Source organism: Ktedonospora formicarum (genome assembly GCF_016587355.1).
Classification (GTDB): Bacteria; Chloroflexota; Ktedonobacteria; order Ktedonobacterales; family Ktedonobacteraceae; genus Ktedonobacter; species Ktedonobacter formicarum.
Genome location: NZ_BNJF01000001.1, coordinates 2527349 through 2585019, shown reverse-complemented (window position 1 = coordinate 2585019; position 57671 = coordinate 2527349). Strand labels below are relative to the sequence as shown.

At 50.4% G+C, this 57671-nt stretch carries 47 protein-coding genes and 1 tRNA gene (2 of these 48 running past the window's edge); 32 read left to right on the top strand and 16 right to left on the bottom strand.

What is annotated here, in order from left to right:
* Nucleotides 1-938 carry the 5' portion of a MutS-related protein gene (locus K3T82_RS11130; RefSeq protein ID WP_220193536.1) on the bottom strand. The gene continues 946 nt to the left of window position 1, outside the view, so the window shows 938 of its 1884 coding nt (coding positions 1-938); its start codon is at nucleotides 936-938; the stop codon falls past the left edge of the window.
* A gap of 238 nt (nucleotides 939-1176) precedes the next feature.
* Here K3T82_RS11130 and K3T82_RS11125 point away from each other — a divergent pair, with 238 nt between their 5' ends.
* The 6 genes from K3T82_RS11125 (at nucleotide 1177) to K3T82_RS11110 (ending at nucleotide 4740) form a co-directional block, all read left to right on the top strand.
* Nucleotides 1177-1470, top strand: a complete 294-nt coding sequence (locus K3T82_RS11125; protein WP_220193535.1) for a hypothetical protein — start codon at nucleotides 1177-1179, stop codon at nucleotides 1468-1470.
* Nucleotides 1471-2423: 953 nt separating this feature from the next.
* Nucleotides 2424-2594, top strand: a complete 171-nt coding sequence (locus tag K3T82_RS47630; protein ID WP_236031106.1) for a hypothetical protein — start codon at nucleotides 2424-2426, stop codon at nucleotides 2592-2594.
* Nucleotides 2595-2794: 200 nt separating this feature from the next.
* The gene (locus tag K3T82_RS47625) at nucleotides 2795-3295 is read left to right on the top strand and encodes a hypothetical protein (protein ID WP_236031104.1); all 501 of its coding nucleotides are present in this window, start codon (nucleotides 2795-2797) and stop codon (nucleotides 3293-3295) included.
* A gap of 21 nt (nucleotides 3296-3316) precedes the next feature.
* The gene (locus K3T82_RS47620) at nucleotides 3317-3460 is read left to right on the top strand and encodes a hypothetical protein (RefSeq protein WP_236031102.1); all 144 of its coding nucleotides are present in this window, start codon (nucleotides 3317-3319) and stop codon (nucleotides 3458-3460) included.
* Between the two features lie 149 nt (nucleotides 3461-3609).
* The gene (locus K3T82_RS11115; protein ID WP_220193534.1) at nucleotides 3610-4380 is read left to right on the top strand and encodes a histidine kinase; all 771 of its coding nucleotides are present in this window, start codon (nucleotides 3610-3612) and stop codon (nucleotides 4378-4380) included.
* A 138-nt stretch (nucleotides 4381-4518) separates the two neighbouring features.
* Entirely contained in the window at nucleotides 4519-4740 is a 222-nt protein-coding gene (locus tag K3T82_RS11110; protein WP_236031100.1) for a tyrosine-type recombinase/integrase, read from the top strand.
* Nucleotides 4741-4837: 97 nt separating this feature from the next.
* On the opposite strand, the gene K3T82_RS11105 is transcribed toward K3T82_RS11110, so the two are convergent.
* Nucleotides 4838-4910 (bottom strand) — tRNA-Phe (locus K3T82_RS11105).
* Nucleotides 4911-5425: 515 nt separating this feature from the next.
* On the opposite strand from K3T82_RS11105, the gene K3T82_RS11100 reads away from it, so the two are divergent.
* Nucleotides 5426-7087 carry a ribonuclease J gene (locus K3T82_RS11100; protein ID WP_220193533.1) on the top strand — a complete coding sequence of 554 codons (1662 nt, stop codon included), beginning with the start codon at nucleotides 5426-5428 and terminating at the stop codon, nucleotides 7085-7087.
* 71 nt (nucleotides 7088-7158) lie between these two features.
* Here K3T82_RS11100 and galE read toward each other — a convergent pair whose 3' ends face one another.
* Entirely contained in the window at nucleotides 7159-8136 is a 978-nt protein-coding gene (galE, locus tag K3T82_RS11095; RefSeq protein WP_220193532.1) for a UDP-glucose 4-epimerase GalE, read from the bottom strand.
* Between the two features lie 286 nt (nucleotides 8137-8422).
* Between galE and K3T82_RS11090 the strand changes: the two genes are divergently transcribed.
* Together K3T82_RS11090 and K3T82_RS11085 are read left to right on the top strand one after the other, a co-directional pair.
* Nucleotides 8423-9919, top strand: a complete 1497-nt coding sequence (locus tag K3T82_RS11090; protein WP_220193531.1) for a WD40 repeat domain-containing protein — start codon at nucleotides 8423-8425, stop codon at nucleotides 9917-9919.
* A 131-nt stretch (nucleotides 9920-10050) separates the two neighbouring features.
* Entirely contained in the window at nucleotides 10051-13194 is a 3144-nt protein-coding gene (locus K3T82_RS11085; RefSeq protein WP_220193530.1) for an FtsK/SpoIIIE family DNA translocase, read from the top strand.
* Nucleotides 13195-13207: 13 nt separating this feature from the next.
* Here K3T82_RS11085 and trmD read toward each other — a convergent pair whose 3' ends face one another.
* Nucleotides 13208-13954, bottom strand: a complete 747-nt coding sequence (gene trmD / locus K3T82_RS11080; RefSeq protein WP_220193529.1) for a tRNA (guanosine(37)-N1)-methyltransferase TrmD — start codon at nucleotides 13952-13954, stop codon at nucleotides 13208-13210.
* Between the two features lie 393 nt (nucleotides 13955-14347).
* Here trmD and K3T82_RS11075 point away from each other — a divergent pair, with 393 nt between their 5' ends.
* The 6 genes from K3T82_RS11075 to K3T82_RS11050 all read left to right on the top strand — a co-directional run bounded on the left by K3T82_RS11075 (nucleotide 14348) and on the right by K3T82_RS11050 (nucleotide 19777).
* Nucleotides 14348-15985 carry a sensor histidine kinase gene (locus tag K3T82_RS11075; RefSeq protein WP_220193528.1) on the top strand — a complete coding sequence of 546 codons (1638 nt, stop codon included), beginning with the start codon at nucleotides 14348-14350 and terminating at the stop codon, nucleotides 15983-15985.
* On the top strand, nucleotides 15985-16707 hold the full coding sequence (locus K3T82_RS11070; protein ID WP_220193527.1) for a response regulator transcription factor: 723 nt from the start codon (nucleotides 15985-15987) through the stop codon (nucleotides 16705-16707). Before K3T82_RS11075 ends, K3T82_RS11070 begins: the two co-directional genes overlap by 1 nt.
* A gap of 178 nt (nucleotides 16708-16885) precedes the next feature.
* Nucleotides 16886-17872, top strand: a complete 987-nt coding sequence (locus tag K3T82_RS11065) for a uroporphyrinogen decarboxylase family protein (protein WP_220193526.1) — start codon at nucleotides 16886-16888, stop codon at nucleotides 17870-17872.
* Between the two features lie 414 nt (nucleotides 17873-18286).
* Nucleotides 18287-18790, top strand: a complete 504-nt coding sequence (locus K3T82_RS11060) for an NUDIX hydrolase (RefSeq protein ID WP_220193525.1) — start codon at nucleotides 18287-18289, stop codon at nucleotides 18788-18790.
* Nucleotides 18791-18795: 5 nt separating this feature from the next.
* Nucleotides 18796-19134, top strand: coding sequence for a hypothetical protein (locus K3T82_RS11055; protein WP_220193524.1), 339 nt, complete (start codon nucleotides 18796-18798; stop codon nucleotides 19132-19134).
* On the top strand, nucleotides 19124-19777 hold the full coding sequence (locus tag K3T82_RS11050; protein ID WP_220193523.1) for an MEDS domain-containing protein: 654 nt from the start codon (nucleotides 19124-19126) through the stop codon (nucleotides 19775-19777). The genes K3T82_RS11055 and K3T82_RS11050 overlap by 11 nt, the downstream gene beginning before the upstream one ends.
* A gap of 79 nt (nucleotides 19778-19856) precedes the next feature.
* On the opposite strand, the gene K3T82_RS11045 is transcribed toward K3T82_RS11050, so the two are convergent.
* The 8 genes from K3T82_RS11045 to K3T82_RS11010 all read right to left on the bottom strand — a co-directional run bounded on the left by K3T82_RS11045 (nucleotide 19857) and on the right by K3T82_RS11010 (nucleotide 29986).
* On the bottom strand, nucleotides 19857-20822 hold the full coding sequence (locus K3T82_RS11045) for an AIM24 family protein (protein ID WP_220193522.1): 966 nt from the start codon (nucleotides 20820-20822) through the stop codon (nucleotides 19857-19859).
* A 208-nt stretch (nucleotides 20823-21030) separates the two neighbouring features.
* Nucleotides 21031-21414 carry a hypothetical protein gene (locus K3T82_RS11040; protein WP_220193521.1) on the bottom strand — a complete coding sequence of 128 codons (384 nt, stop codon included), beginning with the start codon at nucleotides 21412-21414 and terminating at the stop codon, nucleotides 21031-21033.
* An 83-nt stretch (nucleotides 21415-21497) separates the two neighbouring features.
* Nucleotides 21498-22835, bottom strand: coding sequence for a bifunctional phosphopantothenoylcysteine decarboxylase/phosphopantothenate--cysteine ligase CoaBC (gene coaBC, locus K3T82_RS11035; protein ID WP_220193520.1), 1338 nt, complete (start codon nucleotides 22833-22835; stop codon nucleotides 21498-21500).
* A 354-nt stretch (nucleotides 22836-23189) separates the two neighbouring features.
* The gene (locus tag K3T82_RS11030) at nucleotides 23190-26222 is read right to left on the bottom strand and encodes an FHA domain-containing protein (protein ID WP_220193519.1); all 3033 of its coding nucleotides are present in this window, start codon (nucleotides 26220-26222) and stop codon (nucleotides 23190-23192) included.
* A 396-nt stretch (nucleotides 26223-26618) separates the two neighbouring features.
* On the bottom strand, nucleotides 26619-27941 hold the full coding sequence (locus tag K3T82_RS11025) for a DUF4097 family beta strand repeat-containing protein (protein WP_220193518.1): 1323 nt from the start codon (nucleotides 27939-27941) through the stop codon (nucleotides 26619-26621).
* A gap of 388 nt (nucleotides 27942-28329) precedes the next feature.
* Nucleotides 28330-28611 carry a tyrosine-type recombinase/integrase gene (locus K3T82_RS11020; protein WP_420799261.1) on the bottom strand — a complete coding sequence of 94 codons (282 nt, stop codon included), beginning with the start codon at nucleotides 28609-28611 and terminating at the stop codon, nucleotides 28330-28332.
* A 67-nt stretch (nucleotides 28612-28678) separates the two neighbouring features.
* The gene (locus K3T82_RS11015) at nucleotides 28679-29119 is read right to left on the bottom strand and encodes a hypothetical protein (RefSeq protein ID WP_220193516.1); all 441 of its coding nucleotides are present in this window, start codon (nucleotides 29117-29119) and stop codon (nucleotides 28679-28681) included.
* Nucleotides 29120-29836: 717 nt separating this feature from the next.
* Nucleotides 29837-29986, bottom strand: coding sequence for a hypothetical protein (locus K3T82_RS11010; protein ID WP_236031098.1), 150 nt, complete (start codon nucleotides 29984-29986; stop codon nucleotides 29837-29839).
* A gap of 176 nt (nucleotides 29987-30162) precedes the next feature.
* Here K3T82_RS11010 and K3T82_RS11005 point away from each other — a divergent pair, with 176 nt between their 5' ends.
* From K3T82_RS11005 to K3T82_RS10970, 8 genes are all read left to right on the top strand, one after another.
* The gene (locus tag K3T82_RS11005; protein WP_220193515.1) at nucleotides 30163-30603 is read left to right on the top strand and encodes a hypothetical protein; all 441 of its coding nucleotides are present in this window, start codon (nucleotides 30163-30165) and stop codon (nucleotides 30601-30603) included.
* Between the two features lie 125 nt (nucleotides 30604-30728).
* Complete coding sequence (locus K3T82_RS11000) at nucleotides 30729-31679, top strand: MBL fold metallo-hydrolase (protein WP_220193514.1); 951 nt, start codon at nucleotides 30729-30731, stop codon at nucleotides 31677-31679.
* Between the two features lie 12 nt (nucleotides 31680-31691).
* Nucleotides 31692-32441 (top strand): site-2 protease family protein, encoded by a 750-nt coding sequence (locus K3T82_RS10995; protein WP_220193513.1) that lies wholly within the window; start codon nucleotides 31692-31694, stop codon nucleotides 32439-32441.
* A 115-nt stretch (nucleotides 32442-32556) separates the two neighbouring features.
* Nucleotides 32557-33084 (top strand): HDOD domain-containing protein, encoded by a 528-nt coding sequence (locus K3T82_RS10990; protein WP_220193512.1) that lies wholly within the window; start codon nucleotides 32557-32559, stop codon nucleotides 33082-33084.
* 4 nt (nucleotides 33085-33088) lie between these two features.
* Nucleotides 33089-33943, top strand: a complete 855-nt coding sequence (locus K3T82_RS10985; RefSeq protein WP_220193511.1) for a segregation and condensation protein A — start codon at nucleotides 33089-33091, stop codon at nucleotides 33941-33943.
* A gap of 278 nt (nucleotides 33944-34221) precedes the next feature.
* Nucleotides 34222-34788 carry a nucleotide exchange factor GrpE gene (locus K3T82_RS10980; protein ID WP_220193510.1) on the top strand — a complete coding sequence of 189 codons (567 nt, stop codon included), beginning with the start codon at nucleotides 34222-34224 and terminating at the stop codon, nucleotides 34786-34788.
* A 120-nt stretch (nucleotides 34789-34908) separates the two neighbouring features.
* On the top strand, nucleotides 34909-35952 hold the full coding sequence (locus K3T82_RS10975; RefSeq protein ID WP_220193509.1) for a DnaJ C-terminal domain-containing protein: 1044 nt from the start codon (nucleotides 34909-34911) through the stop codon (nucleotides 35950-35952).
* 24 nt (nucleotides 35953-35976) lie between these two features.
* A complete protein-coding gene (locus K3T82_RS10970; protein WP_220193508.1) occupies nucleotides 35977-36402 on the top strand; it encodes a MerR family transcriptional regulator in 426 nt (141 codons plus the stop codon).
* 117 nt (nucleotides 36403-36519) lie between these two features.
* On the opposite strand, the gene K3T82_RS10965 is transcribed toward K3T82_RS10970, so the two are convergent.
* The 4 genes from K3T82_RS10965 to K3T82_RS10950 all read right to left on the bottom strand — a co-directional run bounded on the left by K3T82_RS10965 (nucleotide 36520) and on the right by K3T82_RS10950 (nucleotide 43027).
* Entirely contained in the window at nucleotides 36520-38541 is a 2022-nt protein-coding gene (locus K3T82_RS10965; protein ID WP_220193507.1) for a glycoside hydrolase family 3 N-terminal domain-containing protein, read from the bottom strand.
* A 72-nt stretch (nucleotides 38542-38613) separates the two neighbouring features.
* Entirely contained in the window at nucleotides 38614-40737 is a 2124-nt protein-coding gene (locus K3T82_RS10960) for an alcohol dehydrogenase catalytic domain-containing protein (protein WP_220193506.1), read from the bottom strand.
* Nucleotides 40738-40927: 190 nt separating this feature from the next.
* The gene (locus K3T82_RS10955; RefSeq protein ID WP_220193505.1) at nucleotides 40928-42163 is read right to left on the bottom strand and encodes a sensor histidine kinase; all 1236 of its coding nucleotides are present in this window, start codon (nucleotides 42161-42163) and stop codon (nucleotides 40928-40930) included.
* 111 nt (nucleotides 42164-42274) lie between these two features.
* Nucleotides 42275-43027, bottom strand: a complete 753-nt coding sequence (locus K3T82_RS10950; protein ID WP_220193504.1) for a response regulator transcription factor — start codon at nucleotides 43025-43027, stop codon at nucleotides 42275-42277.
* Nucleotides 43028-43429: 402 nt separating this feature from the next.
* Between K3T82_RS10950 and K3T82_RS10945 the strand changes: the two genes are divergently transcribed.
* The 9 genes from K3T82_RS10945 to fusA form a co-directional block, all read left to right on the top strand.
* Complete coding sequence (locus K3T82_RS10945; RefSeq protein WP_220193503.1) at nucleotides 43430-43867, top strand: RrF2 family transcriptional regulator; 438 nt, start codon at nucleotides 43430-43432, stop codon at nucleotides 43865-43867.
* A 107-nt stretch (nucleotides 43868-43974) separates the two neighbouring features.
* A complete protein-coding gene (locus K3T82_RS10940; protein WP_220193502.1) occupies nucleotides 43975-44391 on the top strand; it encodes a response regulator transcription factor in 417 nt (138 codons plus the stop codon).
* Nucleotides 44392-44409: 18 nt separating this feature from the next.
* Complete coding sequence (gene cysK, locus K3T82_RS10935) at nucleotides 44410-45363, top strand: cysteine synthase A (protein ID WP_220193501.1); 954 nt, start codon at nucleotides 44410-44412, stop codon at nucleotides 45361-45363.
* 241 nt (nucleotides 45364-45604) lie between these two features.
* The gene (locus K3T82_RS10930; RefSeq protein WP_220193500.1) at nucleotides 45605-46435 is read left to right on the top strand and encodes a hypothetical protein; all 831 of its coding nucleotides are present in this window, start codon (nucleotides 45605-45607) and stop codon (nucleotides 46433-46435) included.
* 854 nt (nucleotides 46436-47289) lie between these two features.
* On the top strand, nucleotides 47290-50781 hold the full coding sequence (gene rpoB / locus K3T82_RS10925; protein WP_220193499.1) for a DNA-directed RNA polymerase subunit beta: 3492 nt from the start codon (nucleotides 47290-47292) through the stop codon (nucleotides 50779-50781).
* 87 nt (nucleotides 50782-50868) lie between these two features.
* Nucleotides 50869-55224: a DNA-directed RNA polymerase subunit beta' gene (gene rpoC / locus K3T82_RS10920; protein WP_220193498.1), complete on the top strand. Its 4356-nt coding sequence runs from the start codon at nucleotides 50869-50871 to the stop codon at nucleotides 55222-55224.
* A gap of 172 nt (nucleotides 55225-55396) precedes the next feature.
* A complete protein-coding gene (gene rpsL / locus K3T82_RS10915) occupies nucleotides 55397-55846 on the top strand; it encodes a 30S ribosomal protein S12 (protein ID WP_007908613.1) in 450 nt (149 codons plus the stop codon).
* A gap of 574 nt (nucleotides 55847-56420) precedes the next feature.
* Entirely contained in the window at nucleotides 56421-56891 is a 471-nt protein-coding gene (gene rpsG / locus K3T82_RS10910; RefSeq protein ID WP_220193497.1) for a 30S ribosomal protein S7, read from the top strand.
* 11 nt (nucleotides 56892-56902) lie between these two features.
* Nucleotides 56903-57671, top strand: partial view of an elongation factor G gene (gene fusA, locus K3T82_RS10905; protein ID WP_220193496.1) — the 5' end (the start) only. 1307 nt of this gene lie beyond the right edge of the window; 769 of the gene's 2076 nt are visible here — the first part of the coding sequence; the start codon lies at nucleotides 56903-56905; the stop codon falls past the right edge of the window.

Here is a 57671-nt window from a genome sequence, read left to right as displayed (position 1 = left end):
TTGTGCTCTTTTGAGACCGTAAAGGGCTGGCAGAGTTGCTGAAGCTGAGAGCCTTCGCGATATGAGTATCGCTCCAGGAAGCCAAAAATATCACCTAACTGCTCGAAGCTCTGCCTGATAAAAACTGCGTCCTCAAAGAGTGTCAGACGGTCGCGTAAGGTGAAGAGCGACCACGACAGGCTGACAAGAGCTGAGAGGATGGGGGCGATGACTGGAAGCATGCCAAACACATAAAGGAGAAGTGTTATCAGGAGTATAGATGTCAGGACACAAGGAACTATCATTTTGTATCGTGCTGGCAGGGGAATTTCATCCTGGGCCAGCCAGAGGAGCAATTTCCGAGCGTCGAAAAGTTCCTGCATATAGCGCGTGGTATAAAGTGAGTGAAAGGCGAGTTTATTCCTGAAGCTGGTCTGTGGAATGAGCTCCTTAACCAGTGTCTGTCGTTGCTGAATGGTCTTCAAGTCGGGCTCGCGATTCAAGAGCCATTTGCGTAGATGTAACGTCCCCTCATGGGAGCAGGCTGTATTGAGCAAATGGTGGAGCGAATATTCGCCAGAGATATCCAGATCATTCTCAAAAGGGTGATCTGACTGATCTCTCTGTGGTGGAACGGGCGGAATATGCTCCCAGTCCAGGGTCGCACGTGCGACTTGTGTTTCATAGAACTGGAGCAGATGGCGATATTTAAGGACGCTATCGCTAAATGCGACTTGCTTCCGGCGACAATAGATAAAGTAAATGATAGCAGCCAGAATGCAGAGTACGCCTAAAGGGCGAAAAATCAATAATCCCCCAACACTTATAGAGAAACCCAACAACAAGGTGACAACCTGCTGGTTGGCATAATACCTCATGCGTTCATCGCGCCTTGCGGCGCGAGACTCAAGGCGTTCGATCTGTCTCTTCAGTGTGGCGAGGCGTTCCGTTTTGGTCATATTCACAATATGTCCTTGCTCAAGAAATAATAATTGGAGGATGTGAAGAAAATAAGCCAGAGACAATCCAGGCTCTCGTTAAGCATAGCATATCGAAATGCATTGCGCCCAAACACATAATGATAAGGAGGTCGGTTATGTGGCCTCACAGCTTCCTTGAAGAGGATGTTGAACCGTAGCTATAAAGGGTAGGTCCTGACTCAGGTCATTCCCATTTCAAGGAGTCGCGAAGAGGGCGATGGGATGGCCAATGATTGAAGTTCCATTAGATCATCGCATACACCAGTCACTACTAGAAGATGGCGACGTGTTCGGCCTGGGTGGATGGCGCATCACTGGCAAGTTACCAGCCCAAATCTTGCCCGTGTTTCGGGAAACGATGCGCCTAGTGACTCCCTTCCTGGGTCGTGAAGGCGTCAAGCGGGTGCATGTGTGGGGAGTGTGCTACAGAAGCTGTAAGCAAAGAGTAAGACGAAAGAAGAATGCAGAAATAAAATGGTATCAGACCAGCTCTTATACATGCACGCTGTAAGGGCTGGCCTGATACCAGAACGCAAAAGCTACATCCGCCGGCGTATAGCAATGAAAGTCAAGACAGCACTGAGAATAACCACGATAAACACGGCAAGAGCAGCGATTAACATCACAGGCGTTATAGACATAATAGGCCTTCCTCTCTCGAAGTACAGACTAGACTCATTATATCTCAATATATCGGCCCTGTAGCGCTAATTATTGTGGCTTAGAAACAAAGGGCATGAAGTAAGTGGGGCCGTGCTCTTATGAACGATGTGTTATTCGTTTGGTATGAGTTTATCAGGTTCACTTGCATAAAGCGTCGTGTGACCACAATTCATACAGGTAAGCGCTTGAGTATCAGATATGTTATCACTTTGATTGAAAATTGAAACAGAACGTTTGGGTTGCTTAAGCCAGAGAGCGCTGGAGCCGCTCATATGTATGAAAACTGAAACCCAAACACGTTCTCCCCCACATTCAGGGCATCGTGTGATCCTTGATTGTTGCATCGTAAGCTCCTCGGTTATCATTCTCTGTAATAAAACGGATCAGGCACAGAGGAGATCAAATAAAAGCACAAGCAGCTATCCTGTTTTGCTTTTGGAAAAGGATGGAAACATGTTCATGAGTTGGATCAAAGCAATCGGCTTTCTTGTCGTGTTCCTTGCCCTTCTTACTCCTGGTTTCTGGTTATTGTTCCAATGGTGAGGAACTTGGGGCGCGGTCTAGTAACATGCGCCCTTTTTTGTGCCCTGTTGTAGTTACACGTAAGGAGAGATATCCACTTGGATGAAGAACTAACTGCGGCATTCGCCAAAATGCTGCAAGCAGATGGATAGCCAGGGGTGCTGGTCTCAAATCGCCCCTGGCGCGAACTCCCAGCGGATGCCATCTCCCACCTAGTCGACGCACAAACGCCAATTTATGTGCGACATGGTCAGTTGGAGCGCATTCAATGAAAGGAGGATGCTACTCCTTTCGGTGACGGTCAAAGGCCTCATGCACGCTCCACCACCAGATGCGATGGTCAAGGATATTCTGACCCTGGGAAACTGGCCGTTTCCTCTACTCGATAGCATCATTGAATTTCCTGTGATCCGTCCAAATGGGACACTCATTACGACCCCCTGGCTATGACGAACAGGCCAGGCTCTACTACGCGCCGATTCCGTCACTGAACCTGCCTGCTGTTCCTGAGCATCCCACCGACGACGATTGATAACATCAAAGCGCGGCTCCAGTCGGCAAGCCTGGACTCAGCCCTGATCTCGCACACGGTCAAGGAACGCATTCTGGGAGAGAGCCGTAACGGTGTCTATGCCCAGTGCGCGACCTGGATGGCGACGGGAAACAATATTCAGCTCGGCGGCGACCTTCCCCGCCGCTGCTATTGGATACGCATGGATGCCAGAACTGCCAAGCCCTGGACGCGCGGCGGCTTCAAACACGACTTAGAGACGTGGATACCTGCCCATCGTGGTGAGATCATCGCTGTTCTGCTGACCCTGGTTCGTGCCTGGTATGATGCTGCAAAACCGTCTCTCAGCGAACCTATCAAAATGGGCAGCTTCCAAGCATGGGTCAATACGATTGGCGGCATTCTCGAACGCGGGTTTCCAGAAAGTTTCTTAGCCAATGCACAGGCATTGCAGGAGCAAGACGAAGACGCGCTTCAATGGTCGGCATTCCTCCACGCCTGGCACGCCCATTATCACCAGGATCATATCCTGGCATCTGTCCTTGCCAAAGACATGAAAGCCGGTTCTCTTGTTGAGGGGGGAAAGAGTACCCTGGCAGGGCTCTATAATGCCTTACCAGATGACCTGGCAGACATCTAGAAAGGTGACTTTCGGCGGCGATTGGGCAAGGTTCTTTCCTATCAGGTCGGCACTCAGTTTGATGACGGCGGTCTGCATCTGGTCAAAGGGGAGCCAGATACCAGAAGCGGCGCGGTGTACTGGTCTGTCGTCTTCCCAGAGCCTGAGGCTGTAAAAAGCGTATAGTTGCGTTAGTGGGATGGAAAAGGAAAACTAGCTGATAGCAACGAGAGAGAAGGGCTTTGCCAATACAACGTTTCCAACTCGTGTCATAGTATAGGCAAGAGGGGGTTTGGCAAAAGTGAAAAAGCGTGGGGAGAGAAAGGAAAACAAACATGGCAACAAACGAAAGTGATCAGGTCAAGCGCATTAGAACAGCTACTCTCAATAGAGAGGCTACGATCAATTATGCGCTGCTCAAACTGATCCATCATGAATTCGGCAATGGGTTAGCTGTGCTTTCCGGATATCGATACCGGTTACAGCACGCGATCTCAGAGCAGAAGCAAGAGGCTTCATCCCCAGCACGAGATGTACGGCAAGATCGAGATGAGCGCTGGTTAGGCTATTTGCAGACGATGCAAGATCGAGAAATGCGCATGAAAAATCTTCTGTTTGAACTGCGTGATGTTGCCCCCGATGCAAGAAATGAGCTACTCTGTAAACACTTCATCCGAACCGATCTCGTGGTCTTACTTGGACTGGTCATCCAGCAACGCATTTCACTCTGTCCCGATTATATCGTGCAAGTGAACACGCCTGCTCAACCCCTTTTTGTTATGTGCGATCCTTTCTGGCTGCAGGTGCTTTTGGAACATTTCTTCCTTAATTATATAGTGGCAGGACATATTGATATTGTGCCTGCCGAGATCCAGCTTGAGCCCATAGGTCGGGAAGCGAAAGTAACGCTTCGCCTCAGAAGTGATCTGCTGGGGCTCACCTCTAGAAGAGATGAAGTGTTTGAAGCAGAGATGCGGGACTTTGAACAAGGTGACTTGGAATCTTGTCATGTACTGTGTAATGAGATTTTGCACGAGCATAGGGGACGGATCTGGAGTGAGCAAGAAGGGAGTATTTCTCTTGCTTTGCCACTAGCAGAAGAGTGAGAAAATATGTTGTAAATCCCAACATTCGGCGAGCCCTTGCACGTGTGTAAAGAGAATCATAAGGCATGCGCTACCGCGCCTGTAGGGCTCAAGTGGCAAGATATTGATTTCAGTCGCGGCGTTCTTAGGATTAGCCGCTTGAAAAAGCCGCTAGAAAAGGTCGGCCTTCCGAATATACGTTTCCATGATCTACGCCATAGCACAGCGACGTTGCAACTCTCTAAGGGGGTTCATCCTAAGATTGTGCAGGAGATTCTTGGGCATAGTGAAATTGGAATGACACTGAACACCTATTCACACATACTTCCAACTATGCAGAAAGAGGCAATGGAGAAATTGGACGACCTCTTCGACCGCTAAAAGCGGTTTTGATGTCATTGTGCTTTTAAGGTCAAGAAAAAGCCAGTCTAAGCAGGCTTTACAAGCTTGTTTAGACTGGCTTTTCTTATACCGAAGGTGCCAAGGGCCGGAATCGAACCGGCGACACCAGCATTTTCAGTGCTGTGCTCTACCGACTGAGCTACCTTGGCGTAGGTCATACTATAGCAGGTCTCCCCCGAATCGTCAAGCCCTTTTGCGACTTCTTTTCCAGGCTTCTCAAAAGTTACCTCTGCATAAGAATCTTCACGCTACTGCCGCCGCGAGGAGAGAAAATTTGGCTTGGCAATGAAAGATTTTCCGCTTCGAATTTGTTCTATTTAGTGGTGAAAGATAACGCCTGTGCCGATAATGACTATTATAGCGATTTCCTATATGTTCTTGGAAGATGGTAAGGGGGCTTGAGGCATCGCGATAAGGACCTTTGCCCTGTGTTTTAAGAAGTTATACCAGGCATGGGAAAAAGCTTTCATTCCTTTGTCAGGCGGTGGGCTAGTAAGCACTCTGGCTTGTATTTTTATGTTTGCTATGTTACACTGTCAAATGGCATATTATAGCTTATTTTGGCTTTACCTCCTGCGGGAGAATGCAGGAGTGAAGATACATAAATTGAATAAACGTTTGTTAAAACGTGATATATAGAGTATATCAGGAGGTCCTTTATACATTGACAAAGGGTAAAATTCGTATTGTACCCCTGGGTGGCTTAGGTGAAGTTGGAAAAAACATGATGGTCGTTGAGTACAATGACGACATCTTGATTGTGGATGTGGGCGTGATGTTCCCCGATGACGAAATGTTTGGTGTGGATCTGGTTATCCCTGATGCGAGCTATCTTGCTGATAAGAAGCATCGTATACGTGGAATATTGATAACCCATGGTCACGAAGATCATGTTGGTGGTCTCCCCTACATCTTGCCTATGCTCAATTTTCCTCCCCTCTTTGCAACACGCCTGACTCAGGGGCTGATACAGGTCAAACTCAAAGAGCATCGTATGCTCGATAAAGTTGCTATTAATGTTATCTCACCTGAAGTTTCACTACAATTAGGTGAATGTGGTGTCGAGTTCTTCCGTGTCAATCATAGTATTCCTGACGCAGTTGGTATTGTGATTCGCACGCCACTTGGCACCGTTGTCCATACTGGTGACTACAAGTTCGATTACACACCTATCGATGGTAAACCCGCCGATTTGGGGACGCTAGGACGTCTAGGCAATGAAGGCGTGTTGCTTATGTTAGGTGATAGCACTCGCGTTGAGTCTCCGGGTTATACACCTTCAGAGCGTGTTATTAATGATTCGCTCGATAAGATCTTTGCGAATGCACCGGGGCGCGTTATTGTGGCTACCTTTGCTTCGCTGATCTCACGTGTACAGCAGGTGGTTGATACAGCGGAGCGTTACGAGCGCTTTGTGGCTCTGACAGGCCGAAGCATGATTAACAATGTGCAGATGGCAATCGAGCTTGGTTATCTACGGGTGCCAAAGGGGATGCTTATCCGGGCTGAAGATATCAATAAGTTCAATCCTGAACAGATTGTGGTTATCTGCACCGGTAGCCAGGGGGAGCCAACCTCAGCTTTGACACGCATCGCTAACCAGGATCATCGCTTGATTCGCATTCAGGAGGGAGATACAGTTATCCTCTCTGCTACTCCTGTGCCGGGCAACGAGAAGATGGTACATCGCACCATTAATAACCTGTTTAAACAGGGGGCGGATGTGCTCTATCAGGGGCTCTCGAATGTGCATGTCTCCGGTCACGCTGCACAGGAAGAACTGAAGCTCATGCTGAGTCTGGTGCGACCGAAGTTCTTTATGCCAATTCATGGTGAGTATCGACAGTTGATCTTACATGCTAAGCTGGCATATTCGCTTGGTATCGCCGAGGAGAATATCGTAGTCGCGGAAGATGGCGATGTGATTGAGGTCTCACCAGAACGTATTGATCTGGTTGACCATGTCACTTCAGGCAATGTCTATGTAGATGGCTTGAGTGTTGGCGATGTGGGTCAGATTGTCCTCCGTGATCGCAAAGTACTTTCACAGGATGGCATCTTGATGGCTGTGCTCACGGTCGATAAAGAGACTGGTGCACCCATTGCTGGACCCGATATCGTGACACGCGGCTTTGTCTATATGCGTGATGCTGAGGAATTGCTCGCGAACGCCCGCGAACGTGTCGTGGCATCGTTGAGTAACCTGAATGGACATAGCTCTGACTGGTCCTTTGTGAAGGATAAGATCAAAAGTACGCTGAGTGAGTATCTCTATGAGAAGACTCGCCGCCGTCCGATGATTCTGCCGGTCGTCATGGAAGTTTAGGAAACAAAAGAAACGGTACGGGGGTTGCCATTAGCAGCCCCCGTACCGTTTCTTTTGTTTCCTATATGTCGTTAGCTTGTATATCCCTGGGGGTGCGTCTGCATCCAGTTCCAGGCGTCAGCGATCATTGTACTTAGCTCGGGCTTCTGTGGTTGCCAGCCCAGTTCTCGCTGGACCTTCTCGCTAGAGGCCACAAGTACTGGCGGATCACCCACGCGTCGCTCGCTTTCGATAGCTTTAATCGGTTTACCTGTGACGCGGCGTGCTGTTTCAATAACCTCGCGTACGGAGAAACCTTTGCCGTTGCCCAGGTTATAGATTGTATGCCTGCCTGCTTGTGCGTGCTCGAAGGCTATTGTATGTGCGCGTGCCAGGTCTTCGACATGAATGTAATCTCGAATGGCCGTTCCATCAGGAGTGGCATAATCTGTGCCGTAGATCTGGACGGATTCGCGCTTGCCCGCTGCTGCCTGCAATACTAGAGGAATCAGATGGGTTTCGGGATTGTGTAGCTCACCAATGTCGCCGCTAGCCCCCGCGACGTTGAAGTAGCGCAGGCTTACTGCTGCCAGTCCATGGGCCTCTGCCTCAAAGCCAAGCATTTGATCGACTGCCAATTTTGAGCCGCCGTATGGATTGGTTGGGCGTGTAGGAGATGTTTCGAGAATTGGTATCCCTTCAGGAGCACCGTAGACTGCCGCTGTTGATGAGAAGACTAACCTCTTAACCCCATTCTCACGCATGGCATCGAGCAGGTTGAGTGTCCCCACGACGTTGTTGCGGTAGTAGCGTTCTGGCTGAGTGACGGATTCACCAACCAGCGAAAGTGCCGCGAAGTGCAGCACGCCTGTATAGCCCTCGCTGAGAACCTCTTTGAGCCTTTGAGGATCTAACAAGTCTGACTCTACTATGCGTACCTGCGATTGTACGGCTTGATGATGGCCCTTAGTAAAATTATCCATCACGGTTACTTCATGTCCAGCCTCGACAAGTTGCTTGGTCATGACGCTCCCGATGTATCCAGCTCCACCAGTCACTAGAAGTTTCATTGACGACCTCCATAGTATGTATCATTCTATGTGACATCATACAACGATTTCACTGCAGTAGGAGAGCAGACTCGTGTTTAGGATCATTGCAGTTTTGACAAATTGTCCTCTTGCTAATGAGTGTCAGCCTTGAGACAGAATCGTTTGTATAGTGAGGTAGAGTAAGCTATCTGATAAGCGTTTCATGACTGTACTTCTGTCGCTTGTATAACTATGCAGTCTATCATATAGTAGTAATTGCCAATGTCGTACGCGTAGTTTCGAGTGAGCGAAGAACGGAAAAGGCATGACGCCATTGAATAATCATTCAGATCCGCCCGATAATGAGGAGCTGGAGCTGGAAATAGTTGACCTTGATGATGTTGAACATGAAGTGGAGAAGCCTTCGCGTACCCCATCCAGGTCGTATAAGATGCGGAATAAACCAAGCAAGAAGTTAGATGATGCTACTCTGTTGGAATGGGCGTCATTCTGGCCTAAGCAGAAGGTTCGCATGCCCATTGTTGTGATGATCTTTCTGTTGGGTTTGCTCACCCTGACCTTGATGAGTGGTGGTTGGGCCGGGTTGGTTGGCCTCCTCTCTCTCCCTTCAAGTCCTTCTTCAGTCAGTGCAATAACGACGAGTTCCTGCATTGGTGCTGCTGAACTCTCCCCCAATCAAAAGATCATCGCAGTGATGGAACGTGAATATTGCAATTTCGCTGTGTTCTCGCGCGCCAATAACAAAATAGAGGGCGCGAATATAAGGCTCTTTGATGCGCATTCACAGAAACCATTGGCTCAAATCTCGCTAGCCCAGGCTATCCTTGAAAAGGCAAGCAAGTTAAGCCTGACTGCTCAGGAAGTGCGTGATGGTATCTCATATCTAGGTCTTAGCTGGTCGCCTGATGGCAAAAAGCTAATCTGCGCTTTCTATATTATGCGATCTAGCTCATCGCCTACTGCTCAGCGAGGCGCGATCGCCTCTCAAATGCTGGCTGGATTGGTTGAAGTGAGTTTTCCCTTACATCTTACAGTCTCACTTGTGCCCGGAAACAATGTGCAAAGCACGCGCTTTTTTTACCTGTCTCAGGTTTGGGATGAGCCGCAGGGGAAACTGGTTCCGCAAGATGCGCGTATGTGGGATGCTAGCGCGAAAGCTGGTCTGCAATGGGATTCTAATGGGCACCTGGTGACACGCATTAGCCAGAGCACTCAGGATCTGACCGTTGGGTCGCCGCATAACGGGGAGGGCTTTACGTTCTGGCAGCCCGGTAGTATGCATGTGGTGAGTAGCGGGACCGTTAAGGCAAGGAGAGAGTACATATGGAGTGCTGCATGTATCTCATGGTCTCCCGATGGCCGCTATCTAGCGGTACTGTACTGGAATGTGCGAATTACTATGCCGGGCAACACTGGTTTGAATAAGGATGAGATCAAGCGCTATTCATTGGAAGGTGTACCAGCTATTGATGTGCATGACAAGGCTCTGGCTACGTTGGCGAAGGAGGAGGTTACCGCGCCTGGATTACGGACCTTCGCTTTGCGACCCGATGGACGTGTGCTCGCGGCATTTAATCGTCAGAATAATCATATAGAGTGGTATGATTGCGTCACTGGTCGTATGCTAAAAAGCGATGCCGTGTCCGTTAGCAGCGATGGGGGGAGTATAGCCAGTAACATGCTTGCATACAGCATCTTGCAGTGGTCTCCTGATGGTAAAACGCTCTTTCTAGCACTGCGCAGTGGAGCATTGCAATTGTGGCAGGGAAATGCCTTGCCTGTCCCGCCTACTTCTCATTAATGTATATGCCTCACCGGGCGCTATAAGCTCTACTGAGAAAAATGCGGCTGTTTTGCTACTTGCTTCTTTTGAACATCTGCGCTATCATAACGTTTGACTCCGGTGTTGGGTACTAAGGAGAGAACCACATTATGGCAGGTGGTAATCAGAAGAAAGATTCAAAGCGACAGCCCGCCTCTGGTGCGTCGCGTGTCAGTAGCGCTGCTGGAGCATTAGGCTCTCAGAGTATTCAGAAGGCTCAGATGGAGCAGCGCACCAATGTTCCGCCTTCGCGGCGGGGGCAGACGACACGTACACCCGCTTCCTCAGGAAGTGGGCGCGGTAAGTCTGTGTCAAGTGCCGGTAAAAAGAGTGGCACATCTGGCCGCTCCTCAGGTGCGTCGGGGACTTCCACTTCTTCCAGTAGCTCTGGCGATATCAAGTTTGTGCAGTGGCTACAGGCCAAATGGAACGCGCTTGAAGCTCATCAACAGCAGCGCTTCTTCAGCGTTATTTTGATTTTGCTCGCGCTGCTCCTTCTTGGCTCTATTACAGTATTTAGTTCGACTCCTGTTTTGAAAAATATTGGGCAATTCTTTCTCCTCCTCCTGGGCTGGTCAGTTTATCCATTATCTGTGGGCTTGTTTGTCTTCGCTATCGCTCATCTGCGTGAGGGAATGCGCAATGAGCGCCTGATTCGCTGGTCGCTGGTCTGGGGTCTTATCGCCATCTGGTTGCTCCTGCTTGTCGAGAGCCGTTTGCTGCTCGGGGCTGGCAAGGCTGGATTACTGGCTGATATGCTTATTTTGCCCTTCCTGGGCTGGCCGCCTGTAGTGGCACATGTCAGCTTATTTGGACTGCTTGTAATCGCCATTATCTTTACCTTCCGTCTTACCTTTGGCCACGTATTATTTGTGGTGCGTTTCTTCCAGCGCCTGATAGCAGATCCGCAGCCAGCCTCAGATGATCTTCTGGAGGAAGAGCGCCCTAAGAAGAGGCGTTCTTCTTTCCTGGGGCAACGTCCACGCTTCAGTCGTTTTGGTAGCAGTTCTGGCATCAAGATAGGTCCACAGATTGATGAGGAGGAGGAGGAGGAGATTGATGAGACGCCAACTATCCCGAATGATCGTGTGCAAGTCGAGCGAATTGTAGCGACTGCGAAAAGAATGGCAGGACATGTCGAAGAAGTGGAGGAGCCTATTGAGTTTGAGCAGGATTTTAATTTGGATGAGTATGAGGACCCACTGAACGATATTAACCTGCATAGGCAACATGTTGGATTAGTTCCTCGTCGTGATCTGAAGGTCCCGCCCACACCTGATGCCAGGAGCTATGCTGCCTCAGTACGTGGAGCTAACCAGCAGGAGCTACCCTTTGAGGAGAGTGCTTCTCGTCGCGCCAGTGGTCGCAAGGGAGCGAAGCGGGACCCACAAAACTCGGCCAGCTCAATGGAACCTCTCGCGCCTAATCCACGTTTGGCAAGCCGCCAGATGCAAACCGCTACTCCCGCTCATGAGCAGAAAAGCTCATCAACTGGTAAGGCCGCAAAGAATGTTCCCGCGCAGGCTATGCCCAATATTGTCTCAAGATGGAAGTTGCCAGATACGGAACTTCTAAATAACATGGATGAGACAAAGCTTCAGATGTATGGCGATGATACTGCTGAGCTGGCTCGCCTAATTCAGGAGACGTTGCACAGCTTTCGTGTGAACGCGGAGGTACGTCCAGAGGATATCAGCATTGGCCCAACTGTCATTCGCTTTGGTATTCGCCCTACAGGCAAGCCTGCGCTGAAGAAAGACGATAAAACAGGCAAGATGACCCCTGTGCTCGACGCCGCTGGCAATATCGTCTATGAGACGCGCACGCGCGTCAGCCGCATTATGGCCTTGCAAAATGATCTAGCACTGGTGTTGGAGGCCAAAACGATCCGTATGGAGGCTCCTGTGCCTGGTCGCCCCTATGTCGGTGTGGAGATCCCTAACAAGAATAGCCGCCTGGTTACATTACGTGAAGTGCTGGAGACCAAAGAATACCAGACGGCAAAGGGTAAATCCAAACTCGCCGTGGCCCTAGGGCGCGACGTCGCGGGGCAAGTTAAAGTTGGCGATCTGGCCCGTATGCCACACCTGCTGATCGCTGGTGCGACTGGAGCCGGTAAGTCGGTAATGATTAACATCATTATCGCTAGCATCCTTACTCAGGCTACACCTGATGATGTGCGTCTGCTGATGGTCGATCCAAAGATGGTTGAGCTGAACATGTACGCGGGCGTCCCTCATCTGCTTTCACCTGTAGTCATTGAAGTCGAGAAAGTGGTACCACTGCTCAAGAACGCTATCAGCGAAATGGAGCGCCGCTATCGCCTCTTTTCACAACTGGGCGTGCGGAATCTGGATGGGTATCGCAAGATGCGGCGTGAACGACTCGCTAAGGGGGATACCTCTCTAAACAATCTGCCAGCCATTGTGATTATTATTGACGAATTGGCGGATCTGATGATGGCCGCACCAGATGAGGTGGAAGCTATGATCTGCCGCCTGGCTCAATTGGCGCGCGCGACTGGTATTCATCTGGTGATTGCCACTCAGCGTCCCTCAGTTGATGTAATTACTGGTTTGATTAAAGCCAATATCCCGACACGTATCTCATTTATGGTCAGCTCTGCGGTTGACTCACGCACTATTATCGATATGGGTGGTGCGGAACGACTACTAGGGCGTGGTGATATGCTCTACCTGCCTGCTGATGTGGGGAGACCGGAGCGTATTCAGGGAGCATTCCTGGCTGACGAAGAGGCGGAGCGCCTGGTTGAATATTGGCGCCACCAGGCGACTGCTCTGGCAAGTGAGTCCGAGAATGATCCCACGCTTGCTGCCACACTTCAACCAGTAGAGCCGGGATGGGAATTGAAGTCCGAGGATCATGGCACTGATGATGAACTGGATGATGACCTGCTGGATCGTGCCGAGGAGGTTGTGCGCGAGCATGGGCGAGCCTCAATCTCATTGCTTCAGCGTCGCCTGCGCGTCGGCTACTCACGTGCGGCGCGCCTGATAGATCTGCTTGAAGAGCGGGGCATCATTGGTCAGTTTGAGTCTGGTGGGCGAGCGCGTGAAGTGTTTGAGAGCCATGGTGGGCATCGTCATCATTCCGATGAACAAGGGAATTCACTTGCTGATGTAGCGGACGATATTGCCTCAGAGGAACGTGAGCGCAACGAGTTCTTGCGTAGGCAGGCAGAGGTGCGTAACATCTCTGCTAGTTCAACGCATTATCGAGATGAGCAGGAATAAGCCGTATGCAGGATTACTCCTCTGTGGTGGCTTCTCGCGTCATTTCCTCTTCAATTTCCTTAAGTAGTTTTTGATCTTGCTTGCTACTAAGATCTAATCTGGTGAAGAGATCGGGTCGACGTTGGCGCGTCTTCTTTAGGGCCTCTTTTCTTCGCCAGCGTGCGATTTGTTCGTGATGACCCGAGAGCAGGATATCGGGCACGCGCCAGCCACGGAATTCTGGTGGACGTGTGTAGTGAGGGTACTCAAGCATATTACTAGTATGTGACTCTTCAGTAGTGGAACCTTCGGCCAGAACGCCAGGAAGTAGACGGCTAACGGCGTCTACGATAATCATTGCCGCCAGTTCACCGCCGGTAAGCACATAGTCGCCAATTGAGATCTCATCAGTAACCAGATGTTGGATGACACGCTCATCAATGCCCTCGTAGTGACCACAGAGTAGCGTAATATTCTGCTCCTGTGCCAGGTCTTGCGCAATCTGCTGGTTAAAGGTGCGTCCCTGAGGAGTCAGATAGATGATGGGGCCTCCCTGATGAACTGCTTCAATCGCGGCGAAGATGGGATCTGGCTTCATCACCATACCCGCGCCTCCTCCATAGGGGTAATCATCTACTACATGGTGCTTATCGGTTGTCGCGTCACGCACGTTGTGAAGCGCGATACTTAATAATTGGCGCTCCTGGGCGCGCTTCAAAATGCTTTCGGTTATTGGACCCTGAAACATGCCAGGGAAAAGCGTGAAGATATCAAAATGCATATGTGTTGCTTTCATTCGGCTAAGCGCGTAGTCTCGCTTGGTCCAAAGTTTGTGAGATGGCATAGCCGTTTAAGTGGAAGTGTGAGTCTCCTCCAGGTTATGGTGTGAGGGGAGCGCAAGCCAGCCATCCACATATTGGAGCGAGCCACACCTATAGTCCTCGCGAAGCGCCGTAGGCGTTGAGAAGTCTGTGACAAGAAAATACCGGAACAGAGTATAGCAACTGCAAAGGAAAAAGACAAGGAGGCAAAGCAGAAAAAGCGCATCTTTCTTTCTACCTGGAGGTGTGCTACACTGACAGCAACAACGCTATCCTTCTAGCAAACTCCTGGTTTCTAACCGTTCGGCGCATAAATCTGCACAAGCAAACGTTGAGTGGAGCTTATTATTTCTATGTCCCGGTCGCAAACATATCAGTCCGAAGACATGCATGACCAATTAACAATTTTGGTGGGAAGTGCTATTCAACTCCTGGGCAGCGATGCTGGTGTTCTTGTCATTGCTACAGAAGCCTTTGATCCACAAAGCAATAACGATTACGTCGTGTATCGTCTAGGTCAGGAGGGGCTTGCAAAGCTACTACAGCGTGGTCAGGAGGGGTTACAACCTACTTCACGTCATCCCCTGGTAATTGAGATTATAGAGCCTGAATGGGCGAGCCAAATCTTACCCCAGGTCGATAATGCTCCAACACGTGAGCTCGAATGTTGCTCACTGGCGATCTTTGATACGGCTGGTCCTGTCGGAACGTTATATTTCTTACGCACGGTGGGTGAGCGCTCCTGCTTTGAGCGGCGCGAGGGAGCCGCTGATGGGCATCAGGCAATGAGTGGGAATGTCAGTACTGAAGATGTATCCGTAGAGGCGAGCGCGGCTCTGAATATGTTCATTGCGCATCAGGCGGCGGCTTTACGCTGCGCCCTGAAAGCACAATCATTGGTAAAAGAGCAGGGTCGCCTGGCCTCAATCTTTCACCATAGCATTGAGGGTCTCTTGACTGTAGATAGTGCTTTGCGTATTATCGACTTTAACCCCGCGATGGAGAAGCTTATCGGCTGGCGCGAAAGTGATGTGCTGGGAGAATTTTACTTCAATGTGCTACGACCTCGCGACCGAAGAGGGAACGAGCTTGGTTTACAGGATTCTCCTCTCTTGCAGGCTTTTTCTGGGCAATCTGTTGTCAATCGCGATATGATTTTTACTACACGTGATGGTCAGCCTGTTGAGGTTCGGGTGACGGCATCTTGCATTCGTTCAGCGCGAGGCGAGCCGTTGAATGGCATACTTACCATCCATGATATTACGCGGGAGCGGGAGCAGGAGGAGCAGCGTTCCACATTTATCTCTGTTATCTCACATGAATTGCAGACTCCTATTGCTATTATTAAAGGCTATGCTTCGACCCTGGCGCGTGCCGGGGACCGCCTTCAACCCCAGGCATTACGTCCACGTCTGGTCGCGATTGAGGAGGAAGCGGATCGCCTGAATAAACTGGTTGCCAACCTGCTTTATGCCTCACGTATTCAAGCCAATGGCTTACAAATGGAGGCATCGTCATTGGATCTGGAACCCCTCATTGAGACGGTGGTGCGGCGTTTGCAGGCTCGGGATGCTGAATTGCGTGTGAGTGTTGAGATATCACCTGATTTGCCAGCTGTTGTGGGAGATCGTGAGCGTATCGAGGAGGTTTTGCAAAATTTACTTGATAACGCAATCAAATACTCACCCCAACAGGTCGCCGTGACCATCGCCGCACGCGCTACCAGCAACGAAGTCATTGTGAGCGTAAGCGATGCTGGTATGGGGATCTCCTTGCGAGACCAGGAGCAGATATTCAGGCGCTTCCGGCGCATTGGAGATCCCCTGGCGCAAGCCACACCAGGAGCGGGCCTTGGACTCTACATCTGTCGTGCGATTGTGGAGGCACATGGGGGCCGTATCTGGGTGGAGAGTACGCTGCGCCAGGGATCAACGTTTTCATTTAGCTTGCCACGCGAGAAGCAGGCGCATTTACCGATGGTGGTTTTTTGATGGAGCATGAAGTTTTTGATCAACGCGATATGACTATTCTGATTGTTGATGACGAGCCGCGTATTCGCGACTTCGTGAGGCTCAATCTTGAGATGGAGCATTATCGTGTCATTGAATCGAGTAATGGCCTGGAGGCGCTGGAACAGCTACGTGAGCATCTGCCTGACCTGGTGGTACTGGATGTGATGATGCCAGAAATGGATGGTTTTGAAACGCTAAAGGCTATACGGGAAGTCTCCAACGTTCCCGTGGTAATGTTAACAGTTCGCCAGAGCGAACAAGACAAAATACGCGGTCTCGATCTGGGCGCGGACGACTATATTGCTAAACCATTTAGTCCGCCCGAGCTTCTCTCGCGTATTAGAGCCCTGCTTCGTCGCTCATTAATGTCTCCCCCAGCCAGAAAAACAGAGATTGTTGTCGATAAGAATCTGACAATTGATTTTACGCGGCGCGAAGTCACTGTTCGTGGCGAGAAGGTCGTCTTGCGCCCAACCGAGTATCGCTTGCTCTATCATCTGGTGAGCAATGCTGGACGCTTGATGACTCACGAAACATTGCTCTCTAAAGTCTGGGGACGCGAGTATCGCGATGAAGCTCATTATTTGCGTCTCTATATCACCTATTTGCGACAGAAAATAGAGGAAGATCCGGCTCATCCCAGGTATATACTTACCGAGCGTGGGGTTGGATATCGCTTTAAGGAACTAGATAATCAATAGAGCCTGCCTGGATAGTGGATGGCGTGTAGAAGTGGGAACAAGCTAATAGCCAAGCCTCTTATACGAAAACTTATGCAACTAGTATGCTCAGGTTTTCGCAGAGAACGTAAAATGTTTTCTTTCACAAGGAACGCCTCTTTCCTTCCCATGCGTGGACTCTAGAGGCAGAGGGGGATTGATGAACAAAAAGGAGCGTGTCGAAGCCGCGCTACGAGGTGACGTTGTCGATAGGGTCCCTGTAAGTATTTGGGGCCATGATTATCAGCGCGAAGGAAGCGCCCAGGAATTAGCGGAAGCTACATTAGAAAATTATACACGCTATGACTGGGACTACGTAAAAGTCACTCCTCGGTCGAGCTATATAGTAGAGGGGTGGAAGGCGCGTTATACACCCTCTGATGAGAAGCATCTGCCTCCCAAACTGAGTGCGACCCCTATTCGCAGTTCCTCCGACTGGAAGCGTTTGCGTCCACTCGAACCCGATCAGGGAGCATTGGGGGAGCAACTACTGGCGCTACAACTGATCAACCATGCGCTTGGCTTTGAGTCCTACTTTGTCGAAACTGTCTTCTGTCCCCTTGCTGTCGCCCAACTTCTGGTGGGCAGTAACGAAGCTGTCCTACAAACTATTCGTGAGGACCGTAATGCGATGCACACAGCTCTGCGTATCATCGCTGAGACGATCACGACCTTTGCTATTGCCTGCCTGGAACAAGGGGCCCATGGCATTTATTACGCGATCAATGGTTGGGCCAGCGCGAACCAGTTAACGGAAGATCAATATCGCGAATTTGGTGAGCAGTATGATCTCGAGATCCTTGACGCTCTCAAGAGTCGCAGCAAATGCACAGTATTGCATAATAGTGGTGAGCATATTCATTTCGATTTGCTTGCAAGCTATCCAATCCATGTTATTAACTGGGCTAGTGAGGGGAAAGGTAATCCGGATCTACGTAATGGCATGCGTCGTTCTGGTAAGGCTGTCATGGGAGGGTTGAGTACTGTGGCTTTGCAGAGAGGCGGCACAGCGAGCCAAGTGCAAGATGAGGTTGGCAATGCGCTGGAAGCGACCGGTGGAAGGCATCTCTTACTCGCGCCAGGTAACAGTGTTGCTCCAGATGTTTCTGTTAAGTGCCTTAATGCCTTGCGCCGCGCGCTCTCTTGATCTCACATGCTTGACACACTGTGGTGCATTCGTTATACTCACACATAATTTTGAAGGGTAGGAACGAGTATGCACGAATAGCAATAGCTGCTATGTGTAAAGTGTTATGCATCGTTGAGAATGGATAACGCACATTGCCGCATATACGGGAATCGCCAAGGAGGGCTAATAGTGAGGCGGCAATCAAAAAATGTTGTATAGTATAGTCGATATTTGTCCAGGAAAATACCAGGAGAGGTCTATAGGGGCATACTGCTGTCTGGAGTGGCTAAACCTCTTGCTGATGGATACTATGCGACTGTTCATTGCTTCATGAGATATGTGGCGTGAAGAGGAGTCGTTCTAGTAACAGAGCGGTCAATGATGACAAATTAGAGGGGGTGAAGCACGCAGACTATGGAGCGATATCGCACAATGCGAGCATATTCGGCGGGCGGCGTGGTGTTTCGCCTGGTTCCAATGGGCGCTTCTGAGCGGCGATTACTACGCCTTGTAGAGGATGAGTCCACTGAAGAGGCTAGCAGCATGGAAGTTGTGCTGGTCGGGCGCAGTCACGCCGGAACCTGGGCTCTTCCTAAGGGAACACCCCAGCCTGGCGAAACAGTTGAACAGGTTGCCGTACGTGAAGTACAAGAAGAGACCGGGCTTGAGGCTCGCTTGATTGCTTATATTGGAAGTATCTCGTATTCATTTGTGCGGGATCAGGTGCGATATCATAAGCAGGTGCGCCATTTTCTCCTGGAGGCTGTTGGCGGCGATATATCTCTTCATGATTACGAGTATGATATGGTAGAGTGGTTCCCGTTGCACGAAGCCTGTCGTCGCCTGACCTATCAAAATGAAGTTCACATTCTGTACCAGGCGGAAGAGTTACTCTCCCGTTGGATGCAGTATCAGCGCAAAGAGAGGCAGCAATAGCTGTTATGGAGACCCAGCCGCAGGACTATTCGCTCATACGTCGAATACTCTTTCCCTATAGCGGAAATGAACAACTCACGCCCCGGCAAAGACTGAGGGTGATTACAATATGGGCCTTGTTTTTTACCATCCCTATGTTGCTGTGTACCGTCTTGATGGGACTTGCGGCAAAAACGAATACAAGCAAACTGCTAATTATTCTGGGTATCGTGCTTGTAGCAGGCATGGTGCTTTTTGGTGCAACCGCTGCTTTTGCTGTGAGCACAAACAATCGTTCTGTGCGTAAGAGGCAGCAAAGCAAAGACAGGGCTGATAATACCAGTGGAGGTAGGTATGGATCTTAGTGTAGAAGGCAAATCTGAGCGAATTCCCCCTGGCTCACATATCTGCCAACTTTATAGTAAGGTGACAGAGATACCGAGTGTCACGGCTCGGTTAATAAAAGTGGGCTTGCTCTCTCAGGAGAAATGCATGTTTGCGGCGGCACCCGCACAAGTGCAGGAGTTTCGCGAAGAGTTGCAGAAATTGCAAATAGATGTCGAGCAACTGGAAGCCTCAGGGCAGCTTGTGCTTTATGAGGAGCGTGAAGAGTTTCTCGCCGGTGGAAAACGCTTCGACCCCTATTTCCTGCTTTCATCGCATCAGACATTTATCGCGCAAGCTCTGCGTGAGGGGTGGAAAGCGGTTCGCATCTCCATTGATATGACTTGGCTCTCAAAAGAAATTGCCACACCAGAGCAGATACTCAAGTATGAAGCCGCTTCTGATGCTGTGTTTACCTTTCAAAATGCCCCTATTATTGCACTGATTCATTATGACCACAGTAAGCTTCTGCCAAGCCTTGTGGTTGAGATGCTGAAGTTGCATCCAATCTCTGTCGTAGGAAAATACATCAAGCGCAATCCTTATTACCTCAACTCAGAGCAATATATGCTCAAGATTCTGCGCATTAATCGCGATAAACATAGCAATAATGGTGGCGCCTGACCAAAGAGAGTAATTCTAAAGACAGAGATTTCTCAGCACTTTAGTACTGAGAAATCTCTGTCTTTAGAATTACTACACCTTAAAAGATATCACCTAGATTTCCGAGATTGAGGTCCATATTGCGTTGCCCACCTGCCTCTGGAGCTCCCTCATTGGCTGGTGGATGATATGTCATGGATTGGATGCCTACGCGACCAGGACCGATGAAGCGGTTCAGGACAATTGACGAACCAGCCATAAAGCCTCCAAGCGCGCCCAGAATGCCCCCTCCACGCTGTGAGCCTGCTACCGTGGTCATCTCCATCCTGACCGAGGGGTCTTTCCAAAGCCAGGCACCTGGCTCGATATCCAGAGCTTCTCCAGGCGCAAGCATCTTTTCAAACACATTCCCATAGCCGTGTAGGAGGAGCATCCCCTCGCTACCTATTGCTGTAAATTGGTCGATGAAGAGCCCTGTACGGCTGAAGAGAATATTAGAGATGCCCTGGACAAAGGTAAAGTTATAATCAACGTTGCTTGTCGCGACCAGGAATTGATGTTCACGCACCTCGACCATCTGCTCTGGTTGCAGGCGCAAGGCCACGATTTGTCCAACGGAATCACGTGAGAAGGCGATGTTTCCAGGTCCCTGAGCTTCGCTGATAAAGATTTGGAGTCCAGCAAAAAAACGGCGTGCCGCCCCTTGCATTGACTTAAAACCAATTTGCACACCCGGATGTTTCCAGAGCAGAATGTGGTGCTCGAAGTAGATTGGAAGTTGGTTTCCTAGCATGATATCCACAACAGGCACAAGTTCACCTTCTATGGAGATGGTCATATCCGCGATATGAAGGGGCCCCTTGGGATTATGTAGCTCTGCACGTGGTACTGCATTCCCGAAAACGCTGTTACTGTACTCTTCAAATTGATTAGGTGGAATAGAACTCTGTGGGGATTGTTGAGGGTTGGAATGAACCAGAGCGGATTGTGCGCGCAGGTCTGCGCCACAGGTTCCACAGAATTTGATATGATCGGCTACCTGGCTATGGCAGCGTGGGCAAATCATCAAGAGACCTCCTTCGCTGTTTGGCCCTATGCTCTCTATCGATCTGCCATAGTATACGACGTGGAGCAAGGGACAAAGTGTTCTGTTCTATAGAAGAAAGACGTAAGACTGTTTGCCACCTCAAAAGGGGGTCGCGAGCCAAAAAGAAAGGGAACCCAAAGCGGGTTCCCAGCAGACGTGATAAATGATATGTGGTCTGATTCTAGTCTTAGAGCACAAAGCTATCGGCGAGAGGGCTACGAGCATTGTTATTGTTATCGCGCTTCTCACCATTCAAGTTAACGCCGCTTTGACCATTGGTAGAGCGTGTGGGCTGATTATAGTTGCCCGGGGTAGCTGCGGGCTGTGGAGTGCCCTGAAGCGATTGTAGGCTCTGTAGGGCGGCCTGTGACTGTGCGTTTGAGGCGCTGGCGTCAGTAGCGAGTTGGATCGTCTTGCCCTCGATGACGACCGCTATTCCCACGCCACGGCGAAGATCTGCCAACTGACGACGGAGTTCTCTATTCTCCGCTTCCAACGCATCCATCAACTTTTTCTGCTCAAGCAGCATCTGAGCGATGCCTTCAAAACCAGCGCTAGCAGTACGATCCATCGGGGATTCCTCCTGCGTACTTTGAGTACCCAATAATTCTAGAACAAAAGCTCCCATCACAGCGCCACGCCCCTCCAACTACTTTACGTCAACAGGGATAACACTCTATCCCAAATCGCCGCCGCAACGCCTGTTTTGGGCATAACGGGCAAGTCTTCCACCGTTTCATCGGGATGGAAGAAATAAACCTTGTTTGTATCAGCACCAAAACCGCTGTCTGAGCGCATTACGTCATTTGCGACGAGCAGATCGAGCTGTTTACGCACGAGCTTATCGCGTGCGTTGGCGATGACATTCTCAGTTTCGGCAGCGAAGCCAACACGGATGAGTGGTTGTAACCGCCCCTCGCGATTCCTTCGCTGCTGACCTATCTGCATAGTGGCCAGGTCTGCCAGAATATCCGCGTTACGAACCAGATGTATAGAGAACCCGTCGCCAGCAGCGTGACCTTCCGTTGTCGCCTGCTTCTGTTGACCAGAGGAGGCTATAATTGAAGGCTCTCCCACGTGCTTCTTGATTTTCTGAGGAGAGGGGTGAGCTGGACGAAAATCGGCGACGGCTGCACTCATAACCAGGACATCGGCATCATTCACGGAAGCCATTACGGCATCACGCATCTGTGAGGCTGTTTCGATGCGAATGAGATCTACCCCATAGGGAGCGGGAAGTGAGACCGGCCCTGTAATCAGGACCACATCGGCCCCGCGATCTCGCGCCTCGGTTGCGATAGCGTAACCCATTTTACCCGAAGAGTGATTGCCTACATAGCGTACAGGATCAATTGGCTCCTGTGTACCTCCGGCGGTGACGACCACGCGCCGTCCCACCAGATCGCCACTGTGGCGTCCCAACGTCAAGCGTATAGCTCCAAGCAAGAGCTCTGTATCTGGTAAGCGTCCAGTTCCAATTGTTCCCGATGCCAGGCGTCCAACTGCTGGCTCAACGATATATGCGCCCCTTTGTCGCAACAGGCTCAGGTTGGCCTGCGTGGCAGGATGCGTATACATATCTTTGTACATAGCTGGTGCCAGAAGCAAGGGCGCTTGTGTCGCCAATGCCACTGTCGTCAACATATTATCTGTGAAACCATGTGCCAATTTCGCGATTGTATTTGCGGTCGCGGGTACAATCGCCAGCAACTCGGCTTCCTCCGCCAAACGAATATGCGTTTCCGCAGCTTGCCCAGAAGGCTCCCACAGGTCGCTATAGACTGGTCGGTGGCTCATGGTTGAGAATGTCAGTGGTCGCACAAACTCATCCGCGCTCTCTGTCATAATGACATCTACCACTGCGCCTGCCTGCTGTAGCTTGCTGACAAGATCTACCGCTTTGTAGCAGGCAATTCCTCCACAAATGCCAAGGACAATATGCTTATTTTGTAACATTGAGACGATCTCGTTCCCTTGTTTAGGACAGTCCATATGAGAACACCATTACAATAGCATAGGCTTGTTGCGAGGAGCAAGAGCCTTGCCAATAAGTACCATGTCATATCAATCACGTACTACATTTAAAGGAACGTGTATAAATCACGTATTATCATATCTGGGCACCTAATACCATATAGATAGAAGAGGAAGGGGATTTCGGCAATAAAAAATGAGTAAGGTTATGATAGGTTATAGTCTAGATATTAAGATGTTTGCATGAAATCTCTGGGATTATTGATAGAGAATAGCTAGAAATTGCCATCCCTGTGACTGTCTGCTCAGAAAGTATGAGATGAGTCAGCGTGCTGGCTCATCTCATACTTTCTGCCCGTTTTGGCTTGCAAACTATCGACGAATGTCTTTTTGTTTGAGGCAGAAGGCGATAATGAATGCGAAGATAAGAATCATCGCTACAAGAGCCCCCCAGGTCACAAACAGATGCCCAATTGCTTCGGCTTTGGTCGCATGCCCGAAGAATGTGCTGACATAGGAGAAATCATCTGAGCCGAGTTTGTCCCCACGCAGGCCAATCGTTGTGCCCATAGCCGCCATTGCCCAGCGTGAAGGGAAGAAGGCAGCTGGGAACTGGAGAGCCTGAGGATTATCCAGCGAGAAGATGACGCCCGCAAAGATTACCTGTGGAATGAGTACAATAGGAATCATACTCGTCGCACGGTCATTGGTAGGTACCAGTGCTGAGATCATGAGGCCTAGCATCAGACCTGCCAACGAGGTCAGGCACATAGTGACATAGATTTCCAGGAACGGCGGCAAGATAAGACTCGTCTTAAAAGGCGTCTTGAGGTTCACCAGGGCTACCATAATCAAGCTTTGGATCAGGCAGAGCAGACCTAGCACTATGATTTTGGAGAACATGTAAGGTACGATGCCCAGGTTGACAGTACGCTCACGCCGATACACGGCGGCCTCTTTTACGATCTCACGCGCTCCATTGATGCAGCCAAACATGACAGCCGCGAAGGCCATGATGAAGAGGATCTTTTGTGCATCTCCCCCTGAGCCTTGCACAATTAGATCATCCTTGACCTTCTCTTTGAGGGCATCTCCCTCTAAATCTTTGTAGCGCGCAGGATTCTGCTTTTTTGAAGCTTGCAGGATGAGTGTGCCTTGCGGTCCATCGATCTGGTCGTACGCTTGTTGACAGCTAAAATCTGTTTTGCCTGTCTGCGTCAACATGTTCTTTGGGTGAGGACAGGTAACGATGCTGGTATCATTGAAGATGTTCTGCTGGGCCATGAAGAAGAGTATCAGGCCAATGATCGGTGCCTGAAGTAGCAGAATTGCCAGGTTACCAACATCATTGCGCAGAAGCTCAATATAGCGGCGTGAGAGGATCTGGAATTGCTTCCAGGGATTCCCTCGCCTGGGTGGCTTGATAACCGCCGGGCGGGCCATAAGTTGAGCCTGTTTGGCGGCGTTTTGGCTAAGCGGTTGAGCCACATAACGCTGATAATCAGGGGATTGCCGGAAGCGTGCCCCCGCTTCTGCCGGGATATTGGGATTCTCGTCTGTTGGTTCAAGCGCGCTGTAGATTTCGGCGAAATCGTTCTTTCCAAAGTAGGCTTTCGCTTCATCGGGAGGACCGAAATATGTCAGGTGCCCGCCCGCAGCCAGAAAGCAGACATAGTCGCAGGCATTGATATTGTTGGTTGCGTGAGTGACAAGGACGATGGTGCGTCCACGGTCAGCCAGGCGACGCATCAAAGTCATCATCCTGCGATCCAGGCCTGGATCAAGACCCGACGTCGGCTCATCCAGGAAGAAGGCACTTGGATTGCCAAGCAACTCTAGAGCGATAGAGACGCGCTTGCGCTGTCCACCAGAGAGTTTGCTGATGAGCAAATGGCGACGTGGAGTTAGATCTACATCTGCCAGTACCTCATTGATACGTTGCTGAATTTGTTCTTTAGTAACATCATCAGGCAGACGCAATTTGGCCGCATAATAGAGCGCGTGCTCCACGGTCAGGTCGCGATGGATGATATCATCCTGTGGGACATAGCCAAGCTGGGTGCTAAATGCTGCCAGATTGTGGTAGTAGTCCTGTCCATTATAGAGAACTGAGCCTTTCGTCGCCGGGCGGAGTCCATTTAAGGCATCCATCAGCGTCGATTTACCGGCACCTGAACCACCTACCAGGGCTACAAATTTGCGCGGTGGGACCGCGAGCGAGATGTCATTGAGCAGGATGCGATGGGCCTGTCCCTCTTTGACCAAGTTGAGAGCATCGATGCGGATTGTATTGCTCTCGTCCTGCTGGATAAGCATCTGCCCGGTGTAGATGAAGCGGAAGGGACCAATGCGAATCTCATCATTGACCATGAGATTGCGTGCGCTACGCGAGATTCGCACACCATTGACATAGACTGAGTTCTTACTATTTAAGTCAACGATTCGATAGCCACCTGGAACCTGCTCCAAACGGGCATGATTCTTCGAGATTTGGAGGTGGTCCAATACTACTGTATTGTTTGTTGCTCGCCCTAGACTGATGACAGGTGCACCAAGCTGGATAGGATAAATCTCGGGTATCGCGTCGGTTGTGTTGCCGCTACCATCTGTATAGACCAGGGTTGTAAATGTGCCATGTTCATCACTGATACGGAAAGTATCGCCATGAGCAAGCGTATGCTGAAATTGCTGGCTTCCGCGTATGGTATTTCCTTGGAATTGAATACCATTGCTGGAACGTCCCGATTTGGGGTGTGGGTGAACGAAAACCAGGTCGTTTCCCTGGCGCTGAATAATTGCGTGATAAGCAGATACCGTGGAAACGTTGATGACAATATCGTTGTCTGGCGCGCGACCAATGCTGAATGCTTGCTTTTGTGGAGCGAGCTGGAAGACGCGGCGGTCCTGTCCTGTATAGTTGGTTACCTCAAGTGAAGGGATGCCTCTGACGTTCGGCGCTCCGGAGGCTGGTGGCCCTTGCCTCATTGCTTCTTCCGCCGAAATGGTTTGTTGATAGTTCATCGCAACGGGAGGTGTTTGTGGTGGAGGTGGAGCAAACGCTCCTGAACCAACCGATGCGGGGACGGTACCCTGTGCGATGAAGCGGAAGGAGACACGGCCTCCTAATCCAATCACATCCTGAGAGGTGAGAGCGCCATGTTGCGTTTCTTGCTGATTGATTGTCAGGCTATTCTGGGCTGCTAGCTTCTCAATCTGCCACGACCCATTTTCCAGCTTAATTTGAGCATGCCTGCGCGAAATTGAAGCATCTGAAATAATAACATCATTGCCGGGTTCGCGTCCGATCTGTATCACAGGTTTTGTGATTTGCATGACCGAACCCGCCATTGGCCCCGAGAGAAACTGAAGTGAGCCAAGGCTAGATCCAGGTGGAACTGCGTTCATATAAAAATGGCCTGCGGATCGCACCATCTCTTGCACGACACGCTATTGGCTTCTCCTTTCCGCAATGGGTATGAAGTAATGTGGACAATATAAATAAGATTGATCTGCATGTGCCGCTATTCGATCAAGCCCTTGCCAAAAAGCTGAACCTGTTAGTTGCAAGAGTGATCCTGGCTGTGCAGATGACCTTAGAGTGATGTCAATCATTATCCAACCATTATAAAGAGTACATACCTGCGATGCAACCAAGCTCTTTTAATAAAAACTCAGCGCGCAGTCTTTTCTCGTACATCGATGTTTGTAGAACTGCCATAGATCCTTCCATTTGAAGGAAGCGCATCTATTTTAACAGAATTGTGTCCCCTTAAGCTATGGTTTGTCTCACACTCTCCCCTATCAACTCGTTTGAAGTTTGTGTAACACGATGTTACCAATGCTTACATCCAGGTTCAGCGTTGCGGGGGCAGGCGCTCCCGCCTGGGGATTGAGTGGGCCGCTATAGCTCATGGAGTTCTCATCTTGAGGGTCCTTCTGTGGCTGAAAAGGGAAATCACTTTTAATAGAACCCACGTTAGTATTGATATTTGCGCGAAGATTGAGGTTGCCTGGTAACGTGATGTCAAGATTGCCTTGCTCACTGCGAATAGAATACAACGCCGGGTTGTTGGCTGTTGCGGTAGGTGGTACCAGTAGCAAGCCATTAAAGGTCACCCCTTTCTGTCCTGTTTCCAGGCGTGAGCCACTGGCAAGAATTGATTGTGTGACCTTGATTGCGCCGGTGTTTCCGTGCAGGTTGAGTACCCCACTGAGCCCCTCGACTGTAATATTGCCAACTGGTGCCTCCACATTGACCTGAAGGGTAGGGTTGGCTGGCAGGGTGCTTGGTGGAATGCGAATGGTAATGTCGGCTGCCTCATCAACGCTGTTCATCATGTTGTTTGTGGTCGTGGGAAAGACAACATTGACGATAAGCGTTTCTCCACTGGCTGAATTTCCCGTCTGGGATGACTGTGATTCTTGTAATCGGGTGCAGGTAAGTGGCGTAGTGATGTTGGCAGGTGGCTGTACCTCGACCTTTATTTGTGTGAATTTCTGTTGGGCATCCGCGTCGGAGCTTGCCTGTACCGTCTTTTTACTGGTAACTGTTACCTGTGTCGCTTTGGGGTCGACAAGCAGGGAAACATTTCCAATTTTGGTGCAGACCTGAAGTTGGGCTAGGCTGGTGAGCGCTGCTGTCACGCTCTCTTCCTTTGTATGAGCGCGCACATTGTTGAAAGGATTGATTGATTGTGGACTATTTCCTTTTAGAGAAGGAACGATGAAATAGAGTACTCCCGCGACCGCTAGACCTATAACAAGCACAATACCTAATACACATCCTAATGCCATTGAAGGGAGGGCGCTACGGCGATGGCGGCGAGGTCTTTGGTGTTTGGCTGGATGTGAGCGCGGCTCTTTAATAGTGGCAGGAGCGCGACGAGGTGGGCGTGATGGCGAAGCACTAGCTCGCCTGCGAGGAACATAGGCGCGTTGGTAGGCTTCTTCTTCGCTAATATATCCATCGTCTAGATCGTCTTCGTATACTTCACGCTCATATAACTCTTTTTCTTCATGCTCGCGCGAGCGGCGGCGTGGAATTGGGGCTTGAGAACGTCTCTGTTCGGAGCGCTGCTCGTTGCTCTGCCGTCGGTAGCCTCTTCGAGGGCTCTCTCTATCCATACTAAGGTAGCCTCGCTTTCTCTATCGTGATCGCGCTCTTGGCGTTGTGGGTGCCATTATGCAATATATTACGAACAATGCCAGAAACCGGTTTGCTCTGGCAATATATCACAATACCAATTTGCCAGTTGCCTCTATCATACGCTATTCAGGCCGAATTTGCAGCGATTTTGTGCTGTTTACTAAAAGACCAAATGTTTACTTCAATCAAGAATTTTTGAAAATAAGCTAAGAATTGTCTATCACGGAGGCTTTTCAATCGGCACGACGCACGTTATAATAGGGACAATTATCTCATACCTTACTGCGCAACCCCGAATGATGCCTCTTCTCAAGCCCCTTCAGACTAATACAGCCTCTTGTCACAGCCAAAATGACAGCCATTGCGCTAAAAAGCGTCATTTTTATCGTCTTTGAAGATGTTATCCATGAGCCCTGCAACCTCCTTTTGTAGGGATGGCATCACGTGAGAGTATATGTTCATGGTGATGGCGATAGAGGCATGCCCTAAAAGTTCCTGCACGATCTTTGGATGTACTCCCTTTGCAAGAAGGATTGTAGCGGCACTATGCCTCAGATCATAGAAGTGCATTTTAGGCAAACCTGCCTTTGCGACGATCTCATGGAACTCATCTAGTGTCTGGTGAGTGTTCATGTAGCTACGGTTCATGCTACTGATCATCAAGCCTTTCGGGTTCCAGGATTCAAAGGTTAAGTCACGTCCAAAACCTCATACACTATACAATGTGATAAATTAGCTCTTTTTGTTGCCTTAACGTTTGGAAATCAACGCCTCTCTCTTCCCAGATTTCGAGCATTCTGATATAGAGCCGTTGTAACACGATAGAAACACCAGCATCAGGACTCAGTGAGTCTTGGAGCCATGCTCCATAGGTTGTAGCATATCCGACTATGGCCTTCTCGGCCCGGTCCAAGTTAACTTCGCGCTTGCGCTCACGCTGGGCAGCTTCAATGTTGGGGGTGTCTCTCCAATTTGACAAGAACGCTGCTTGGACTGTCTGCCATGGCTCGCTCGTTTCCCACCGTCGCCGATTGGTGTCTTTCGCGTTGGGCTCCACCATGCACAACCAGCCCTTTTTCTGCCCTGGATGTCCAACACAATAGGCCCAAATGGCAGGAGCTTTGTCTAATGCCTGGTAGACATCCTCAATATCCATTTCATGGAGAGCCTCACGCTTGACCCGGCATTTTTGTATCCAGCCCTTGCTGTTTTCTTCAATGTATTGGATTTAAAAGAGATGCTTGATATTTAATCCATGTGTTTTTCATAGTCAATAGACTACTAAGTGAATTAGAGACAACCTTTTTGTAGTGCTTAGAGCGGAGTGATGCAAAGTATAAGTTTGCGACAGAAAGAGGAAAATAGAATGACTAGACAGGTCGTGAGGAAGAGAGTTTGTCTGCTTGTAGCGAGTTGCATTATTGCGTTGATGCTATTAGCTGGTAGAACTACCCCAACAATAGCATCAATTACAAAAACTGCAATTACACAGAACACAGACGCTAAGCCCAAGCAACCCCAGCAACCCCAGCACCCCAAGCAACCCAAGCAACCTCAGCACCCCAAGCAGCACAAAGCAGAGAACATACCAAACACTCCCAACACTCCTAGCACTCCTTAATAATTTAAGGTCAGGAGTCGTAAGGCAGGCTATATTGAATAGCTCGTAAATGTACGAGAACATTGAGAGCAAGGATGCTCCCAATTCCACGCAAGGAGGTAAATTTATATACCAGGAAGATATGTTTGGGTTCCCGACACATTTCCTGGCCCATTTTATAAGCGGACAAGCACCTCACTTCCTGGATCACTTGGCCCTCGCCAAAGAGTAGCAACTATAGGGGCACAGTGTACTTACTCCGTGCCCCTGGTCTTATGCCAACATCTCAGCAAGAGCAAGGCCATGCTGAATAGTGTGTCCAGTCTTCGCCTCAACAGCTAACGCCCTCTCCATGACCACCCTCCCCTCCTGGGTATAGTAGCCTGTGCGTAACTGCTCTGGACTCTTGAGAAAGCACATCACACAGGATGGCTCCCTCTACCATTTCAGATATATGGAATGAGGTACAAATAGGGCTCGATTTATATGGGGAAGATGATATAGTGCCCTTTGGCGTCATGCTTGACTGACAAGATATCAATGATGAGATGTTTATGCATCTAAAGGACCATAACCAAAGCGTGGGTTACTCAAGTCTCATGCCAATAGATGAAGAAATACTTAAAACGCTCATCTATGATAAGATTAGAGAAAAGGACGTTCCACTTCGTGCCATTAGGCAATGGACAGAGCACCGCCTATCCGTTTATATTGCAACCCTTACTGTGAAGCCTTCAGGCAATAAAAAGCTTGATCGTGAGCGTGGTAGCTTCCTTATTAAGCAAACTATAAAGTGGGCGTTGTCTCTGAATCGTCAATTTGATGTAAAAAATTGGTATGGTATAGGAGCAACACCTGAAGGCCAGGAACTTTTTGAAAGACTTGGTTTCAGGGGAATTGCCTCTCTTCACAACGGCGAGAGAAAGGGCTACTTAGCAGAAGACATTAAGCAGCCAGTGAAGCTGGTAAACGATATGCTTACGCAAGTGAAGAGGAGTGATACCTCTTTGACAGCCAAAGAGGCGGACAATAACGTATGAATACGGATGAAAAGATGTTGGAGACATGTTCTATCACGGAGGCTTTTCAATCGGCACGACGCACGTTATAATAGGGACAATTATCTCATACATGTATGCTGCTAGGTTAGGAGCGAGGGATTTGTATGGCTGGTGAACAGCGTTTGCTTGTACGATTTTGGGGAGTTCGTGGCAGCTATCCAACGCCGGGAGCGCACACCCTTCGCCACGGCGGGAATACTTCCTGTGTTGAGGTTCAGGCCGGAGAGCATACCTTGATTTTCGATGCTGGTAGCGGTGTTATCGGCCTGGGTGATGCTCTAATGAAGCGTCTGGCGAATGACAAAACAGGGCAGGAGAGGCTAAACCTGGCGTTGTTTATTACGCATGGGCACGGAGATCACCTGGTTGGTTTTCCCTTCTTCTCTCCTTTATTTGACGCTCGCACAAGCATCCATTTCTTTGGTCCTTGCCTGGCTGGTCAGAGTATTGAACAGCTTGTAACTCCTCTGATGTCTCCACCGTATTTTCCTGTAGACGTTCGTAAACTTCCCTCGCAACGCATGTTTCATACCGTTGGCGATGAATCTTGCGTACTCTGGCGCGATCAGCCATATGAGGTCAGCCTGGACGTTTACCCCGGTAGGGACATGATACCCAAAAGCTCACCGGACGATGATTTAAGGGTTTTCGCGAAATTGACGAGTTGTCATCCGCAAAATGGCGCGCTAGTCTATCGCATCGAATATGCTGGAAAGCGAATCGTATACGCTACTGATGTGGAGTGGGAAGCGGGATGTGATCCCGATTTTGTGCGTTTCATTGAAGGGGCTGATGTTCTCATCCACGATGCGCAATATACTACTCCTGATTACCAGCAGATGAAACATGGATTTGGTCATAGTACAGTTGCTATGGCAGTTGAGGCTGCCCGTTTGGGAAGGGTGCGCGAGCTTGTGCTCTTCCATCATGAGCCAACATATGATGATGATCAACTTGATCTAATGGAAGCCGAGGCCCGAACACACTTCGCCCGTACCCGTTCGGCGTGTGAGGGGATGGAGATCGACCTTTTGGCAGAGACGCAAAGAGTGTAGAGTGAGAAACATATGGACTTTTCGCCAAAGATAAATGTACTTCTGGCACTCATGATACTATTGTCGTTCCTGGTGGCTATCGTGCTTCATGAATGGGCACACGCGGCAGTAGCAAACTGGTTAGGTGATCCCACACCACGCCAGGAGGGACGCCAATCACTTCGACTGCGCTCACATATTGAGCCTCTGGGTTTCTTGATGTGCCTGACTCTGGCTTTTCAGCCAGTAGCTGCCTTGCCATTGGGCTTGGGCTGGGGAAAAGCCGTGAAACCCGATCCCTGGAAGTTACGTAGTGGCCCCAATAAAGGGATACTGATGGTTGCTATAGCTGGCCCCCTCATGAATTTAATTCTGGGTCTGCTAAGCGCGTTAATCCTGCGAACGATGGTTACTGTAGGAGAGCCTGTATTTGGTAATGCTATTGGGGTTCGCGTGGTACAGCTTATGCTGGTTTTCTCAAGCGTCAACTTCTCTCTGTTTGTCTTCAATTTCGTTCCTCTGTTTCCCCTGGATGGTTATCAGGTACTCTATACACTTTTGCCAAGCAAACAGGCGATTAAGTATGCACGCTGGGCTGCCCCTTACGGGCCAGTCATTATTCTCTTGATCTTCTTTTTCTTGCCGTTTATTGGGCAGTTGTTGATGATTGGAGACTTTTTCCTCTTCCGTCTGGCCTATTATATCTGGCTAAGTGCGGAGGTATTAATAGGGCTAATCACTGGCATTCCGATCATTGATCTGAGTCGACTCTATATCTCGTAAGGGAGACAAATGGTAGAGTATGACTCTCCTAATATTGGGGAAATGTGGGTGTGTTGCAAGCGATAGTGTGCAAAATCGCTTATCGCTAGTAGTTGCAAGGGTAGTGGTAAGAAGTATGATATTACAGAAGGTTCTCTATCGTCTGGGGCAGGTGCGGCAGCAAATGGGGTTTGTGGAGCCGTTGACGTTGGATGAGCATAAAGAGGTTGCCTGCCGGTTACCAGAATCGGCCTTGTCGTTATTCTACACAATGAGCCCGGCTGATCAGCGCCATAGTGTGAGTGTATGTAGGGGATTGCTTGGGCGTGGCTGCGATGATGAAGACATGTTAGCCGCTGCACTTCTGCATGATGTGGGGAAAGCGGAAGGGCGCGTTCCGTTCTGGACGCGACCGGTAATTGTCCTTGGTAAAATATTCGCTCCGGCTTTGATGAGCAAGATCGCCATTTCTCCCCTCAATGCTGAGAAACATCATGTACAGCGCTGGCGGCTCACATTAGGGTACGCGTGGTGGCATGCCGAGGTAGGAGCGGAACTGGCAAGCGCAGTAGGACTCTCTGATATGGCGGTCTTGTATATTCGCACGCATCATCAGGCCAACGGACCGGCCGCTATTTTACACATGGTAGACGAGGTTTCATAAGCGTATGTTGGAGCAGGTTAGCGCGTGGCAAGAAGCCGAACCACAGGCCATAAATGAGCAATCAACGCATGAACAGAGGCGTTATGTTATCCACCTGCCGAGCTTTGAAGGCCCACTCGATCTGCTGCTACACCTGATTGAGAAACGACAGCTAGAGATTACGACTGTCTCCCTGCTTGCCGTGACGGATCAATATCTGGACTATCTCTCAGAGTGCGAGGCGGAAGCGCTACCATTAGCGAATATGGCGGCTTTTGTCTCTATCGCGGCTCGCCTCCTTTATATTAAATCCCAAAGCTTGCTTCCGCAGATGCCACGTACAGAGGAGCACGATTCCAATGAGAGTGCTGCCAGTCTGGCGGAAGAACTGCAACAACATTTGGTGGAATATAAGCTGACCAAGGAGATAGCGCAGGCTCTGAAACAGCGCGAAGATGAAGGTTTGCAGACGCATGGGCGTTCTGGCTTACTGGCTGGTATCGAGGCTCAGCTTGCCTGGACGCCTCCGACCCTTATGGGACTAGAGGTGCAGTCGCTCGCGCGTGCCTTGCAGCGCCTCCTTGATATGAAGGGGAGAGAAGAGGCGAATGGTGATCAATTGATGCCTGTTTCACGGGTACGTGTCAGTGATAGGATTGCGGAGATTGTCGAGCGTTTACAGGAGCGCGAGATGATCTTGTTTGAAGAGGTTGTGGCAAACGAGCAATCGCGTTTTGTGATTGTCGTCACCTTTATTGCTGCCCTCGAACTCTGGAAGTGGCAACGGATCAACATTGCGCAGGATGCACTCTTTAGCTCAATTATGTTGACACGTGGTGATCGTTGGGACGCTGTTGAGCAGGATGAGGTTGAAGATTAAGGGGGAGAGAAGAAGTGTGATACTAATTCATGAGCCAGTATCGCATTCCTTCTCTCTTTTCTTCTATATGACCTGTGATATAAAACTTGACAGAGAGTGACTCAAGTTTTATACTCGACACGGAATAATATGAAATTCGTTAGATGCCAGATGCATTGTCATAAACATAACTTTGCTGATTCTCTATTCGAAATTTGAGCACTTGGGTTGATATGAGAACTAACGGCACCGTGGTAGCTTTGTTTTCGTATGAGACCTGATGAGGAGATGTGTGATTGATGGAAGACTCTCAAGAGAAGATGGCCGAGCAGAATACTCAGCCCACCAACGAGCAGCGAGACGCTGATGCTCGTATCGCCGAACTCGAAACACAGTTGGAGCAAGCGCGTAAGGAGGCTGCGGAGAACTGGAACAAATACTTGCGCGAGCGGGCCGAATGGGATAACTTCCGCAAGCGCCAGGAGCGCCAGTTGGAGCAGCGTGTTGCCTCGCACAAGAAGGCGCTTTTTCATAAGTTGCTTGATGTGATGGACAATGTCGAGCGGGCCCTGGTCTATCAGGAAACTATGGACAAGGCAAATTTACAGCAGACGCTCCGTATGTTTCACTGGCAGATGAATGAGGTTTTGCGCGGCGAGGGGTTGAATATCGTTCCAACCGTAGGCGAGACCTTTAATCCATATGTGCATGAGGCTATTGAGGCCGTGGAGAGCACAGACCAGCCTGAGGGAACTATTCTTGAAGAGATGCGCAAAGGCTATACATTTGGAGAGGAGACTCTTCGTCCCGCGCATGTCAAGGTAAGCGTACCTGTGGGCAAGAATGGCGAGAGTGATACCAAGTAACTAGTGTGTTACTATATAGAATTATGCCAGGTGTGATATGAGCGGAATATGGGGCATGCCAATAGTGACCTGTTCCGCTCAAGCACAGGAGTAGCATGGCACTAAATGAGGGCCTGAGTGATGGATTATAAAGACTATTATAAAATATTGGGCGTCACACGTAGTGCCAGCGCGGATGAGATTAAAAAAGCTTTCCGTAAACTGGCACGTACGCACCATCCCGATGTAAATCCTGGTGATAAGAAGGCAGAAGCAAAGTTTAAAGAAATTAATGAGGCGTATGAGGTACTCTCTGATCCCGATAAGCGGCAGCGCTACGATACGCTTGGGCCAAATTGGCGCGATCAATTTGGAGGCTTCTCAGGAGCGCGGCGGGGAACTGCGAACTACCGTGGATCGCCTTTTGATTTTGATCCTGGTAATTCCGGTTTCTCTGATTTCTTCGAAATGGTCTTTGGACGCGGTGCTGCAGGGAATGCTGGCGCTACAGGTTTTTCCGGTGGTGGGTTCCGCTCATCCTCAAATGGTACTCATAAACGCGCGGGTGACAATATAGAGCAGCCAGTTGAGATTTCGCTTGCTGAAGCGTACCTGGGAAGCCAGCGAACCTTTAACATTCAATCACCTGAGGTTTGTACAGCCTGTCATGGCATGGGTGAGATTAATGGACGCCTGTGCGCGAAGTGTGGGGGGCAGGGACAAACCACTACCAATAGCAAACGCATCCAGGTGAAAATACCTTCAGGTGTTGATAATGGCTCCAAAATACGGGTTGCGAGCGAAGGCCATCCAGGGGCTAGTGGAGGACCGCGTGGTGATCTCTTTCTGGTAATCTCCGTCAAGCCAGATGAGGTTTTTGAGCGCAAGGGGGATGATGTTTATGCTAACATGGATGTCGATCTGACGACGGCGATATTGGGAGGAGAGGCGCCTGTAGCACTTCCCGATGGGAAGCGCTTGAGCCTGACGATTCCGCCCGAGACCCAAAATGGCAGGACATTTCGCCTGGCAGGCAAAGGCATGCCCCGTTTGAAAAGTGCGGAACGTGGTAACTTTTATGCGCGTGTCAATGTCGTGCTACCGACGCGTCTTACGGCGGAAGAGCGTGGTTTGTTTGAGAAACTTGCGCGAAGTCGCGGTGGAGGCGTAGGAGCACAGTCATAGTGAGGCGAAAGGAGTGATGCATATATGCCTGAAATGAGGAACGGCGCATGGTATATCATCAGTATTGCCGCTCAAAAGGCTGATGTGCATGAGCAAACCCTGCGCCATTATGAGCGTTTGGGCCTGATCACGCCAGCCCGCAAAGGAGAAAGCCCTCATAGCCCACGGCTCTATTCAGACAGGGATATTGATCGAGTCCTGCACATCCGAAGTTTGATGCGTGACCTAGGAGTTAACCTGGCAGGCGTTGAGGCTATTCTACGCATGAAGGATCGCATGGAGCAGATGCAGGATGAGATGGCGCGTGAGATGGAGGCTTTGCAGGCCCAACATGCGAATGAGATGAGGCGCTTAAAAGAAATCATAGAGCGTCTGCAACGCTCCCCTGGCTCGATAACGCCTGATACAATTCATTCGCCAGAGGCTGGCTCGCTTCCTGACCTTTCCTGAGCTAGGGATTATCGCCGCTGAGGCGATATAGCTATATACTGTGGTGGCTTGACAGGAGAATAGAGACAGTGCCCCGTGCAGCAACGGGGCACTGTCTCTATTCTCCTGTCAAGTGCTTTAGTTCTGTGGAGGTGTGGCTGGCATAAGATGGGCTTGCATCTTGAGCGCGATGATCCGTGTCGCGGCTTCATCCAAGCGTGCCTTCGAAAGCCTTCCATCCTTGAGGGCCTCCTTAATCGCATTGATCATATCAAGCGTCTGTGCGTAACCTGTGGGGCCGAGCAGCATGTCATTTCCTGCTTGCAGCGCCATTACCGCTGCCTGTGACATATTTACAGGGGTTCCATTGATGGTTACCCCCTTCATGTATAGCGCATCGGTCAGGGCTACCCCATCATAGCCAAATTCCTTCCGTAGAATATCCGTCATAAAGATATGTGAGAGCTCAGCGGGATAGACCGAATCAATAGCTGTCATCAAGATATCGGTAGGCATAACGATACCTGGATTTTCGAGCTTATCCTTAGACTGAATAAAGTGTTTAAAAGGGGCCAGCTCAGTCTGATAAAGCTGTTCTTTGGTGCGCGTAATGACTGGTAATCCATCATGAGGATCGATGGTAGAGGCACCTAAACCAGGGAAATGTTTAATAGTCGCGATTACCCCTTGCTGCTGCATTGCCTTAATATAGGGGCCAGCGAACTTAATGACGGAATCAGCACTATAGCCGAAGGTACGTGTGGTCTGACCAGGGCCATTGACGAGCGCTACATCAACACTTGGAGCGAGGTTGGCATTGATGCCCAGCGCGAGCAGATCCAGCGCGACCTGTTTCCCCTCTCTTTCGGCTTCTTGAGGGTTGCCGGTGTTATAGATATCGAGCGCCGATGGTCGAGGTGGATAAATATTATTAAGACGCTCAACGATGCCGCCTTCCTCGTCGGTTGAGATAAGTAAGGGAACTTTGGCATCATGCTCCATCTGGTCGATATCTTGCTTTGTTTGTGGCGCGGTCTGCATCTGAAACTCGTACATGATGACGCCGCCTGCATGCAAGTCCTTAATCATGCTTTTGATATCGTTCGAGTAGTAAGTATCATTATACTCGACCATAATCAATTGTCCTATCTCTTCGTCAAGTGACATGCGTGCGATATGGAGACCAGCGAGTTGCTTGTAATTCATCCGTGTAGAAAGGTGACGTAACTCGTCAATCTGTTTGGAGGAGAGGGACGATTGCACGAAGATTGGAGTTGTTCCTGATGTATTGCTATCACCTGTGAATAGGCGAGTCAGGGTAAGTGTGCCGCCACCCAGGATGACAAGCAGCGCAAGAATGACTGCGACCAGAAGATAGGTACGTGATGCGCGACGAGATAACTTCAATACTTGCCTCGGAGTGGGCTGTGATTTTATGCCTGACTGCTTGTTAGATGTGCGTGGCTTCGAAGTTGGCTCTTCACTCTGAGATGGTAGCGTTGGTTCTGGCGTTGCCAAAACAGGTTCTTCATTCTGGGATGGTGGCATTGGTTCTGAAGTTGCTAAAACAGGTTCCTTGTTCTGAGGTGATCGTGTGTGCTCTTGAGTTGTCGAGACTGCCTTTAGCTTGCCAGAGATTTGCACTGTCAGAGGGAAGAGCGGCTGATCCAACGTTAGTAGTGGATCAGTGAGGTCTATGGATGGATCGATGAGTGGTTTGGGAGTAGGAGCAGACTGGTCCTCGTCCAGTTGTTGCTCTGATGTGTTGTTAGGCTTTACTGAGGAACTGGCCCTGTCTTGCTTCGTTAGTTTGGGATTGGACTCATCAGGTAGTTTGAGCCAGAGTTCCGATGGCAGATCCTCCGCGCCTTCAAGGAGAAAGCCTGTTGGTAGCTGGCTGGTGAACCAGTTATCTGATCCAGGTGGGGGGGCATCGCTTGCGCTTTCCTGCTGTACATCCGTTTTGGGTTTGTTCGCACGTAAACGTGGAACCGTTGGTATCTCACCTTCGTCATCAGAGCTCGTTGGCGATGAGGGGGCGGCATCGCTTCTAGCGCCAGATTGGCTGCTGAAAGATGCCTTATTGGAGGTAGCTCTGGATGGTAAGGAAGCGCGCTTGCCTGTCTCTTCTAGATGGCTATCTTGCTGCTTACTTGACATATCGCTTTAACCTTGATGAGTGAATGATTTGATGTATGCCTGGGTAGGATATACATGCCTCGCCAGCTATGCTTAATGGTTAGTATTTGTCTTCTTACGACGCCGCGCGCGTCGGGATTGCGCTTGCGCTTCAGACCTGGCAGGCGTTTCAGATGGCTGTGGAGTCGTGCTAGATTCCTGAACACTTTCCGCTATTTTTACAAGGGGCGTGGGAGTATCCAGTGAATGCTCTTCGTACATATCCTCAGGTGTAGAGGGCGGTAGCTCTGACATATGATCATCTTCGATCTCAAAGTTGGATATGGGCTCATCTGGCGTTTCCTCATGAATCTCTTCAAAAGGAACTGGTTCTTGAGCCTGTGCTGAAGAAGATTCCTCAGAAGGCTGGCTTGCCGCTGGTATAGACTCAACAGCTCCCATAGGAGGCTCATCTGGTATATCGGAAAGCACAGGCAGCGGTTCCTCTTCTTGCGCCTCTGATGTCGGTGGGATCGACTCTTGGGGCATCATATATGAGCGAGATTGATCTTCATGTGATACCTTCTGAGGTGGAGACACTATTGGTAGGTCAGAGGTAGAGGGTGTAGCAAGCAAGGGCTCGCTCTTTTGTTCTTTGGGCCCCGGTTGATTTACATACTCAACGCTCAAAAGTCCCTCTGGTTGGGGCTCTACGTGAGCATCGTTAGCTGGCAGATCAGAGGTAGAGGGTGCGACCAGCAAGGGCTCACTTTTTTGTTCTCTAATGTAGGGTACGTTTGTACTGCTGGAAGCTTCTCGGTGGGATTTGGGCTTACGTCCAAGCGCGGGCATACGCGCCGTTTGGTCACCTCTTTCCGCGCCTTTAGGTTCTCCAGGCGTTGGCGAGGAGAACTTCTCTGTTTCTTCCTCAATAGTGTCAGGCCCTTGCTCTTCTTGCTGGCGTGTGATAGAAGGCTGGTAGCGAGAGCGTGCAGAGGCGCGGACATTGGGAACCACCGTCGAAGGTACAAGTGAGTAATCGAAGGCGACTTTAATCGCGTGTGTCTGGCCCTTACCCATAGCGGTTTCCAGTGCTTGCTGATAGTCTGTAATCGCGAAGCGATGCGTCAAGAACTGTTCGGGTTCAATCTGCCCTGCCTGTATCAATTCGGTCGCGGCGTCAAAGGTTGAGCGAGGCTGACCACTATGAGGCGGCCAGTGTTCGAGACCATGACTCATCGAACCGATGAGCTTAATCTCCTGGTTCCAGATGGGTGTGAGGTCGATGTGCATAGGATAAAGATGCACGCCGACCAGAACTAAATTGGCGCGAGCACAGGCCCAACGTAGAGCATGGGGTAGGGTGCGTTTGGTACCAATCGTATCGTAGATGGTTTCGAAGCCGCCAACCAGCGCGTGGTTGCCAAACCAGCCATTGTAGGGGCGGGCATTAGTGACTGTTTGTACCCCTAGATAACTATCATGAGTATAAATAATGTGATGTGCACCCAAGCGTGTCGCCTGCTCGATTTGAAAAGGATGGCGCGCGAGCACACTGATCTCAACTTGAGGAGCCAGCGCGCGTAGTATTTGCAGGGTCAACAAACCGATAGTTCCAGCGCCAATGATGAGCGCCTGGCTATCAGGACGTGGAAGAGCACGAAGTACAGCATGCAGAGCTACAGCTGTTGGCTCAAGAAGTACTGCTTGCTCATCGCTCATCCATGATGGAATGCGGAAGAGTTGTTGTTCTGGTAATACCATCTCTTCGCTCCACCCGCCTCCAATCGCGTGCGGTCCAGGAAGATTGCCATATTCACACAGATTATAGAAACCTTCAGAGCAAAAGCGGCAAACAGGTTCCGCGCCTTGAGAGATACAGTTGGGACCGTGCTGTAGGACCACGCGATCTCCGACTCGCAGGTGTTCGACTGTGTCACCAATCTCAACAACCTCGCCAACGACCTCATGTCCAGGATAGAGCCGTTTGTGTCCGGGGAGCGCTGCGAGAGAAATGCGCAAATCACCATCAGCCTCTACAAGATGTAGATCGCTGCCACAAATACCTGCCAGACGATTCCGTACGCGCACCCATGAAGAAGCTGCTAGAGTTGGGCGAGGAAGGTTCTCGACGCGCAGAGGGGCATAAGAAGAGAAATACGCGCCGCGCCAGAAGCGGCCCAGGAGTCGTGTGAGCAAAATACGTTTTGGGTCGAGATCAAGCGTTGAGGTCCACATGTTATCTCTCTCTTTGTTAGAAATACCGCTATGCACGAAAGTTATGCTACTCAGTTTTAATGATGGCAGTGTAACATGCTGTCAACGAGGAGGTCAATAATATTAGGAAGGAAAGTTATGGTATCGCTGAGGTTTTCCAGATAGTGTGGAAGGTTTCTTTCAAGGTGAAAAGGAAGGGCAACTCTCATTGTTATTGAGTGCAAGGTAGCGCTACGACAAAGTCTGTGCCCTCGCCCTTGACACTATGGACCGATATCCTGCCCTGATGAGCCTCAACGATAGCAGATGCGATAGCCAGGCCTAAGCCTGCGCCAGGAGTTCGTTGGTGTCGCCCATGGTAGAATGAATCAAAGATATTATCAAGCTCATCCTGGGGAATACCAGGCCCATTATCACTGACATGGATCTCAATAAATTGTTCTCGTTTATCCAGAATGATTGTAATCGAGCCCTGGGGAGCGGCTAGTCCATGCTTAACGGCATTGTCAAGTAGAATAAAGAGCAATTGTTTGACTCGCTCTTTATTGGCCTGTATTCCGAAAGGCGCTTCGGCACGTAATGTCACCTGGAAGGAACGATCATCGCTAGCTTGAGTACGAGCCTGCTCCATATTCTCATGAACGAGTTCGAGCAGGTCGATATATTGCATCTTTAAGGGCTGGTGTTCATTAAGACGTGCAAGTGTGAGCAGATTGTTGATGAGAGCTGTCATTCTTTCCGCTTCATTACTCATTAGCTTGAGCACACGCTGGGCGGTATCGGGGTCATCCTTGGCACCCCGGAGCAAGACCTCTGTAAAGCCACGAATTGAGGTCAGCGGTGTTCGTAACTGGTGTGACGCATCTGAGAAGAAGCGGCGGAAACGATCTTCGGCTGCGTGTTGTAACTCCTCCGCTCTCTCCAGTCGAGTGACCATCTCATCAATGCTCCCGCTGAGGCGATCAATCTCGTCCTGTGGCGGCAAGTGTAGAGGTGGGAGACGATCTCTCTGCTTCAAGTCGCCAAGCGCGATAGCCTGGGTGGCATCCGTGATACGAACTAGAGGGCGGAGTAGCAAAATTGTAAAGGTAAAAGTAAGTCCAATGCCGCCAAGGGCCAGGAGCACCAGGGTAGGATAGAGAAGAGCATTGGTTGTTTGCGGATCGCGTGAAAGCATAGTAGCAACAAGCAGTACCAACAATAAGACCAAGCTAAACACGGATGCTAGTTGTACGTGCAGGCTAAGAAATGGGCGGAGCCAGCGAGGAGTTTGCGTACTCAATGAATGGACAGGCTTAACCGTGCCATCTGACCCTACTGCCATTGTATGCTGGTGCATCGGGATAGCGTCCGACACTCCCTTAATGCTTGTGGGAGTGTAGCGTTCCTCAAGTGAGGAAAGATGTTGAGGGCGTTCGTTTTGTTTGTTAGGACGCAATTCAGACATAGGCTCTGGACTCCACTACATAAAGCGCGTATGGAATAGCTCAGATTTTCTATGAAAATCTACGTTACAATCGTGCCAGGTGCTCACACGCTCAAGTTTGCGTAGAAGAAGTTACCCTTTTAACACGTATCCGACGCTGCGAACGGTTTGGATGAGTCTGGGGGTACTGGGAGAGTCTTCGATTTTTTCACGCAAGTAACGTACATACACTTCAATAATGTTAGTTTCTCCAAGAAACTCATAGCCCCAAACTCTTTGTAGGATGGTCTGGCGGTCGAGCACCTGGCGAGGATGGCTCATAAAGAGATGGAGCAAGTTATATTCAGTGGCTGTTAATTCTATCGGATGACCACCGCGTGTAACTTCGCGTGTGCCAGTGTTCATGCGTAAGTCTTCGAACTCGAGGGTGTTGTCAGCATCGGCATTGCTTGCTCCCTGGGAACCACGTCCGCGACCTTGGCGGCGCAAAATAGCACGGATGCGCTCAAGTAATTCGTCGAAGTCAAAAGGTTTGGTTAGGTAGTCATCAGCCCCAATTCGTAGTCCGGCGATACGGTCGCGTACCTCATCTTTTGCTGTTAACATCAATATTGGGATCTCGCGGGTCGTGGGATTTTCTCGTAATCGGCGGCAGACCTCAAGCCCATCAATGCCTGGTGGCATCATCACATCCAGAATAATAATATCTGGATTGAGGCGAAGTGCCGCTGCGATGCCGGAATCTCCATCATTGGCTGATTCTACCTGGAAGCCTTCATAACGCAGACCCAGGCGAATAAACTCGATGATGTTTTCTTCGTCGTCGACAACCAGCACAGTGAGCTTATCTTGCCCTGATTGCCAGGTATTCCCTTGCTGCTGCATAAGTAGAGGACCCCCTTAGAATCCAAAAGCACTGCCCATAGATGGCTGAAGTATGGTGAAATTTATATGACTACCGTGATAATTTCATTATAGATGTCCATAATGGAGCCTGCAAGATAGCACAGACCTGTATGGGATATTCTCAGCAGAAATTAATCAAAAGAGTGTTGATCGGTTGCCATAGCCAAGCTGAAGTGGAGAGAAGGTGAACATCTTGTACTAAGGAACTTGAGAAGCGATGCTACCCATTGACATGCATACATTACTGATATATCCTAGCAATAGCATTACTCCTTATACGAAAAATTGAGAGCGCTATCCACGACAGTGGCGTTAGTTTTCGTATAAGACCTAGGCAAATAGTATTCTCAAGTCTCATTGCCCAGAAGAAAGGTCTCAAAAATGAAGCTAACAATGAAGGGAGACTACGGCCTGAGGGCGATGCTTGATATGGCCGCCTATTATGGGCAAGGGCCAATTGAAAGTTCAGATATCGCGAGTCGACAGTACATTCCTGAGCAATATCTAGACCAGATTCTGATGGTCCTGCGCAAAGAGGGCCTGGTAAAGAGTGTACGCGGTCCAAAGGGTGGTCATATGTTGGCGAAACCACCTGGGCAGATCACAATGGCGCATGTGATGCAGGCACTTGAAGGTTATGTTCCTCCTATGGAATGTTTGCCCAATCCCGACTTCTGTAAGCTCTCTCCAGGTTGCGCTCTACGCGAAGTATGGCAAAAAATAGATTCAGTGACCCAGCAGATTCTGACCTCGACCACTATTGAAGAATTGGCCCAGCGGCACCGCACGGGAACAACGGAAACTATGTACTATATCTAACGCGATTGTTTAAGGGAACCTCCCCTTATTACCTGATCCCGAGTAGTATACATATGATAGAGCATAATGGTGGGTAGAGGGGAGCAAGCGAGAAGGGGAGGATGCACGTGGCTGAAGCAACGGACGCAAAACGGCCAGGAGCACGTAAACTCATTGCTATTGTTGAGGATGATCCGGGCTTAAATAGCATGTTTCGTGATATGCTGGAGTGTGTTGGGGACTGGAATTTACGCTTCTTCAATGATGGGCAGGAGGCGAAGGATTGCTTGCCAGAACTTGGGGCTCATCTGATTTTGCTAGATGTAGGCCTGCCTAATCTAGACGGAGCGTCTCTCTATAAGATCCTGAAGGGACACAGCAAGACGAAAGACACCCCCATTATCATGATTACGGGTAGTCATGATTGGGAGCTTCATCGTATGGGCTTACAATCAGGCCTCCTATTGCGTAAACCATTCTATATGCACGAACTCATGAGCTTTATTAGCGCTTTATTGCCCGATACACGTGAGGCGAGCCAATAAGAAGGAAGACGAGCACATATGACCGGCTGGGCGAAAGATACGACTGAACTAGTAGGTCGTACCCCTCTAATCGAGCTCAAGCGCTTTCCTACACGAGCCGGAGGAGCGGCTGCGACGATACTGGCGAAATTGGAAATGTTTAGCCCCGGTGGAAGTGTGAAGGATCGGGTGGCGCAGCATATGGTGTGTGAAGCCGAGTCGCAGGGCTTACTTAGACCAGGTAGCGTCATTATAGAGCCAACAAGTGGTAACATGGGTATCTCGCTGGCGATGATCGCTGCTGCTCGTGGTTATCGCTGTATCTTGACTATGCCTGATACCGTTAGCCTGGAACGCCGCCTGCTCTTGCAACGGTTGGGGGCCGAAGTCTTGTTGACTCCCGCACGCCAGGGAATGCGGGGCGCGATCAACAAGGTCATCGAACTTCGAACGACACTACCCAATGCCTGGTATCCACAACAATTCTATAATCAGGCTAATCCACGCGCACATCGTTTAGGCACAGCCGCTGAGATTTGGGAAGAGACGGGTGGCGCGGTGGATATCTTTATCGCAGGTGCGGGTACAGGTGGTACTATCACTGGCGTAGCGGAGGGCTTGCGCGAACGTAAGCCTGATGTGGAAATTGTGGCTGTAGAGCCAGCCTCCTGTGCTGTTCTCTCTGGCGGTCGACCAGGCCCCCACCGCCTGGAAGGGCTAGGCCCTGGATTTATTCCCGATACTTTGCGCCTCGATCTGATCGATCGGGTAATTCCTGTGAGTGATCAGGATGCCGTCTCAACCGCCATCCAGTTGATGAAGGATGAGGGTCTATCGATTGGCATCAGTAGTGGTGCGGTCGCTTGGGCGAGCTTGCAGGAGGCGCGCAAAGAAGAAAATCGCGGGAAAGTGATTGTGACTATCTTTCCGAGCGCCGCCGAACGATATTTACATACTATCCTCTTCGATGATCTCCGAGGAAAAACTCGCTAACTTTCCACTAACTACGATAATTCAATGAGGAGGGCTGGTTTGTCATCGACAAACCAGCCCTCCTCATTGATCCCTCAGTATATGAGCATTGTGCCGAGGACATGAAAATGCTTAATCGATTAATTGTAATGTAACCCTGGCGCTATGGGAATCGTTTAAAGAGATAGTAGGATAGAATGGCTACGAAATTGAAGAGCTTTGAAAGCCACCCCATTCTATTGATCCTGAGCAAGGGGAAGTTATGAAACAACCTGCTAGTGATATGGTTATCTTCCATATGGGACGTGCCGCTTATCATAGGACACGCCTGTTAGCTATCTCAATGGCTGGAATTTTTTTCCTGGGCGCGATTGGTTGCATCCTGGGATGCATATGGATGTGGAGCATATATAGCCATGAGTTTACCTTATATTTGAAGTGGCAGGATGCCCTTGTTGGTCTTCTTGGTTTTATTGCCTTCGCTATGTTGAAAGGAGATATCCTAATTGCGCGCTTTCTTTACGCGCTGCATCGAGGATATCGCCATGGCATGTTTCTGGTGGGAAAGCATTCTTTAGAGGCACGTGATCTCTCACCACTGAACTTATCAAGTATTTTTTGGATGCTTAATAGCGAGTTCTGGTGCTTTGTTGCAGTTCTAGTTGGCCTTGTTCCAGCTATTTTGGTTGGTTGGACACTACATATTACCCACCCGCTCTTGATGGTTGTTGCGACAGGAGCCGCTATTCTTTTGAGCCTGGCTGGGGTGGCTGTAAGTGTTGTCGCGTTCTCATTTATTCTTATTGGCTGCGTCGGCGCGATCTCATTTACAAAGAATCTGGGGGCCGTGCAGACGTACGAGTTGAGCAACCGTATGATGCTGCGTATCGATGATTTCCAGTTGACCATCATTTATCCAGGGGCTCAGGAATCATTGATTGAATTGAAACTGCTGGACAAGGAGGATCGGCGTGTCTTGCTGGATCTCCTGCATGCGCGCTGGATTGATGCTCAACATGTCTGGAATCCTAGACTCGGAGAAGAGATCGAGCAAGCGTTAAGGGAGTCTGAGCGGAGTGCGGTCCTGGTATAAACTCTTTTTATTGGGGAATGGAATAAACTGGCTGTCTTTTGCGTTCTCAATAGGTGAGAAGGAAGATTCTTGAGAACGATGAGCTTGTAGAGCATTGATTTGCTTTATATCAAGATGTGTCGTAATATCATCAGACTATTTAGCCGGCAGAGAAAAGTATTGACATGCGTGGGTGTAGGTAGTATACTTACCTCTTGCCAGTGTAGTTATACTTATAGCAGTGCTACTCCTGGTGACTGCCAAACAATAGATACAATAGGCAAACAAGAGAGCAAAGAACGGACAGGACACATCATTTCCCCAGCGCACACCATAGTATACAAACCGCAAGCAGAATTGTTATCCGCAGCAGAAGATCGACGCAGATGTCAGTTTGCAGCATGGGTTATGCCTGGTTGGGGCGTGAGGGGCGGTGATGTGGTTTTATGCTGTTCCTGGCTTGATCACTGTGTAATAAAGTTCCAATGTATAGGCATTGTCTATCCTGTTGGGGGGTGCTGATGTGTGGACGCAAGGCAAGAATATTGTTACATGTGAGTAAGAGTAGGAGTAACCGCTTATTGAGCTAGTGAGCGGTTACTTTTCTTGTCGTTGAACGTTTCACAGAACAGGCGTTATAGGCAACAACCAGCAATTATCTAATTTTTTCCGTTTCCCGTTACTCTTTTTAGGAATGTCTCCCGGCTTGTGCTTGAACACCACACCTACATGTTATACGCACATGTATTATACAACGGTGACAGCGCTGTTGTGCCAGTGTTCGTGGTACAGGCTATGTGCATTCTGCGAGAAGTGCGCCTCGGCGTGCTCCTCGCGATCCTCATGGGCGACTAGGTGAGAGGAGAATACCACTTATGGCAGTAAGCACGAAGGCCGTTGCTCTCCCCGAGCGCGTCTCTTTTGCGCGTATCCCGGATATACGGCCTATGCCCGGCCTGATCCAGATCCAGCTCGATTCCTTTGAATGGTTCAAGAAAGAAGGTCTGCGCGAACTTTTCGAAGAAATTTCTCCTATCGAAGATTTTACCGGCAAAAACCTCAGCCTGGAATTTATTGTCCCTCCTGAACCCTTTGGCAAGCCAAAATATGCCGAGGATGAGTGTCGTGATCGCGATGCGACTTTCGCCGCTCCCCTCAATGTAAAGGCACGCCTGATTAATAAAGAGACAGGTGAGATCATCGAGAAGGACATCTTTATGGGTGACTTCCCGTTGATGACCAAAGCAGGCACATTTATCATCAATGGTGCCGAGCGCGTAGTGGTAAGCCAGCTTGTGCGCTCTCCTGGCGTCTACTTCACCATGGATGAGGATGCGACCACTGGCAAGAGGCTCTTTGCTGCGAAACTTATTCCTGGCCGTGGCGCGTGGCTTGAGTTCGAGACCAGCAATAAGAATTTGCTGACCGTGAAAATTGATCGCAAGCGTAAGTTGCCAGTGACTACCTTGTTGCGAGCTATCTCTAGCCTGGCAAAAGAGCATTGGCATGTTGAAAACCTGGATCTCTCAACAGATCAAGGAATTCTGGACGCTTTTGCGGAAGTTGATAATAATTCCGTTATTCGCTATATCCAGGCTACTCTTGATCGCGATCCAGTCAAGAGGGAAGAAGAGGCCCTGCTAGAGCTGTACAAGAAGCTGCGTCCTGGCGATCCCGCCACCTTGGATAATGCACGCTCCCTGGTGCGCAATCTCTTCTTCAATCCACGCCGCTATGATCTTGGTAATGTCGGACGCTATAAATTGAATCGCAAGCTGGATCTTTCAATTCCACAGAGCCAGCGTATTCTGACGCAGGACGATTTGGTCAATATTATTCGCCGCCTGGTCTCGCTTAACAATGGGCGTGGGCGTAAGGACGATATCGACCACCTGGGCAACCGTCGTGTGCGTTGTGTGGGTGAATTGATTCAAAGTCAGTTCCGTGTCGGCCTGCTGCGTATGGAGCGCGTCGTTAAAGAGCGCATGAGTATCCAGGAGCCTGGTCAGGCTACCCCAAATGCACTTATCAATATCCGCCCAGTTGTGGCGGCGATGAAAGAGTTCTTCGGTGGTAGCCAGCTCTCCCAGTTTATGGACCAGGTGAATGCTCTGGCTGAGATTGGTCACAAGCGCCGCCTCTCTGCTCTGGGTCCTGGCGGTCTTTCTCGTGATCGTGCTGGTTTCGATGTTCGTGACGTACATGAGTCACACTATGGTCGTATCTGCCCAATTGAGACACCTGAAGGCCCAAACATTGGCCTGATTGGTAACTTGGCGACCTATGGGCAGACCAATCCTTACGGCTTTATTGAAACACCTTATCGCCGCGTTATCAAGCGTCTGCCTGCGAATGACTCACGCTTGCTCGGTCGCGAACTACGTGGCTTATATGGCCGCCGCGAAGATATTGTCACCGAGGATGGAGAAGTTCTATTCAAGCGCAATAATCCAGTGCGCGTGGACGAAGAGCTCTTTGAGAAGCTGTCCTTCCTGGGCGATACGCCGGTGAGTGTCCGACCCTTTGTGACTGATGAAGTCGATTACCAGACTGCTGACGACGAAGAGAATTATTCTATCGCTCAGGCGAATGCTGCTCTGACTGATAATAACGAGTTCGCAGATAACCGTGTGTTGGCTCGCTATCAAGGTGAGTTCACCGAGGTGGCGTCAGATAGCATTGACTATATGGACGTTTCACCGCGCCAGACAGTGAGTGTTGCCACGGCCTTGATTCCTTTCCTGGAGCATGACGACGTAAACCGCGCGCTTATGGGTGCGAACATGCAGCGTCAGGCAGTACCTCTGCTCCGTCCCCAGTCGCCGATTTGTGGCACTGGTATTGAGCGGCAGGTCGCCGTTGACTCAGGTCAGGTCATTGTGGCTCAGGCCACCGGCGAGGTTGTTTCCTCGACGGCGCGTAAGATTGAGATCATGGACCAAGCTGGCGAGCTTTATACACACGCTCTACGCAAGTTTGTGCGTTCCAACAATGGTACCTGCATTAACCAGCGTCCTATCGTTAAGAAGGGCGACTATGTGAGTGCGGGTCAGGTCATCGCCGATAGCTCATCAACCGAATTGGGTGAACTGGCGCTGGGTCAGAATATCCTGGTGGCCTTTATGAGCTGGGAAGGCGGTAACTTTGAGGACGCCATCCTCATCAGTGAGCGCATTGTGCGTGAAGACCTCTTCACCTCGATTCACATCGAGAAGTACGAGGTGGATGCGCGTGATACCAAGCTGGGTCCCGAAGAAATTACGCGCGACATTCCAAACGTTGGTGAGGAAGGCCTGCGTAACCTGGACGAGCGTGGCATCATCTATGTTGGTGCTGAAGTTGGTGCTCAAGATATCCTGGTAGGTAAGATTACGCCGAAGGGCGAGACCGAGCTGACCGCCGAAGAGAAACTGCTACGCGCTATCTTTGGTGAGAAGGCGCGTGAGGTTAAAGACACTTCCCTGCGTGTGCCTCACGGCGAACGTGGTAAGGTCGTTGAGGTCAAGGTCTTCTCGCGCGAAGCTGGTGACGAATTGTCGCCGGGTGTAAACCAGCTTGTACGTGTCAGCATTGCGCAGAAGCGTAAGATTGGTGCAGGCGACAAGATGGCTGGACGCCACGGTAACAAGGGTGTTATCTCCAGAGTCTTGCCGATTGAAGATATGCCATTCTTGCCCGATGGAACACCGGTGGATATCATTCTGAATCCTCTGGGTGTGCCTCACCGCATGAACATTGGTCAGATCATGGAGACGCATCTGGGCTGGGCCGCTAGCGTGCTTGGCTTCAAGATTGCTACTCCGGTCTTCGACGGTGCAACCGAGGAAGACATCGAAGAGATGCTACGGCGAGCAGGCTTACCTGAGAGTGGTAAGGTGCAACTCTATGATGGTCGCACAGGTGAGCCGTTTGATCACCCTGTGACCGTGGGTTATACCTATATGCTGAAACTGGCTCACCTGGTTGAAGATAAAGTACACGCCCGCTCGACTGGACCATACAGCTTGATTACTCAGCAGCCGTTGGGTGGTAAAGCGCAGTTCGGTGGACAGCGCTTCGGTGAGATGGAAGTGTGGGCGCTGGAAGCCTATGGCGCAGCGAATATCCTGCAAGAAATCCTTACCGTCAAGTCCGACGATGTGGTGGGTCGCGTGAAGACCTACGAAGCCATCGTCAAGGGCGAGAATATTATGGAGCCCGGTGTGCCTGAATCCTTTAAGGTGTTGGTCAAAGAATTGCAAAGCCTCGGTATCAATGTTGAGGTGTTGAACGAGGATGAGCAAAAGATACAGTTTGTGGAAGACACCTCAAATGATGTGATGCCGGAACTGGGTATTAATCTGTCCGGTTTCGAAGGAGACCAGTAGCGTAGGGAAGTGCGACGGTAGGCGTGCTTGTGGAGCACACCCAGGTGCTTTGTGAGCGCGCCTATTGCCCCTACCCCAGGAGGTAGCATGCTCGAAGTCAATGATTTTAACGCTATCCGTATTAGCCTTGCCAGCCCCGAGCAGATTCGTAGCTGGAGCTATGGTGAGGTAACGAAACCGGAAACTATTAACTACCGTACACTCAAACCGGAGAAAGATGGCCTCTTCTGCGAGCGCATTTTTGGCCCAACCAAGGACTGGGAGTGCTACTGTGGTAAATATAAAAGAGTTCGCTTCAAAGGCATCGTGTGCGACAAGTGTGGCGTTGAAGTAGCGCGCTCAAAGGTTCGCCGCGAGCGTATGGGGCACATCGAACTGGCCTCACCCGTCAGCCATATCTGGTACTTCAAGGGCACACCGAGCCGCATTGGTCTGCTCCTTGACCTCTCGCCACGTAACCTTGAGCGTATCCTCTACTTTGCTTTGTATGTCGTTACCAATATCGATGAAGAGACTCGCCAGCGCGAACTGATGCGTATTGACGAGGATCTTCAGAAGCTAGATCAAGATCTGGACAGCCAGGTTATTGAGCGTATTAATAGCCTGAAGTCGCAGCGCGACTCTGCTATCCGCGATACTGATCAGCAGTTCTCCGCAGCTGACCGAAAGAGCATTGAGGAGAAGCGTGAGCAGGATCTAGAGAATGCCCGCCAGGCGGAGAGCGAGGCACTGGCTCAGTTGCGCGAACTGATGAATCAGGAGACTGATTACGATATCATCTTCATGCCAACGGATACGGTCCTGGTTAAGACTGGAGATGTCGTTTCTCCTAAGCATCTGGATATACTGGATCGTATCGCAGAGACCGCTCGCAACGGTATTGCTGAGCAGGCTCGCCGCGAGATTGAGGCCGCTCAGACCGAGAGCAAGCGTGAGGCTGACCGCCTTGGCATCGAGTTCCAGAGTCAGATTGACAACGCACAGTTAACTCTGGAGCGCGAGCGTGCTGAAGCTCGTACCCGCCTTGATACGCAGCGCCGAGATCTGGAAGGTCTTAAGAAGATGGATCTTCTCCAGGAGAATCGCTATCGCGAACTGAAGGATGCCTTTGGCGATGTCTTCCAGGCTGGAATGGGTGCGGAAGCTGTTCGAGAGCTCATCTCTGCTCTGCAGCTTGAGAAGCTTTCCAATGATCTGCGTCATGAGATCAACTCAACCGTTGGCCAGCGTCGTAAGAAAGCGACCAAGCGCCTGAAGGTTGTCGAAGCTTTCCGTAAGTCGATGACTTCGCCCGAGTGGATGATCTTGACTGTACTGCCAGTCTTGCCACCTGACTTGCGCCCGATGGTGCAGCTAGATGGTGGTCGCTTTGCCACTTCGGACCTGAATGACCTGTATCGTCGCGTAATCAACCGCAACAATCGCCTCAAGCGCCTGCTGGAACTGGGGGCTCCCGAGATCATTATTCGTAACGAGAAGCGTATGTTGCAGGAAGCTTGCGATGCGCTGATTGATAATGGTCGCCGTGGTCGCGCCGTCGCAGGTTCTGGTAACCATAAGCTGAAGAGCCTTTCTGACATGCTTAAAGGTAAGCAGGGCCGCTTCCGTCAGAACCTCCTTGGTAAGCGCGTTGACTATTCTGGTCGCTCGGTTATCGTGGTTGGCCCTGAGCTGAAGCTGCATCAGTGTGGTCTTCCTAAGCGTATGGCTCTGGAGCTCTTTAAGCCGTTTGTCATGCGTAAGCTTGTGGAACAGAACTTTGCCCACAACATCAAGAGTGCCAAACGCTTCGTAGAGCGTGTCAAGCCCGAGGTTTGGGATGTGTTGGAAGAGGTTATTAAGAATCATCCAGTTCTGCTCAACCGCGCGCCAACCCTGCACCGTCTGGGTATTCAGGCGTTTGAAGCCGTACTGGTCGAAGGTAGCGCAATCCAGTTGCATCCGCTCGTCTGTTCTGCCTTTAACGCGGACTTCGATGGTGACCAGATGGCTGTCCACGTCCCATTGTCTGATAAGGCTCAGGACGAGGCACGACGCTTTATGATGTCGACCCGCAACCTGCTTTCACCTGCGCATGGTGAGCCCTCGATTGGTGCCAGCCAGGATATGGTGCTTGGTTGCTTCTACCTGACACAGGACCGCCCCGCGAAGAAGGGTGAGGGACGTCGGTTCACCGATGTCAATGAGGCTCTACTTGCGTATTCGCAGGGGATCATCGAGCTACAGGCACGCATTAAAGTGCGTATTGGCGATGTGGAAGTTTATGACGAGCCACCTCCTGCCAAGCCAAGCATTGCTAATGCAAACGGTAAGCTGGTTGAGACCACTGTAGGACGTCTCATCTTTAACGAGGCGTTGCCAGAGCGCTTGCGCTACCGCAACTACGCGATGAAGAAAGAGAACCTGCGCCAGGTAATCGCCGACTGCTTTAAGTACTATGGCCGCATTAAAACGACTGAATTGGCGGACGAAGTGAAGCGCCTTGGCTTCTCTTACGCTACCAAGGCTGGCGCGACTGTGGCTATTAGTGATGTCAAGGTTCCAAGTGGTAAGCTGGAAGAGTTGGCGAAAGCCGATGTCAAGATTGCTGAATTGGAAGAGCAGTATCGTGACGGTCTTATCACCGAGAACGAGAAATATCAGCAGACGATTGAAACCTGGAATGAAGCGACTGACAAGGTCACCAAGATGGTTGAGCAGACACTCGACCCCTATGGCTCGATCTACACCATCGCTAAATCAGGCGCGACCAAGGCGAAGTTCCAGCAGATCCGTCAGCTTTCAGGTATGCGCGGACTCATGGCAAGCCCATCTGGTAGGATTATCCCGGTGCCTATCCGTGGTAACTTCCGCGAAGGCCTGAGTGTTCTGGAGTACTTTATCAGTAGTCACGGCGCTCGTAAGGGTCTGGCTGACACTGCTCTGCGTACTGCTGAGTCGGGCTACTTGACTCGCCGCTTGATTGACGTGGCGCAGGATGTAATCGTGACTGAGGAGGATTGTGGCACCACTGAGGGTATCCTCATTACGCAAGAGGATTCGAAAGAGATGGGCCTCGATAACCTCGGTACTCGCCTGCTGGGTCGTGTCCTGGTTGAAACCATTCCTGGTCTTGAGCATATTGAGCCCGGTGATGAGTTGACTGAGGAGGCGGTTGAGGAAATCGTCAATGCTGGTGTCAAAGTCGTCCGCGTGCGTTCGGTTCTGAACTGTCTGGCGCGTAAAGGCATTTGTCGTAAGTGTTATGGTCGCGACCTGGCGGCCAACGCTCTGGCGAATATCGGTGCAGCCGTTGGTATCATCGCTGCTCAGTCGATTGGTGAGCCTGGAACACAGCTTACTATGCGTACCTTCCACACTGGAGGTATCGCTGGCGCGCAAGGTGACATCACTCTTGGTCTGCCTCGCGTTGAAGAGCTGTTCGAAGCGCGTGTGCCAAAGGACAAGGCGGAGATTAGCGAGATCGATGGTGTTGTTGAGATCATCAAAGATGAAGCAACAAACCAGCGTACAGTACGTGTCGTTTCTAGCAACATCTTCTTTGATGAGTATGCTATGCCACCTAAGACCCAGATCCTGGTTAATGATCAGGACCAGGTCGTTAAGGATCAGGTCATTGCATTAATGCCTGCCGAGAAAGGTGGCGAGCCTGTGCCAGTAATGGCCCGAACTGAAGGGTCTATCAATATCGGTGCTAAAGGCCTCGTTTCGATCCGCTTTGAGGAGCGTGAAGAGCGCTCTTACACAGTTCCAGCGGCGCGTAGTATCGCCGTTGAGAACGGGCAGAAGATTCAGGCTGGAACGCCCATTACCTCTGGTCAGCGCGATCCCCAAGATGTTCTGCGTATCCAGGGCCGTGAGGCGGTACAATTGTACCTGGTCAAAGAGGTACAGCGTGTGTATCGTAACACAGGCGTGTACAATAATGATAAGCACATCGAAGTCATCGTACGTCAGATGCTACGCCGTATCAAGGTAGAGGATTCCGGCGATACTGAGATGCTGCCAAACGATCTGGTTGATCGTTTCGTCTATGACGAGACCAACGCTCGCGTTCTGGCTGAAGGCGGAGAGCCAGCCACCGCGCAGACAGTTCTGCTCGGTGTCACTAAAGCTTCGCTGAACACGGATAGCTTCCTGGCGGCGGCCTCCTTCCAGGAGACCACAAGGGTGCTAACTGAAGCTGCGATCGAAGCTCAGACCGATCACCTGGTCGGATTGAAAGAAAATGTCATCATTGGTAAGCTCATACCGGCGGGTTCTGGCATTGCCCAGCGCCGCAAAGAGCAACTCGCCCGCCAGCAAGCAGCCGCGGCTGCGCGCCTCGCGGCACAGACTCCAGTGGTTGCGGGAGTCGTCGCGGGCAGCGCAAGTGAGAGCCTTGGAGTAGACAGTTTAAGCGGTACTCTCGGGCTGACACTTGACAGCGGGGACAATGAATGATATTATATGCAACCGCGTATATGTGAAAGAAAGTCGCGGGTAGCAGCCATGCTATCCGCGCTTACTCCTTATTCAAAAACCTGAGTGCGCGGGCGCTAGAAGCGTCATCGGCGCAGGTTTTTCATGTAAGGTATTACAATCTCTCTTAAGTAGGGACAGGGAGGATCTTTCCTTGCCGACAATCAATCAATTGATCCGGAAGGGCCGCAAGCAAAAACAGAAAAAGGTTAAGGCCCCAGCGCTGCTGTACTCATACAACGCGCTGAAGAATAAAACATCGCGCCTACGCGGGTCCCCACAGAAACGTGGAGTCTGCACGCAGGTGCGTACGATGACCCCAAAGAAGCCGAATTCGGCAATGCGTAAGATTGCTCGTGTTCGCCTTTCAAACCAGATGGAAGTTACCGCATATATTCCTGGTGAGGGGCACAACTTGCAGGAGCACTCCGTCGTTCTCATTCGCGGCGGTCGTGTGAAAGACCTGCCGAGTGTGCGTTATCATATTGTTCGTGGTACCCTGGACAGCGATGGTGTCTCAAAGCGTCGCCAGGGTCGCTCGAAGTATGGAGCGAAGCGTCCGAAGCCTGGACAGGCTGCGGCACCAGCCAAAGGCAAGCGCTAAGCTGCCCGGTTGCGTTAGTATTACCCGCAAGCCGCGGCTTGATGGGAATGCCAGGGTAAGCTGGAGTAGTCATCAAGTCCGCGCCAATGACCTGCTTTTCATGGTAGGTTAGCTATCACGGTCACCGTGGCTGAAACATGGTGATAGTCGGGTGTCCTCCTGATCATAGTGTGCTCGATGATAGGATATATCGAGATGACTATGGTTCTCATACGTCTCCCTGATTGGAGCGAGTGGGGAATAAGGAAAGGCGCCCGCGTGTAGGCGTCAGAGAGAGATTAAGGCGGAAAGCAAGAATTAGCCTTAATCGTTTGGCTCGACGCCTTTTCTGGTGTCTGTAAACTTGCCCTCGCTGATGCGGAGCGAGGCGCTCTTGTGAGGCACAAGCATATCTTGCACTGGACGCGCGAGCGTCGGTTTTATGGTTTGAAGAGGACAAAATAGCATTCAGAGATCTACGAAGCAGCGACAATAGGGAAAATGGGCCAGAGGGATGCGCTGATTTCTCCTACTAGCCGAAGATATTCTAGGGTATGTTTGCTTCGCGTCTGAATGGCTGAAAGGGAGGCAGAAATTGCCAAGACGTAAGAGAGTAGTGCGACGGCCTGATGTGCCGGATGCAAAATTCAAAAGCCGTAACGTGGCTCGCTTCATCAACAAAATGATGGTTGATGGTAAGCGGAGCCTGGCTGAGCGTATTCTCTACGATGCGCTGGACGCCATTGAAGCTAAGCAGAAGCGCCCTTCCATTGAGGTGTTTGAACAGGCATTGAAAAATGCCACACCCAGTATCGAGGTAAAGCCCCGCCGTGTTGGTGGCTCAACCTACCAGGTGCCTGTGGAAGTCCGCAGAGACCGTGGTGGTGCGCTGGCAATGCGCTGGCTCATTCGTGCTGCACGCTCAAGAAACGGCAGAACAATGTCGGAGAAGCTGGCCAATGAGTTGATGGACGCTGCGGCGGGTCAAGGTTCCACCATTAAAAAACGTGAGGAGACCCACAAGATGGCGGAGTCCAATAGGGCCTTCGCTCATTATCGCTGGTAAATAATAACATCATGGCTAGAGAATTCCCACTCGAAAAAACACGCAATATCGGTATCATCGCTCACATTGACGCTGGTAAGACAACCACCACTGAGCGCATCCTTTACTACACCGGGCGTATTCACCGCATCGGTGAGGTACATGAGGGTGGCGCGACTATGGACTGGATGCCGCAGGAGCAGGAGCGTGGTATCACGATTACATCAGCAGCCACGACATGTTCCTGGAATGGTCACCATGTCAATATTATTGACACCCCAGGCCACGTCGATTTCACGGCTGAGGTCGAGCGCAACCTGCGCGTTCTCGACGGCGGCGTTGTTGTGTTTGACGCCGTTGCTGGTGTCGAGCCACAGTCAGAGACTGTCTGGCGTCAGGCAAATAAATATAACGTTCCTCGTATCTGTTATGTCAATAAGATGGATCGCACTGGTGCGGATTTCTGGCGCACGGTTGATATGATCAGAGAGCGCTTGAGCGCGGTGCCTGTGCCGATTCAGATTCCCCTGGGGCGTGAGAGCGATTTCAAGGGTTTCATCGATCTGATTGAGATGAAGGCTGTGACCTTCACTGATGAAAAGGGCGCGTCTCCTATCATCAACGAGATTCCAGATGAGCTGAAGGACGAGGCACAACAACATCGCGATACAATGGTTGAGCGTGTTGCGGAGACCGATGAAGAATTGACCCTGAAGTATCTTGAGGGCGAAGCGATTTCTGCTGAGGAGATTCGCGCCGCGCTGCGTAAGGCCACCATCACTAACGCGCTGGTGCCAGTGC

What these genes read in the sequence shown, in the direction of transcription:
- K3T82_RS11125 (WP_220193535.1), top strand. Translation starts at nt 1,177, where the DNA reads ATGGGATGGCCAATGATTGAAGTTCCATTAGATCATCGCATACACCAG.
- K3T82_RS47630 (WP_236031106.1), top strand. Translation starts at nt 2,424, where the DNA reads ATGCTACTCCTTTCGGTGACGGTCAAAGGCCTCATGCACGCTCCACCA.
- K3T82_RS47625 (WP_236031104.1), top strand. Translation starts at nt 2,795, where the DNA reads ATGGCGACGGGAAACAATATTCAGCTCGGCGGCGACCTTCCCCGCCGC.
- K3T82_RS11115 (WP_220193534.1), top strand. Translation starts at nt 3,610, where the DNA reads ATGGCAACAAACGAAAGTGATCAGGTCAAGCGCATTAGAACAGCTACT.
- galE (WP_220193532.1), bottom strand. Translation starts at nt 8,136, where the DNA reads ATGAAACTTCTAGTGACTGGTGGAGCTGGATACATCGGGAGCGTCATG.
- K3T82_RS11090 (WP_220193531.1), top strand. Translation starts at nt 8,423, where the DNA reads ATGACGCCATTGAATAATCATTCAGATCCGCCCGATAATGAGGAGCTG.
- K3T82_RS11085 (WP_220193530.1), top strand. Translation starts at nt 10,051, where the DNA reads ATGGCAGGTGGTAATCAGAAGAAAGATTCAAAGCGACAGCCCGCCTCT.
- trmD (WP_220193529.1), bottom strand. Translation starts at nt 13,954, where the DNA reads ATGCATTTTGATATCTTCACGCTTTTCCCTGGCATGTTTCAGGGTCCA.
- K3T82_RS11075 (WP_220193528.1), top strand. Translation starts at nt 14,348, where the DNA reads ATGTCCCGGTCGCAAACATATCAGTCCGAAGACATGCATGACCAATTA.
- K3T82_RS11070 (WP_220193527.1), top strand. Translation starts at nt 15,985, where the DNA reads ATGGAGCATGAAGTTTTTGATCAACGCGATATGACTATTCTGATTGTT.
- K3T82_RS11065 (WP_220193526.1), top strand. Translation starts at nt 16,886, where the DNA reads ATGAACAAAAAGGAGCGTGTCGAAGCCGCGCTACGAGGTGACGTTGTC.
- K3T82_RS11060 (WP_220193525.1), top strand. Translation starts at nt 18,287, where the DNA reads ATGCGAGCATATTCGGCGGGCGGCGTGGTGTTTCGCCTGGTTCCAATG.
- K3T82_RS11055 (WP_220193524.1), top strand. Translation starts at nt 18,796, where the DNA reads ATGGAGACCCAGCCGCAGGACTATTCGCTCATACGTCGAATACTCTTT.
- K3T82_RS11050 (WP_220193523.1), top strand. Translation starts at nt 19,124, where the DNA reads ATGGATCTTAGTGTAGAAGGCAAATCTGAGCGAATTCCCCCTGGCTCA.
- K3T82_RS11045 (WP_220193522.1), bottom strand. Translation starts at nt 20,822, where the DNA reads ATGATTTGCCCACGCTGCCATAGCCAGGTAGCCGATCATATCAAATTC.
- K3T82_RS11040 (WP_220193521.1), bottom strand. Translation starts at nt 21,414, where the DNA reads ATGGATCGTACTGCTAGCGCTGGTTTTGAAGGCATCGCTCAGATGCTG.
- coaBC (WP_220193520.1), bottom strand. Translation starts at nt 22,835, where the DNA reads ATGGACTGTCCTAAACAAGGGAACGAGATCGTCTCAATGTTACAAAAT.
- K3T82_RS11030 (WP_220193519.1), bottom strand. Translation starts at nt 26,222, where the DNA reads ATGAACGCAGTTCCACCTGGATCTAGCCTTGGCTCACTTCAGTTTCTC.
- K3T82_RS11025 (WP_220193518.1), bottom strand. Translation starts at nt 27,941, where the DNA reads ATGGATAGAGAGAGCCCTCGAAGAGGCTACCGACGGCAGAGCAACGAG.
- K3T82_RS11020 (WP_420799261.1), bottom strand. Translation starts at nt 28,611, where the DNA reads ATGAACCGTAGCTACATGAACACTCACCAGACACTAGATGAGTTCCAT.
- K3T82_RS11015 (WP_220193516.1), bottom strand. Translation starts at nt 29,119, where the DNA reads ATGGATATTGAGGATGTCTACCAGGCATTAGACAAAGCTCCTGCCATT.
- K3T82_RS11005 (WP_220193515.1), top strand. Translation starts at nt 30,163, where the DNA reads ATGCCAATAGATGAAGAAATACTTAAAACGCTCATCTATGATAAGATT.
- K3T82_RS11000 (WP_220193514.1), top strand. Translation starts at nt 30,729, where the DNA reads ATGGCTGGTGAACAGCGTTTGCTTGTACGATTTTGGGGAGTTCGTGGC.
- K3T82_RS10995 (WP_220193513.1), top strand. Translation starts at nt 31,692, where the DNA reads ATGGACTTTTCGCCAAAGATAAATGTACTTCTGGCACTCATGATACTA.
- K3T82_RS10990 (WP_220193512.1), top strand. Translation starts at nt 32,557, where the DNA reads ATGATATTACAGAAGGTTCTCTATCGTCTGGGGCAGGTGCGGCAGCAA.
- K3T82_RS10985 (WP_220193511.1), top strand. Translation starts at nt 33,089, where the DNA reads ATGTTGGAGCAGGTTAGCGCGTGGCAAGAAGCCGAACCACAGGCCATA.
- K3T82_RS10980 (WP_220193510.1), top strand. Translation starts at nt 34,222, where the DNA reads ATGGAAGACTCTCAAGAGAAGATGGCCGAGCAGAATACTCAGCCCACC.
- K3T82_RS10975 (WP_220193509.1), top strand. Translation starts at nt 34,909, where the DNA reads ATGGATTATAAAGACTATTATAAAATATTGGGCGTCACACGTAGTGCC.
- K3T82_RS10970 (WP_220193508.1), top strand. Translation starts at nt 35,977, where the DNA reads ATGCCTGAAATGAGGAACGGCGCATGGTATATCATCAGTATTGCCGCT.
- K3T82_RS10965 (WP_220193507.1), bottom strand. Translation starts at nt 38,541, where the DNA reads ATGTCAAGTAAGCAGCAAGATAGCCATCTAGAAGAGACAGGCAAGCGC.
- K3T82_RS10960 (WP_220193506.1), bottom strand. Translation starts at nt 40,737, where the DNA reads ATGTGGACCTCAACGCTTGATCTCGACCCAAAACGTATTTTGCTCACA.
- K3T82_RS10955 (WP_220193505.1), bottom strand. Translation starts at nt 42,163, where the DNA reads ATGTCTGAATTGCGTCCTAACAAACAAAACGAACGCCCTCAACATCTT.
- K3T82_RS10950 (WP_220193504.1), bottom strand. Translation starts at nt 43,027, where the DNA reads ATGCAGCAGCAAGGGAATACCTGGCAATCAGGGCAAGATAAGCTCACT.
- K3T82_RS10945 (WP_220193503.1), top strand. Translation starts at nt 43,430, where the DNA reads ATGAAGCTAACAATGAAGGGAGACTACGGCCTGAGGGCGATGCTTGAT.
- cysK (WP_220193501.1), top strand. Translation starts at nt 44,410, where the DNA reads ATGACCGGCTGGGCGAAAGATACGACTGAACTAGTAGGTCGTACCCCT.
- K3T82_RS10930 (WP_220193500.1), top strand. Translation starts at nt 45,605, where the DNA reads ATGAAACAACCTGCTAGTGATATGGTTATCTTCCATATGGGACGTGCC.
- rpoB (WP_220193499.1), top strand. Translation starts at nt 47,290, where the DNA reads ATGGCAGTAAGCACGAAGGCCGTTGCTCTCCCCGAGCGCGTCTCTTTT.
- rpoC (WP_220193498.1), top strand. Translation starts at nt 50,869, where the DNA reads ATGCTCGAAGTCAATGATTTTAACGCTATCCGTATTAGCCTTGCCAGC.